The following is a 49,032-nucleotide window of genomic DNA, read 5'->3' as shown; positions in this document are numbered from 1 at the left end:
ATGACCAAACGCGCAGTCCAGGCCTGTTGATAGAAAACCAATAAACAAAGCAAAGCCCCGGTTCTCCGGGGCTTTTTTTATCCAGTCAGGGCTCTCACAGTACCGTTTGGGTGAATACAAATAGCGGTGGTTTCGTTGTCGATTTCAGTAAGAACGGAGCGGATTTCCGCTTTGCTCGCGTAACAGAAAGCCGTCGACAACGCATCAGCAATCGTCGCGTTCGACGACTGTACGCTGACCGTGGACCATTGCGGCGCGCGTGTGCCGCTTGGGTCTAGAATATGCGGAGCACCCGAGCGCGTCTGTGCCACCGACGGGCTGGAGGTTGCAACAGCGCGATCCCGCAGTCGGATTGTTTCAACCAAACCATGCAGCGGGTCGGAGACGCCCAGGTTCCAGATGCGGCCTCCGGCGTGGAACTCTCCGACATTGACCAGCACATTCGTCCACCCGGACTGACGCAGCACGCGCGCGACAAGGTCTGTAGCGTATCCTTGAGCTATTCCATTGAAAGTCAGAGATTGGCCCCGATCCAACTGAATTCGAGACCCGGTAACACTCACCCGATCCCAACCAACGAGTCGCTTTGCTGCTTTGATCTCTTGGGAGGTGCTGGCCACCCAAAGCGGCTGGACCGTCGGATCAAACAGTCCTCCGGTCAGTTTGTATGCGGTATCGCTGACCGCGAGTAGAGATAGAAAATCTGCAGCAGGATCGCTCAGATACCCCATGCGATTCAGCTGTGACAAGGTTGAGTCCGGACGGTAGAGGCTAAAGAGCGCATCACACCGTTCTAGCGTGGACTGCACCTGCAAAATCGCGTCCTGTGCTGCGTCAGGATCACCTTCGAGGGTTAGGCGGACCTCGGCCCCCAAGGCATAGCCTTGCCATTGGAAAGGACGCGCCTGTGCAGGTGTCGCAAGGGCGGCAGCGGAAATGGCGAGAAAGCGCCGTCGGTTCATCATCGCGCAGCCACCCCTTGGCCCCGGCGCCGCGCTGCGATGATCAGCGGCACGCAGCGGCTTTGGTCATCGTGAATGGCGACACAGTCAAGACATTGAAAGCATTCATCATACTGGATTTCGCCGGTTTTCCGGATCGCGCCGTATTTGCATTTGACCTTGCAGAGCTGACAGGGTGAACCGCATTCGGCGCGGCGTTCGATCCAATTGCGACCGCGCAGCAATCCTCCGATCGCCATAAAGGCCCCCAGGGGGCAAACGTAGCGACAAAACCCCTTGAACAACACCATGCTCAGCACCAGCCAGAATATCGCGTAGGCCGCATAATACCACTCGCGGACAAAGTAGGTTGTAATCGCGGTTTTGAAAGGTTCGACCTCGGCTGCTTTGTCAATCTGATCCGGGGCGATGAAGACGACCGATATCAACGTCAGAAGAATGGCATATTTCAGCCATTTCAACCGATTGTCCCATTTTGGCGAGGGTTCGATCTGTGGGATACGCAGTGCTTTACCCAGGTGATGGGCAAATTCCTGCAACGCCCCGAACGGGCACAGCCAGCCGCAAAATAGCCCCCTGCCCCACGCCACGAGGCCAGCCAGTGCCACCGCCCAAACCAAAAGCGAGAAGGGATCGTAGAGCAGAAACGCAAAGCTTCCGCCTTCCAAGGCCGTGCGCAGAGACCCCAGAACCGTAACGATTGACAGCTGACCCTGTCCCCACCAGCCGATGAAGCCTGTGACAATGGCAAGAACCCCAAGACGCAACGGGGTAAACAGCGGTCGAGCCGCAAACGCGTTCATCCGCAGGCCCAAAACACCGACGAACCCGGTCAGGAAAACCCCCAATACGATCATATCAGCCTGGCGGTTCCGCAGCGCTTCCAGCCAGGGCGGCGCTGGTTTGACCTGTACTGGCCTGTCAAAAAACCGTTCGGGCGTGCTGTGAGGTACCTCTAGTGTCACCGAGCCCGTTTCGGGTTGAAACATACCGTGTTCACGCACCGCCAGAACCTTAAGCACCCACTCACTTGCAGGATCAAATCCCAACCTGCGATCCGTCCGCAAGATCATGGCGACTCCGTCCGGCATGTTATCTGACAGCTCAACCAGAAGGTCTGCATCACGCAACGCGACCGGAAGCCCACCCTGTTCGGCCGCGATCCAGTCCGGTGCGGTGTTGCGTACAAAATCATCGCTGACCAGTCCGTGGCGGGCAGTTTCGATCAGAAGGATGGGTTCGTCATTGTCTGAGATTTCCATAAAGTTCTGCAGCTCTTCAAAACTGTCTTCAGACAATGCCGCACGGGCGATGGATTTGGGGCCCAGATCCACAATCCAGAGATCAAGATAGGGGTCTTCAGGATAGTCCTGCGCCTCGGGGTCGTCATCTTCCCACAAGGTGCCTTCGAACAGAGTGTCGATTTCGGCATTGGTAACTACTTTGTGCGTCGCGATGCCCTGATCAACTAAATCCTGCCAGGTCAAATTCTCTTCGTAATCGGGATTCGGAAATGCCGGCGGCGATGTTGCCAACCCCTTCATTTTCTCGCGCGCGACGGCCAAAGCGGCCCCCATAACTGACTCATGCGCGATCCGAACGCTGGCTGTCGCTTTTGTGACCCCGTCCAAATACACAAGAGACGACCCGGAGGCACCATCTCCATACGGCGTGCCAACCACGATGGAATCCGATATCGAAAGCCCACCATATTGTTCGAAAAACTTGTGGAACGGCGCCTCTCCGAGACCGGATACAAAGATCGGCTCGTTGTGTTCAATAAGTTGAACGTCCAGGAATCGCCCCTCGAAATCCAGAACAACAAGCAAATTTATGGGTGCTCCGGAAAAGCCGGGCAATGGTGCTAGAGGCTCGGATTCAAACACATATCCCACCTCTGCACCACCCGAGTTCAGCAAACTGTAAACACCATCTTCATTCAAAGCTTCGCCCAGCGACATCGGTGCCCGTACGTAGGGTTCGATCTGTTCACGCGGCAAAGGCTCGGCCATGGCCGCAACGCTGCCAAGCAGTAACACCAACATAAATTGAAACACGCGCATGTGCGGCAGAGTAACTTTCCACCCTTTGGCAGGACATTCGACAAAAGTCTTAAGCAATGTATCTACGACCCTAAGACTGTTGACGCGAATTCCCGGACCACAGAAACTATTGCCAATTCCTACGACCAAAGCATCATTTTCCACGGATGGCTCGAACTGTAGGTTTTGAAGAAACCAGTTGATCATGGGAGGAACGATCATGACTTGGAGCACACCGAAGCTGAAAGAAGTGAACTGCGGAATGGAGATCAACATGTACTCTCCGTCCGAGGATGAAGGCCGCGAGCACGAGCGCGACCTGTTTTAATCACTTGAACTCAGCGGGGGCCCAAAGTGCATTTTCTGGTTCTTGGGGCTTCCGCAGGCGGTGGACTGCCACAATGGAATTGTGGTTGCCGGAATTGCGAGGATGCTCGTAAAGGGCTTATACCGCCTTCCGGTCAATCTTCTTTGGCGGTATCGCCGGACGGTGTGAATTGGAGCATTCTCAATGCCTCGCCGGATATTCGGCAGCAGATGTTCGACAATCCCCAAATGCACCCCCGGTCTTTGCGCGATACACCGGTTCTCTCGGTTCTGCTGACCAACGGAGATATCGACCATATTGCAGGTTTGCTCAGTCTGCGTGAACAAACCCCTTTTACCCTGTTTGCAACAGGCGACATTCTGGATGTGCTTTCAATCAACCGGATCTTCGATGCGGTGAACCGGGCGAAAGTAGATCGCAGACGAATTTCTCTGGACCAAGATTTTGATCTTCAGGATGGGCTTCAGGCAAGATTGTTTGCAGTCCCCGGCAAAGTGCCTTTGTTCATGGAAGACGGCACAGTGCAGACCGACCTGATCGGAGAACAAACAGTCGGCGTACGACTTAGCGCAAGCGACAAGGTCGCCTATTACATCCCCGGATGTGCGCAGGTGACACCGGACCTTCTGTCTCAGATCGCAGATGGGGATCAGCTGTTCTTTGATGGCACACTTTGGGATGATGACGAAATGATCCGAACGGGAACCGGCATCAAAACCGGGCAACGCATGGGCCATATCTCTGTCAGCGGGCCCAATGGTTCAATCGCTCAGCTAGAAGGCATCCGGGCAGCCAAGACATTCATACATATCAACAACACCAACCCGATGCTGCAGCCCAACGGGCCAGAGCGAGCTTTTGTCGAGAACGCGGGCTGGTCCATCGCTTACGACGGGCAGGAGATCACCATATGAGCCGTGAAACGCTGGAAGCCCGCCTGCGCCAGATCGGCGCTGAGCGCTACCATGATAAGCACCCGTTTCATCATCGGCTTCATAGCGGGCAGTGTACACCTGATCAGGTGCGTGCCTGGGTGATAAATCGATGGGCCTATCAGTCAGCCATTCCGATGAAAGACGCAGCTTTTATCTCACGCTGTACAGATCCCGATATCCGACGCGAGTGGCGTACCCGGATCGAAGACCACGACGGTGGCGTTGACCAGGGTGGCGGCATCCGAAGATGGCTCAAGCTGGCCGAGGCAGTGGGATTGGACCCTGACTATGTTGCGTCCGGCCAAGGCATCCTTCCAGCGACCCAGTTCGCCGTGGATGCCTATGTGCATTATGTCCGGGAAAAACCGCTTCTTCAGGCCGTTGCGTCCTCACTGACGGAATTGTTTGCACCAAAAATCCACGAGCAACGGATTGAAGGACTTCTGGAACATTACGACTTCGCGAATTCAGATAGCCTGTCCTATTTCCAGAAGCGCCTGACCCAGGCGCCCAAAGATGTGGCGTTTGGCCTGAATTGGGTGCTCGATCATGCCGACACGTCTGAAAAAGAAGATATGGCCTGTGAGGCTCTGGTTTTCAAAACCAATGTCCTTTGGGCTCAGCTCGATGCGCTTTGGGGGGCCTATGTCGAACCCGGCTTGATCCCTCCCGGAGCGTGGACACCCGGGGAAGGTCTGGCATGACACTCGAACTGCTCCCCAAAGATCGCCCTTATCTGCCACGCGGTGTACGAATTCAACGCGACAACGTTCGCAATCGCACGGTGCTGATGGCCCCGGAAAAAGTGATCGAACTGGATGAGATCGGTGTCGCGATCCTTACAAGAATCGATGGCGACACCCGTTTCGATCAGATCATTGCCGATCTGGCTGAAACCTATAACGCACCGATCGATAAAATCGCACAGGATGTTCAGCAATTTCTGCAGGCCCTTCGCAGCCGATTGTACCTGATGGTGCGGATATGAGTGTGCAACCACCCGTCGCACTTTTGGCAGAGTTGACCCATCGTTGCCCGCTCAGCTGCCCTTATTGCAGCAATCCGATCGAGCTGGAGCGCAAAGAAACCGAGCTGGACACCGACGCGTGGAAAGACGTGTTCCAACAGGCCTACGACATGGGCGTGTTACAGCTGCATTTGTCCGGCGGCGAACCCGCATCACGCCGCGATCTGGAAGAGTTGACCGAGGCCGCCGCAGCCACCGGGCTCTATACCAATCTGATCACGTCGGGCATAGGTTTGACGCCAAAGCGATTGGATCGCCTTGAGGCGGCTGGACTGGATCACATCCAGCTGTCGCTGCAAGGCACCAACGCGGCTTTGGCCGATCGGATTGGTGGGTATCGCGGAGGTTTTGATCGCAAGATGATCTTCGCCAAAGAGGTCAGCGCGCGGGGCATTCCGCTGACATTGAATGCCGTTATGCACCGTCAAAACCTGGACGATCTGGATCGTACAATTGAAATGGCCGTGGAACTTGGAGCGCGCCGACTAGAAGTGGCTTGCGTTCAGTTTCACGGTTGGGCTTTGGAAAATCGATCCGCCTTGCTGCCAACCCGCGAGCAAACCCAAATGGTAAAGAATACCGTTGCCGATGCCGCCCAGCGTCTTAAGGGTGTTCTTGCCTTCGATTTTGTACCGCCTGACTATTATTCGGACTATCCCAAAGCCTGTATGGGCGGCTGGGGTTCAACAGGCCTGAACGTTACGCCCAATGGCACCGTCTTGCCTTGCCACGCGGCCCAGACAATCAAACATATCCACTTTGATACTGTCCGAGACAAAAGCCTTAAGGAAATCTGGTACCATGGCGAGTCTTTTAACATATACCGCGGAACCGATTGGCTACCCGAGCCCTGTCAGAGTTGCGACCGCAAAGAAGTGGATTTTGGTGGCTGCCGGTGTCAAGCGCTCGCGCTGTCCGGTGATGCCGCCGCGACTGATCCGGTTTGCCAGAAATCACCAATGCATGCTCAAATCGCGACGGTACTGGATCAACTTCCCAACTCTATGAACACCACGTTAGTTTATCGCAAAATCTAAGCCCAACTCTGCTAGCATCAAAGCTATTAACAAGATGCTGAACAGCTTTGGTTGTCCGATACCGATCAAGATGGTGAAGCAGCAATATCTCAACAGCATCATTGAACAAGACCATCGATTCATCAAACGTCGGATCAGGTCCCTGTTGGGTTTCAAGTCTTTCGATTCAGCTGCATCTGCCCTGGCTGGCATCGAGCTGGTCAACATGATCCGCAAAGGTCGATTCAGACCAGGACTCTCCCGGTTTGCGTGCGGTCGTCTATCCGTGGTGACACCGTGCAACACTCTCCCGCCCGCAGTGCCTATGCGGATCGGTTTGTCGGGGAACGCGACGGTAGGCCGCCGAGGTTTTGATCTCGCCGGTATTGCCGACATAGAGAAACGCAGCATTGCAGAGAAGAAGTGTGAGCACGTTCCGAAAAAAAGTGATAGGGGCGGAAAGTCAGAAACCGCGCTTCAACGCAAGTTTCCAGGCTCATCCTCAACATATCTGCGCAATGCGTCGATATCCAGTTGAAGGTTGGTCCCTGATTTCTTTCAAAAGTGCGCAGTATCCGAAGGATGTGATCCTGTTCGCAGTATTCTTCTACGTTCGATACGGCGTTTCCTACCGCGATCTGGAAGAGATCATGTCAGAGCGTGGTGTGTCCGTCGATCACACCACCCTGATCCCTAGTAACATCCCAAGCGTGCTTCGGGTTTGGTTGAGCCCTGTCAGTGCCGCGGACAGACCCACACGAAACGCCATGAGAAAAGGCAAAAGCAGTACCAGTTCGCGCAGCCAGAGACGAAGCGCCAAAGCACGCCGGGAAGGGAAAGCCCTGCAACAAGCCCCAAGACAAGGACAATGCGTCCGTAGCGCGCAATGAACCCAAGCGCTTAAAGCATCCGGGCTTAGCCGCCCGGGCCTTGGCGGATATTCTCAGGCAGCCATGTGGCCAGTTCCGGCCAGAGCACGAGGATAACCACCATTAGCAACATGAGGCCAACCATCGGGATCGCGGTTTTGGCGATGTAACCGATATCGTGGCGGGTCATCCCCTGCAAAACAAATAGGTTGAACCCAATGGGTGGTGTGACCTGCGCGGTTTCAATGACGACCACAAGGAAGATCCCGAACCAGATTACATCAATACCCGCCGCGCGGATCATTGGCTCGACAATCGCCATCGTCAGGACCACGGAAGAAAGGCCGTCCATGAACATGCCGAGCACTAGGTAGAAAAGTGTCAACACCGCAATCAGTGCCACGGGCGAGAGGTTGTAGCTTTCGATGAGCTGAGCCAGCGCGCGTGGCAGACCGGTAAAGCCCATCGAAAGCGAAAGGAATGCAGCACCCATTAGAATGAAGGCGATCATGGCTGAGGTTTTCGTGGCGCCCATCAAGCTGTCTCTGAAAGTCCCCCATCGGAGCGAGCCTTGCATGTACGAAAGCAAAAGGGCTCCAACGACACCGACTGCAGCGGCTTCGGTGGCAGTGGCATAGCCAAGATACATCGAACCAATGACCACAAAAACCAGCCCAAACAGCGGCAGCAGAAAGCGGCTTTCCACAAGGCGTTGGCCGAGCGGCATCCGGGGTTCCGGCTCTGGGCGTTGTCCTTTGTAGATAAAGTGCCACACGACGATGTAGAGCATGAACAGCCCTGCCAAAACGAGGCCCGGAAGGACACCTGCCATGAACAGCTTGGTGATGCTTTCATTGATCGTAACGCCGTAGACAATCAACGTAAGAGACGGCGGGATCATCAGCCCCAACGTCGCAGCGCCTGCCAATGTGCCGATGATCATATACTCGGGATAGCCACGCTTGCGCAGCTCCGGGATCGACATTTTGCCAACCATGTTGAGTGTCGCAGCCGACGAACCTGAAACAGCCGCAAAGATCGTGCAACCAGCGATGTTGGTATGTAGCAAGCCACCCGGCAAGAAACGCATCCATGGCGCAAGGCCGCGGAACATATCTTGAGATAATCGCGTTCGATAAAGTATTTCGCCCATCCAGATGAACAGCGGCAAGGCGGTGAGCGTCCAGCTGGACGCGCCTGTCCAGATCGTTGTGATCATCGCATCGCCCGCGGGGCGCGAGGTGAACAACTCCATCCCGACCCAGGCCACGCCCATAAGCGCCAGCCCGATCCAGACCGAGCCGCCCAGAAGCGCGAAAAGAACAAAGAGGAAGATTGCTGTGGCGTATAGTTCGCTCATTCCAGCACCTCCCCGTGAATTTGAGTTTTACGATACGCCAGAAGCCGCGTGAGATAGTCCCAGATTGCAACCGCCAAAAGCACCGTGCCGATCGACATCGGCAGTTGTGGCAACCAGACGGGCGTGTAGACCCATTCCGACCCTGTCTTTGCCCACATCTCTCCCCATTTGGCGGGGGAATTGGCGAACATCGAGAAGAATGTCAGCAACCATTCCGGAACGAAATCCTGTCCTTGCGTTCGATCATTGAGCATCTCGGACATGATGTTGGTTTTGATCGCGTAGCGGGCAAAATAGGTGGCTGTTATGGCGGCAATGAACATGGCCACCGCATCCAACCAGAACTTGTTGCGTTGATTGAGATTGAGCAACACCGTGACGCGGATATGCCCGCCTTGAGTGAGCGTGTAGGCAAGTGCAAAAAATGATGTCGCGGCCATCGCATAGCCTGCGTATTCGGTTGAACCGGGGAATGTGAGATTTGACCAGCGGGCGATCATCTGACCGATGATCAGCAGCAAGATCAACACCATAAAACACGCGGCAAGCACACCGGCGGCCTTGTAGACCTTATCGAGAAGCTTCCAGATGGGTGACAGAAGCTCTGCCGCTTTCGGACCTTGCCAGAGGCAATAAACTGCCAGCATCGCTGGAAAAACAAAGAGCCAGACCCATAAGGGTAACCCTAGAAACGGTTGCCAATCTCGCATTGCACCTCACCCAAAAAGTGTGGCTGCGGCCCCGTTCTGCCCGGGGCCGTACCTCGTTTGTTTAGTTGGCGTTGTAGGCATCAAGGATAGCCTGGCCATCCTCGCCAACTTCAGACAGCCAGTCTGCTGTCATCTTCGCACCAATGGTTTCAAGTTCGGCAAGGAAATCTGGGCCCGCATCTTCGACTTTCATGCCGTTGGTTTCGAGCTGCTCAAAGTACCAGTTGGCCAGCTCAGAAGACTTGGCTGCACAAGCTGCGCCCGTCTCGTCAGCCGCCTTTTGAATGTTGGCCTGCATGTCAGCGCTGAGCCCTTCCCACACACCTTTGTTGACCATCACATAGTTGCGCGGAAGCCATGCGTTCACTTTGTAATAATGGGTCAGGTTTTCCCAGACCTTCCGGTCATAGCCTGTTGAACCAGACGAGATGAACGCCTCTGCGACACCTGTGGCCAACGCTTGGCTAAGCTCAGCAGCTTCGACCTGAACTGGGATCATTCCAAGCTCTTCGGCAAATGTTGCCGTCGCCGTGTTGTACGAGCGGAACTTCACACCCTGAGTGTCTTTTGACGAGTTGACTTCCTTTTTGAAATAGAAGCCTTGCCCGGGCCATGGGCAGGTATAGAGCGCCACGAGGTTCAGATCGGACAGCTGCGCGTTCACCTTGTCTTTGGCAGCTGCCCAGAGCTTGTCATTGTCTTCATAGGTTGTGGCAATGAATGGCAGGTTGTCCCAGCCCAAAAGTGGGGCTTCGTTGGCGTGCGCCGACATGAAGCGTTCGCCAATTGGGGCTTGGCCTGTTTGCACAGCACGTTTGATTTCGCCGCCCTTGAAAAGCGAACCGCCGGGGTGAACCGTGATGTCAATTTCGCCGTCTGTGTACTCGCGCACTTTGTCAGCGAATACGACACCCATTTCAGAATGGAAATTCGTTGCCGCGTACGCCATGGGCATGTCCCATTTCTCGGCAAATGCAGCAGATCCTGCGATCGCCAAAGCCACGGTCATGGCGGTGGTGCTCAATGTCGTGTGTCGTAGTTTCATTGTTCTCTCCCTGAGTTATCGTTTGTTGGTTTTGGTTATTTACCCGCTGCAAAGCGCATTGGCGCAAAGGGGCGAATATCGTGGTTGGAATGGTTGCCTGAAATCATATCAGCGACGAGGCGACCTGTTTTGGGCCCACCAGTCAGGCCGATGTGGTGATGGCCAAAGGCGGCGAAAACGCCGGTGTCACGAAGCTCGCCGATCAGCGGCAGACTGTCGGACGGTGCGGGGCGAAAGCCGAGCCACTCTTCGTCACTCGCGTATGTAAGATTGGGAAACATCTCTAGCGCTTTGCGAAGCAAAAGCTTCAGCGGCGCTTTCGAGGGTTTTTCGCTTAGCCCCCCAAACTCAACCACCCCTGCACAGCGCAGACCCTGATCCATCGCTGTGGCGACAAATTTCCCAGCAGTCAGCATCATTGGGTTGTTGGGTTTGAGATTTGGCTCCTTGAAAACAATATGATAGCCGCGCTCTGCTTCGAGCGGAACATTCAAACCCAATTTTTGCATAAGCGGTTTAGACCAAACCCCCGACGAAACAACGGCTTTGTCGCAGCGGAAGCGACCAATGTTGGTGTCTACCGCGCTGACCTGACCGCCGCTCAGTTCAAAGTCTCTAACTTCAGCTTGAGCGAATTTGCCGCCCATCTCTTCAAATAGATTAACAAGGTCACCTACGTAAGAGCTGGGATTGAGGATGAAGCCATGGTTTCTAAGCACAGCCAAAAACTGTGTTGCGGGCCCTAAGATCGGTTCGGCTTCCTGAACCGCCTTTCCTTCAATGAACGTAGGCTCAAATCCCGCTTCGTTGCGCAATTGCCAAGCGAATGCATCTGCTTCAAAGGCGCTTCGGTTAGGGTATGCAAAACTATAGTCGCTTTCCTGTATCCATTTCGCGGCCTTGGTGCCCGTCGTCAAAGCCTGATGCTGCTCAAGGCTGTCACCAACGATTGTGGCCAGGCCTTGACTGATCCGGCGTGTGTCGCCTTCATTTGCGTGCGACATATATTTGATCAGCCACGGTACGAGTTTGGGCACATAGCCCCAGCGCAGGAATAGCGGGAAGTTCGGGTCTGCCAAATACGCCGGGCTTTTTTTGAGAAGACCCGGACCAGTTACAGGCACGACAGAGCAGCTCGCCAGAACTCCACCGTTTCCGTAAGATGCACCCATCCCAGGCGCACCCTTATCAACAAGAGTGACATCATACCCCGCACGGCGCAGCCAAATGGCTGAAGACGCACCGACAATCCCGGCGCCGATGACAACAATGTGCTCTGAATGCATTAAGCGACTTTCTCCCAAGGTCGAGAGCCAGTTTGGCAGTCACATGACATCATTTCCAATACTAATATCTAGCATTCATATCAGAATAAATGATATGGAATCATATGCGACTTCGGTTCCGACAGCTTCAAGCATTCCATGCCATCATTGAGACCGGTACTGTCACAGGTGCTGCCGATTCCTTGGGAATCTCTCAGCCAGGAATATCAAACTTGCTGGCCCAACTAGAGCGTCAAACAGGGCTTACGCTTTTTGAGCGCCTGCACGGTCGGCTTGTCCCGACACCAGAGGCAGAGTTGATGCACCGAGAAATCGACACGGTGGTGCGCGGGCTTGATCATGTCACTCAGACCGTAGTTGATTTGCAGAACAAACAAGCCGGACAACTTCAGATCGCGTCGCAGCACTCTATGTCATTCGGTTTTGTACCGAAGCTCATCGCCGAGTTTGCAAAAACCAGACCTGACATGAATATTTCGTTCCAATCGCAGTATAGTTCAAAAATTCAGGAGTGGGTCTTATCTGGCCTCTTCGAGATTGGCATATGCGAGATGCCGATGCTCTACGACACACTGCAATACTACCCATTGCACGTGGAAACGCACATTGCGTTGCACAAAGATAACCCGCTTCAGAGACACGAAGTGCTTACACCAGATCTTCTGAAAGACGAGCCGTTGCTTGTGATGGGGCCTGATCATATTACACAGCGGCGGCTTCGAGAGGCGTTTGAGAATTCCAACGTCCCGATGAAATCAAGGGTTAATTCGCATTTGTTTAAGAACCTTCTGGCCTTCGTAAAGGAAGGTATGGGGGTTGCGCTGCTTGACCGTTTTGGATTGGAGTTTGACTATGACGACCGTTTTGTCGCCCGTCGCTTTGAACCACCCATAATGCTGGATATGGCCGTGATCACTTCTGCTACGCGACCGCTTTCGCAGCTTGGTAAAGAATTCCTGGCGCTGCTATTGGCCGAGCTGCAGCCATACAACGTCGACGGCAAACCCATCGAGCGCGCGAAATAGGAGAACATATGGAACCCGCCCCCGTTGGAATACTGATGCTAGAGACCAGTTTTCCGCGCCCGCCTGGCGACATTGGCAATGAAAACACTTGGGACTTTCCGGTCCATATGCGCGCGGTTGGTGGGGCCAGTGCGCATAAGGTTGTACACGAAGACCCGCGCGCACTTTTGGACGCATTTATTCAAGTCGGACGCGAGTTGGTTGCCGACGGTTGCATGGGGCTGACAACTTCCTGCGGTTTTCTATCCCTTATGCAAGATGATCTGAAAGACGCCCTTGGCGTTCCTTTTGCCAGTTCACCCTTGATGCAGATCCCGATGATCGAGGCGATGCTGCCCACCAATCAAGAAGTCGGCGTTTTGACAATCTCAAAAGAAAGCTTAAGGACCGAGCATTTGCAAGCCGCAGGTGCCCGAGGAGACGTGCCGATCGAAGGATTGCCGCGTGACGGGGCCTTTGCGACTACGGTATTTGACGATCTAAAAGACATGGATTTTGCTTCCTGCCAGACCGAAATGAGCGCAATAGCGAAGAGACTCGTTTCAAAGCACAAGTCTGTGGGTGCGATCATGCTCGAATGCACCAACATGGCACCCTATGCAGCTGACATCACAAAGATCACGGGGCGTCCCGTTTATTCGATTGTTAGCTTTCTGAGCTGGTTTCAGGCGGGATTGGCTCCCTTGCGTTACTAGGCCATGTTGACAAATGGCGGAACCAAAGGCGGATAGATGTGATATGGATGTGTCGCAAACTCTGGGGTCTATTTGACGAGCATGCGTGATCTGAGGCTCGTACTCGCAGAATAGTTTTCGAATAGGTTACTTGAGCATGGCGGTTCCGTTGCAAAGTTTGCGGTTGTTCGGAAACCCGCTTTTGCGCCGATGGGTTAGGCCGCCAGTTCTGCAAACTGTAGAAATGGACAGAGTCCGGGCGTGATTTGAGCTTTGCCGATCATGTGCGCCACTTCGATTCCGTCGAGGGTTGCCGCCGCTGAAGCAAATGCCTTGAACCCTAGCATCGGCCGAGTGCGCCTCTTTATGAACCGATGATCCTGCTCGACGATGTTGTTTAGGTATCTCCTTCTGACCATCTCAGTCGGGATTGGGCAACCAAAGCCTTTCAGCATCTTGTTTATGGCCTTGATGCCAGCCGTGTTAGCTCCGCTTTTGTCGATGACAATCTTCCGTGGCAAACCATTGACCTACAGCATCCGAGCGAAGAAGTTCGTCGCGGCAGGCTTGTTTCGACGTGGTGATAACATGAAATCAAGCGTCTTGCCGTATTTATCGACCGCCCGATAGAGATAGACCCACGTACCCTTCACCTTGATGTCAGTCGCATCCATTCTCCAGGAGCGATCACATGGCCCTTTCCTGCGGCACGCGACATAAGCAATTGCGCCTGAGTATCGTGTCACCCAACGGTTCAGTGTGGTATGATCAACCGGTACACCGCGTTCTGCCATGATCTCTTCCAGATCACGGTACGACACGCCGTATCGAACGTAGAAAAACACCGCAAATAGGATTACATCCTTCGGATATTGTGCGCCTTTGAAGGAGATCATGAGCTGGCTTTCAACTGGTGAATACGGTTGGCCGGCCACCGCCTAACCTGCCCAGCTCCAATGGTCAAAAGTTTGCAACAGAACCGTTGGCAATGCCATAACGCCTATTGAATCAAAATATTAGGGCTTTTAGGCAGGACACTTTGAGAAGTGTTCAGGCTGATAACTTCTTTCAAAATAGCCAGCGAAGGGTAAGAAAAACTACTCGGCTGCTTACCAAGGTCTGGTTCATCCAGAGCATATGGCTCTCCATCAATTTCGTAAAGTTTCGTATCTGACGCTATACGGTCATCGTGAAGAAGTTCAAAAACTGGAATCTGACCGCCTTTGGGTCCGGTGAGCGTTGGGACCGGTTCATCCAAGTAGTCGGCTTTTACAATCTCACCCAAATACTGGATGATCTCCTTTGGCGATCGCAATGCGAACGAGCTGCCGCTGCCAAAAATTAGGAGGTCCTGGTTGCGTGTTGGCGGCGCCTCGCTTTTGCCAGCATCATTCACCGCATTTGAAGCCGCTGCCTTTCGCACCTCTTGAGCTGAGATTGGCAAATCCGCAGATTGCTCAAGTGCCAACAACGTGACTGAATTCCCAGAATTGGAGCGCAACAATGCGGGCTGCATAATAGTAATGGGCTCAACCAATGCGCGAAAGCGCGCGTGCTGACAGGTGTTCGTCGGGTCGCTGCGGATCACAATACTACCTCCTCCGGATGTTAATGAGCCTGCGCAATTTCCGTTTGCGATGACCACAGGCAATTGCTGGCACATCGCCTTTAGTGCACCCGAAAATGTCACCGTGTTTCGTGAACATTCATTTGTGGCCTGTTGTTGAAGGCTTGAAACAGTGTTTCTGGGAACGGCAATCCACTTGACGGTTAATGTTGTAAGTAGATCAAGCCTATCCCGGGCCTGTCCCTCTGCGAGTAAGAAGAATAATTTTCGGCTGAGCGGTGTCAGGATGGCCTGCGTGAACTGTTCCGTTTCAAGGGAAGAAACGTTTGCGTTACGAGACTGATCGGGTCCCGCGTCAATTCCTATCCCCACATCCGTCGAGTTCAAATCGTCAATGCTTGCATCGAGATCAGTCGACAAACCGAGACTATTGTCTATACTTCCCGAATAATCGCCTACCGCTGAGAAATAGGTTGGCCGCCCTTTGGCGGAACGTACGATGTTTGTCAACAAGATGCTATTGTAGGAGTCTTCAAGACCCTTGTTGTAGTAGACACCGCTATTTGAAACTATGTTACCGCCGCAGGCAGCCAGTAATGGTCCCAACGTACAAACCAGCATGCGTGCTTTCTTACTCATCGTATTGTAAGCCATCTGCAGAACGCGCCCGGCAATCTCCGTGAGGATTTCACGAAACGCTCCGGTCAAGCAGAATCCAATCTGATCTGCATCTGTTGTGCTCGTCATAAGCTCCTCAATGACTATTCTTATGGTTGCATTTCGATTGTCTTTTTCGCTCAAAGCTACAAACTATACCTACACAAACCAAGAGCTATTCGCTCTGCCATTGGAGATAGATCAAACGCTCCCACGCATCCCAACCCGTTTGTATCTCAACAATGCTATTGTTTGCTGCACTCCTCTGTTTGGTCGCTCATGCAGTAGACGAAAGTAATGCTTTTGGAATTACAGTTGTAGTGATCGCTGTGTACTCCATCCGGCACATCCGTGTGACAACTGCCCGGACTCTTGACGATAGCCGCAACTCCATGGCCATCGTCGTTCTCAAGCGTCCAATGCATATTGAGGTGTGGGGAGGTATTGACGTTGTACTTGAATTGGACCGTGCCACTCTCCCCGCTTGGGATCGTTACCGGTATCGGGGTCTGAACGTTTACCCCCGACTTGTTTTTATAGACACCGTCGATGAATTCATATTCCGTATTGTTTGTTACCTTGACCGTATACAGGTCATCTGCCAGTGCAGCATTACAGGTAAAGATGGCAGCTGTTACAAGTTTCAGAACTGTTGACATCGTTCTCTCCGAGGTTCGGGATTGTTCGGATAGGGTGCACGGACCAATCTGTATTTATGCGGTTTTGCGCCCTTGCGGGAAGCGTCTCGGTCGAGCACGACACAACCGATGTGCGGGAAATTAGGCTGACTTTCGAACGCTGAACTAGAAGGGAGCAGATCTTACCGCTCCCACTGATTTGACTCTCACAAAACAACCTTTGTCCGACGAACTATAGACCTTATCAGGGTACTTCGCGGGTGAGGTTGGGATTGGGGCATTCGCCCTTCAAATGCGCTTCTGTCTGGCCCGCTTGGATGTCGGATGATGACATGTGCAGCTCTTGGTTATTGCAGCTCTCGATTTCGACGTGGAACTCGTAGTCGCATTGCGGATTATAGTAGATATAGAAGCCGTCATCGGTGCCGACATTGGCGTCATGCTCCTGGTTGTCTTGCTCACAACCATTTTTGGATTGCTGATTGACCTTGACCTTGCTGACGATACCGCTCGAGGTGTTCTTAAAGCCACCCTTTACCTGCGGAACGCCAGTGGGAACCGGGAAACTGATATTGTCTGATGCACTTGCACTGGTCGCGAAAGCAAGAAGAAGCGACGCAGCAAGCGTCAGTGGTACGTTTCTATTCATATGATACAACCTTTCGATTTAAGATGGTGACTAAACACGGCAATCAGTACTGTCTTGTTCTAACAACGGGCTAAACCATTTCGTTGAAACTGCACACAGCACTGACCTCATGGTTAACTGAGTTGAAAGACGGAAGACTCATTGTTCAATACGGCCCGACAATGCTTCTTCCCGAAGTTTGACCTTCAAAGATGCACTGGCACACGCCTCGAAATTGCTGATTGGCATTTGTTGAACACTTTGCCACAGTATCGACCCTCCGGAACAACCTGGGCCCTGCCGTTGGAAACAGCACCTCAGGTATCCCTCACAGTATCGAACAGGATACGAAACTTCGTGGTCACAGAGTCTCAAACTTGCTGTGTCTTGCAATTTTTCTGACGATCCACTAAACGTCAGCGACATCAAGCAGTCCGCAGAGCAGCGTCCACATTTGCAATGTCACATAGCTTAAATTTAGACCGAGAGCGTACTTTCGCTCCCGGCCTCGTCTTGTTACGCAGTACTAGACGATCGCTAAGGCGCTGAAATCATCAATGGTAACCCCGTTGAGCCAGCCATCCCCAATGGTTACAGAGAAATCACCAGCTTCGGCGATCAAGTCGTCGCCGTCTTGCCGCAGGCCGCCATTGGCAAGTTGGGACAAGATAATCTGCTGGACAACAAACTCGTCCACGCCTGCCTCAAAGCTTGTGACCGTGGTGTTGTCGGCAAGGGACCCCCTAAAGACAACAGTATCTGCATCGCCGTCGCCGACGCCTAAGTCAACGAGGATGATGCTTGAGCCATCAACATCCACACCCGTGTTTTCTCCGAATTCGAAGTAGTCGGCCCCAGACTGTCCGCTCAAACCCAAAATCCCGTCTCGTGCGGTGTTGTCTCCAAAAACAAATACGTCTTCACCGCTCGAACCGTTTCTATTGTCTCCTGAACCGACCGCAAAATTGTCACCGAAATCATGACGTATTTGCCGTACCAAGGTGAAAGTCTGCTCAGTTTCCAGACCTTCCTCATCAATGGCGGCAATTGTGAACTCGGAATCTCCAATTCGGGCAAAAATTAGAGAGGAGGTATCCGGTTGGTCATGCGTTAACACGCCGTTTTCAAACGTATCGTTGGGCTGCAAGAAACCACTCAACGCAAATGTAAGCGCGTCACCATCCGGGTCATCGAAATAGTCGCGCATGTCCACATTCAGTTCAGGATCATCCGGAGTGCTAAGATTGCCTTCGACAACAAAGAAGTCCGGCAGCACCTGACTGATCACAGGGGCCTGGTTTCCAACATCCAGATTCACGGTCACCGTGTTTGTCACAGAGGCACCCTGGCTATCGGTCGCGCGAACCTCAAAAGTGAAAGTAGTTAACTGCTCCTGACCCGGAACAAGAAAGACGTCTGCAGGATCGAAGATCAGATCGGTTCCTGAAATCGTCAGCGGCACAAGAAAGGAGGCACCTGTGTCAGGATCAACGGCCACGCCAGATGCCGAATAAGTCAGAGTTGAACCGTCATCCTCAGAGTCGATATCATTGCCCAGTGCGGACAAGTCAATTGTCACTGATCCGCTGCTCTGCTCCCAGTCCAGCTCGAAATTTTCAAGCGTTGGTGCATCATTTTCACCGGTTACGAAAAGGTCCAGTGTCTTGTTAGTCGATGCGCCATGTTGGTCGGTTGCAACTACTGTGACCTTTATGGGCGCGACATCCCCTTCAGACAGTTGTTCAAAAGCACCGGACGGATCAAAGACCAGCTCGGTACCTTCGATCGAAGCAACCCCATCAGTGGGCTGAACCAACACCGAATAGCTGAGTGTTGAACCATCATCGTCTGAATCCGGATCGTCAAAGATCGTTGCCAGATCAAAGCGGGTTTCGGTACTTTCTGCGGACGTGATCGGCGGCAAGAACTGCTGAACAGTGGGCCTGTCATTTACGCCCACGATATTAACAGTCATCGTGGCCGTATCGGTATCGCCATCGGCGTCCGTTACAGTATAGGTGATGACATCTTGCAGCACTTCACCTTCTGTCAAGGCCAGAACGCTTGAATTCGTCCCTCCTTTACCACCGATTGTATAGGTGAAGTTGCCGTCTGAGGGTAAGTTGAATTCAGTTGAAAAATTGGGGCTGGAGACGTCAACAGGAGAGGTGCGGAAGTCTACTTCCGGAGCAAAATCATTGTCCAGGATATTTCCTGAAATCGTTCCGCCTGCTGCGCTGATGGTGTAGACGTCATCGACCGCTACAACACCGTCATCCACCCCGGTGACCGTCACGCTTACCGTTGCAGTATCGATGTCGCCGTCCGCATCGGTGATCTGGTACGTGAACGTATCGACCAGTGTTTCCCCTTCCGCTAGCGCCAGAACTGCCGGATCGTCGCTGTCCAGCGTGAAGGTATAGCTGCCATCGGCCGCCAGATCGACCGTGCCGAAGGCCGGGAACTCGACCACCGCCAAGGCTGCCACACCGTCCGGCGCGCTGTCATTGGCCAGCACGTTTCCGGACACGGTCGCGGCATCTGCCTGAATGTCAGCACTATCATCATTGGCTTCGACCGGGTTGTCGTTGGGGTCGATCAGGACGCCGTCGACAAAAACTTCGACACTTTCAATGCGAGCAACCGTCAGGCCCAGGGATTCAAACGTGAACAACCCGTTCTGAATAAAGGGGCAGTGATAGCTCGCATCGGCGATGAACTCCAAATACTCGGCCAATTCGGCCCGGAATTCCTGACTTTGCCAAATTTCATCGGTTAACTCGAACCGCAGTGTGTCATGGCCACGCCCACCGTCGTAGATATCAATGCTGCCGACATTTTCCGCTGCATCATATATCAATACGTCGTCGCCACGCCCGGCAAGGACCAGATCATTGCCTGCTCCTCCATCGACAATATCGTCCCCGGACCCGGCTAGGATCAGATCGTCCCCTTCACCGCCATCCACTGTATCATCCCCAGACCCGGCCAGAACAATGTCATCCCCTGCGCCGGCATCTATTTGATCATCTCCGCGCCGCGCTATGATCAGATCATCGCCACCACCAGTGGTAATCACATCATCGCCGCGCGTTCCAAATTCAAACTCATCTTCACTACCGAACATTCCTTGAACTCCCTTTCGAAAAAAATTTGCACACCTATGAACTCATAAATTGATCTGAACCTGATGGCTCGGTGCTGGCAGATTCATCGCGGTTGTAGCTGTTAAATAGCATTGGCCCGAGGATGGAATATTCACCGAAGTGGAGGCCGCAATTGAACAATACTTTCAGGTGCAGACATCGATAAAGGGTCGGAAACGTGTCATGACCTGACCCGAAATGAACCTGCCAACATGTCAAAGCTTATGGTTGAATGCAGCAGACTTCGTGGTCACAGAGTCTCAATCTTACGCTAAATGAAATCGCGCTATTTTGCCCAGCAATATTGGTAAAAGTGCAAATAAAACAGCATCATAGGCCCGAAATAGCTCATTCTGCAACCAGGTTTTTATCACCCAAGATTCACAGCGATAGCTGGCGCCGCAGGCTGATTGCGATGATCGGTACACATACACATGGGACCAGCAGAAGGGTTGCCGCGATCAGCATAAATGCAAATGATAGGCTTATGGTATCAGAGGTCATGCCAATCGTGACCGGCCCGATCAGGTAGGCGATATTGGCAATGGCGCTGGCCCGTGTCACTGCAAGTACGCGGTTGGTCGCCGCTACCGACTGTCCGAGGATCGTCAGACTAATTGGTGCAACCAGTGCAAGCGAAAGGGACATCACCGCAAACCCGATGTAAGCCTGCCATTGAGCCGAGGCGTGGGCAGCCATGGTCAGGCTTAGTGCAGCAACAATCGCTGATGCGGAAAGCAAAAAAACGGGTGTTATTCTTTGCGACAGCCAATTGCCCGCCAACAACACCAGACCTGTCGTCAGCGCGGCAATCGCAGGGGCATAGGCCCCTTCGCCCCTGTCCCCTCCCAATTCTCGTTCGATAAACAACGCGGACCACTCGTTGATGGGCTGCTCAGCCAGGTAGTTGATGAACATAATTGCGCACACGACAAAGAAAACCATCCCCAAGCGGGTTTTGTCGACAGATTGTCTTGAATCGATCGTTTCGGGTGCAGCTCGCATAACGGGCGCGAGCAGCAGCATCGCAATGCATATCAAGCTCAGGATCGCGAAGGTTGAAAACCCTGCTTCGCGCAGTAAGCCGGAAGAAACACCCGAAGCTGCGGCCGCAAAGGAATAGAATGACCAGGTCATCGCCATCAATGGTTGGCCTCGTCCTGCTTCGACCTCAGACACCCGCGCATTCGATAAAACATCGCTGGCGCCTATCGCAAAGGACACAAAGAAAAACGCCGCTGCCAAAAACCAAATTGAGGTTAAATGGCCCGGTACCAGCAGAAGAATTGCGGCAAGTATTGTGGTGCTGCGCATCGACTCTGCGCCAAGCTTGCGATCAATGTACGGGGCCATCATCATTCCAACGACAGCCCCAAGGCTGGAGATCAGGAATGCGATGCCAAGTTCGGTATCAGTGGGTTTCGTCAGTTCGACAAAACCCGGCACCAACGCAGCGATCCCCCCCCACAGGAAACCCTGTGCAACGAAAGCGATCACCGGGGCGCGTGTTGCACGAAGTTGCGTTACTAAGGACATGCTTGGTTAATCATAGAATTTGGTCTTTTTGAAAAAGCAATGGTTCAAAAGTACTAGCATAGCAATGATTTACCCGCTCAATAACACCTCTATATGGTTGATGTGTCAATAAGTTCATCAACCGCTGGGGCATCTCGCGCAGTGGGCTACAACGTCGGTCTCATACAACTTGACGCAACGGTTTCCGGGAAAACTACCGCAAAAGACGAGTTTTTCTGGACAAAACAATCATAGGAGATAACCTGAGGCTCGGGGTTGGATTACAAAGCTTTGAACCAGACAATCCGCTGTGTACAGTTGTGCCCGAGATGAGCTTTGGTTCGGATTTAAAGTACCTCGTCCCTAAATATGTTCGGTTCTTTTTTTAGCGATTTTTTCGATGAATTCGTCCGATTGTCAGCGTCAAATTATGACAACGCAAGTTAGTCACATTTCTTAGTCAGAAGGGTCCGATTTAGATAGATGCATTTGTTCACGGTGCCCCAACATGGTCCTCTCGATCCAATTCCTTCTTTCAGTGTGCGCGAAAGCGCCTCGAAAGAGGAACAAATGCAATTTCTGCTGGATATGAATCGCGGCCATTTTGATGTTGATCTGAGCCGACGGCTTGATGACTTGAGTGTTAACCAGGAGTTGTGGGCCACAGACTCATTTGTAGTGGTCCGCGCGGAAACGACCGGGGTTGTCAGTTGCCGTGATCCCGGTCATCACATTAACAATGAAATCATTTGTATTGAGGCGCTGCTATCCGGGTTTGAGCGCAAGCCAGTAACAAATGAGGTGATCCGCGATCAAGTAACCTTATATTCGTTAAATCAGCCTGACCTTGTTGAGGTGGCGGATTTGAATGTTGCTACAATCTACTTTCCCTTCGATCTCATCGGATATGATCCAACCAAACACGAAGCAAACTATGATCTGGCACTGGACAGCTCAATCGGGAAAGTGATTGGCGCGGCCCTTGAGGACGTCACCGCGCGTATGCCCTACACCCCGTCGCAAGAGGTACCGGACATGATCGCCCAGGTCACCGATCTGATACGCGATCTTGTTCTGGGCAACCGGGCCCACATTAATCGCGCCAACTTAAACAGGGCACGCCGACTGGCGATGGATGCGTTTATCGAGGACAACCTGAATGATCCGATGCTGCACGCGTCCTGGCAATTGCAGCAAGAGTTCAATGTTTCACGCGCAACCCTGTACCGAATGTTTGAAGCCGATGGCGGGGTCGAAGCCTATGTCATGCGTCGCCGCCTGCACCGCACATTGATCGCCCTGAAAAACGCCGCCCCAAAGCGGGGCACCATCCGAAACGTGGCCGAGCAATACGGCTTTTTCGATGCCTCCAATTTCAACCGCTCGTTCCGGTCCGAGTTTGGCTTCAAACCGTCAGAGATTGTTGGGATGCGTAACGTTCAAGTTGGTGCTTGACTCCAAACACAACTAACCAAAAAGGGTTTTCGCTTTTCTCGTGAGATCATTGCTTATGCGGTTTGAGTTTGGTTCTGTTGCAAACTTTTGACCATTGGAGCTGGGCAGGTTAGGCGGTGGCCGGCCAACCGTATTCACCAGTTGAAAGCCAGCTCATGATCTCCTTCAAAGGCGTACAATATCCAAAGGATGCAATCCTATTTGCGGTGTTTTTCTACGTTCGATACGGCGTGTCGTACCGTGATCTGGAAGAAATCATGGCCGAGCGTGGCGTTTCGGTTGACCACACCACGCTGAACCGTTGGGTGACACGATACTCCGATGCCATTGTTGATTTAGCTCGCAGACGGAAGGGATCGTGTGACCGATCCTGGCGAATGGATGAAACTTATATCAAGGTGAAAGGCTCGTGGGTTTATCTCTATCGAGCGGTCGACAAATACGGCAAAACGCTCGATTTCATGCTTTCCCCACACCGAAACAAACCTGCTGCGACAAAGTTCTTTGCCAGGATGCTAGAGGTCAACGGCCTTCCCAGAAAGATCGTCATCGACAAAAGCGGGGCCAACACAGCTGGTATCAAAGCCATAAACAAGATGCTGAAGGGCTTTGGCTGCCCAGTACCAATCGAGATGGTGAGGCGGAAATACCTCAATAACATCATTGAACAAGATCATCGATTCATCAAACGTCGGATCAGGCCCATGTTGGGTTTCAAGTCTTTCTCTTCTGCTGCATCTGCCCTAGCCGGTATCGAACTGGTCAACATGATCCGCAAAGGTCAATTCACGCCCGGACTCTCCCCGTTTCAGCAATTTGCCCAACTGGCAGGGGAATAGACCCGCCTGCGCGATCTCATCAGCCTTCAAAGAAAATTGCGACAGAACCCACTCGAAGTGCTGCAACGCAGCGTTCTTCTCTATCATATTTGATCCTTTTGCATGTTCTTTCCGCTCACTCTGACGCGACAGCCTGTTAACAGACCATGGACACATCTCTTTTCCGTTGCGCGTCCCGGATGAGCGCCGCAACCCGATAGAAACCGTGAGCCATTTTTGTGTAAGGCGTCAGGAGGAAGAAGGTCAGGACCGATCCGAGGTGGATGGTCAGCAGTGCGGGCATCAGAGGCGTTGAACCGAGGGCATAAAGAACCAGCCCGCTGAGCCCCACAAACCCGAGCAACAGGATCAAGCCGATATCCCCTCCCCAGGCCGACGGATCGCCGAGGTCTCGGTCTGACTTTTGCTTGAGCAGCGCCATCGCACCGCACCCCACCGTCAGCAGCAGCCCCCCGGAAATCCCGAACAGTTTCGGCAATGACCAGAATCCGTAAGGCGCGAGCATTCCGAAGCCATAGTGCATGATCGTCGCCACCGAGGTCGACGCAAAGCACAGCAGGAAGCCATACATGATGGCGTGGTGGATGTGGCGTCGGCGCTGACTGAAACGGTCTTCGTCCTCGAAGTTACAACCCTCGCCATGTCCTGCAGCCAGTTCCTGCATCTTGCCCGCGCGTTTGAGCGCAGCCATCAGATCAGACATCTGGATCGGTTTGCCGCCAACCTCGGTCCAGTAACGCCTCAGGCTGAAGGCGATACTGAACAGAGGCAGCAGGAATGCAGGCGCAAAGATCGCGACCATCGCGTTATGCGACAGGACGGCATAAAACCCTTCGCCTCCACTGGAACCGATGGCGCGGGTCGCCCAGAACAACAGGGCAAATCCGATCACAAGCGCCAGGGCGATGGCCCCGCCATGGGTGTGGAACCGCCGCGCCAGCGGCCGCGGCCATGCCAAGCTCTCCCAACTGTCGCGCCGCACTTCGGCCAGCGCCTTGGGCAAGTTCAGATCGAACGCGTGCGGGGCGGTGTATTGACAGGCGTAATAACAGCCTCGGCAGTTGTGGCACAGGTTCGCCAATTGCGTGATGTCCCCATCCGAAAACGCGCGTTCCGCATGAAGCGACGGGAAGACCGAACAATAGCCCTCGCAATAGCGGCAGGCGTTGCAGATCTCGGCCTGGCGACGGGCTTCCTGAATAAGATCAGTTTGCATAAGCGGCGGCCTCTCGTCCTGCGATGCGTCCAAAAACAGTTCCGATGGTCATGCCAAAGCCCGCCAGATAACCTTGACCAAGGATTGACCCGGCCATCGTTTCCCCTGCCGCCCAAAGGTTTTTGATCTTGCCGCTTGGGGTCGAGCACTGGGCCGTCTCGTCAACCTTCAACCCAAGATAGGTAAAGGTCACGCCGGTCCGCAGCGAGTAGCCGTAAAACGGCGGTTCGGTAATTGGGCGCGCCCAGTTGGTCTTGGGTGGCGTCAGGTCAGAGGTCGCGACCCCGTCCAGTTCAGTTGGATAAAAACCACCGGTGTCGCCGCAAGCCGCGTTGAACTTGGCCACCGTTGCGTTCAGCTTGTCCGCAGGCAGGTCCATCATCCCGGCCAATTCGTCCAACCTGTCCGCCTTTAGCGGAGGGAACACGGACGGCATGAACAGGTTCAGCGACTTGGCGTCGATGATGGCATATCCCACCTGATCCGGTTGCGCCGCCACCAAACGGCCCCAGATCGCGTAGCGCTTGGGCCAGACGTCTTCGCCCTCGTCATAAAATCGTTCTGCATCCTTATTCACGACGACGGAAAACGGCACGCAGTCCAGACGGGTGACGATGCCGCCGTCAAACTTCGGCGCACGCCCGTCGATAGCCACGGCGTGGCATTGGGTCGGGTCACCGACGCTTTCTACTCCTTGGTCCAGCAGATCAGACAGGACCACGCCTCGGTTGTACGGCGTTCCCCGGATCAGAAAGTTCTTCGCAGGCTCACCCCAGGCGCGGGTGAGCCAATCTGTGTCGGCCTGAAAGCCGCCGGAGGCAACGATGACCGCTTCGGGCGTGATCCGATGAGATTGGCCTTCATAGGTGTAATCGACCCACTCGATCCGATCACCATTCAGTTCCAAATGCGTGACGGCGGCCTCATACAGCACATCAACACCCAGCCCCGCCGCCGTCCGGTAATAGGCATTCACCAGAGATTTGCCGCCCCCCATAAAAAACGCATTGGTCCGTGCCAATGACAGCGTACCGGAGAGCGACGGCTGAAACCGAACCCCGTGTTCTTGCATCCACGGCAGGCATTCTTCCGACGTCCGGATTGCGAGGCGGGCAAGATGTTCGTCGGTTTTACCACCGGTGACTTTCAGCAGATCCGAGAGGTATTCGTCTTCGCTATACGCCTCGACGAGCGGGCCCAACGGGCCCGAATGCATACACCGAAAATTGCGCGTATGGCGGGAGTTTCCGCCGCGATAAGGTTTTGGCGCCGCTTCAAGGATCAAAACGCGCGCGCCGGCCTCAGCGGCAGTCATCGCAGCGCAGAGAGCCGCATTGCCGCCACCGATCACAGCGATATCGTAAGCTTCCTTTGGGGTGGCCATATCCTGTCTACCTACTGGCTTTCGTCGATTGAGCGGTCGCGATCCTGCAACGCTCGGATTCGCATGCGTTGTGCCGCGTGGATATGTGCGCGCATCTCAGTCTCCGCCGCTGCGCCATCACGGGCTTTCAGGGCGGCCATGATGCGGCGATGTTCAGCCACCGCGGCCTCGGCCCTGTCCCCATCCAGCAATTGCGACGGGCCCAGGATCAACAGTGCCTTTTGCAGAGACAATATGGACTTAGCCAGAAACCGGTTCTTGGCCGCATCCAGAAGCGTCGCATGGAAAATCCGGTTGATCCGCGCGGCCTCCGGGCCGGTGCCCGCCTCGGCCAACCTGTCGTTCAGCACATCCAGCTCCTCCAGCTCGACATCCGACGCCGCACGGGCTGCAAGACGGGCCGCAGTGCCCTCGAGCACAGCGCGCATCTCATAGAGCTCCATCACCTCGGCGTAGTCCAGGCTGCGCACCGTTGCGCCCTGTCGGGGAATATGCGTGACCAACCCATCCGCTTCCAGCTGTCGGATCGCTTCGCGCACAGGCGTGCGGCTGACACCCAGCCTCTCGGACAACTCAATCTCACGCAGCCGTTCACCAGGCAGCAGGCTGCCTTCGCGGATTTCCTCCAGCAGGCGCTGATACGCGGAATTGCCTTGCGGGCCGGGCTGCAACGGGTCGTCCTGAAAGGTCATAGCGCGCTCACTTGTATTCTTGCGTCCATCTGTATACATTTGGATACATATTTAGTCAACCGCACCGGAATCGGCACTTTGTCCACCCAGATCAACGCACCCTCTGCAGCGAAACAAAAAGCTGTAACCTTTGCGCTTGCGGTGCTGGGGACCGGGGTATTCTGGGCTTTGAACTTGCCACTGCCCTTTTTGTTTGGCCCGATGTGCGCCTGTCTGGTGGCGGCGCTGGCCCATGCGCCGATGCAGGGGTTCGGGCAGGTCTCGGTCGCGGCGCGCACCATTTTGGGCGTGGCGGTGGGGGCGTCAATCACACCGGCCCTATTTGCCGAATTGCCGAAAATGGCCGCGTCGATTGCACTGATCCCGTTCTTCATCCTGTTGATCGCGCTTGTCGGCGTGCCATTCTTCCGCAAGGTCTGGGGCTTCGATACAACAACCGCATTCTACGCGGCCATGCCCGGCGGGTTGCAGGACATGATCATCTTCGGGACCGAAGCCGGGGCAAACCCGCGCACCCTGTCCCTGATCCATGGCACGCGCGTGCTGATCATCGTGACGTTAGCTCCGCTATTCCTGACCGTGTTCTATGACGCACAGCTAACCAACCCAATCGGAGAGCCCGCGCGCGACCTCCCGCTAGGTGAATTGGCCTTGATGGTGCTGGCGGCATTTGTCGGCTGGAAAGGCGGCGAGCGCATTGGCCTGTTCGGTGCGTCCATTCTGGGACCGATGATCCTGACGGCTGCTTTGTCCCTCGGAGACTTCATCCATACCCGCCCCCCGCGCGAGGCCATCCTGGTGGCGCAGTTCTTCATCGGTTGCGGGATTGGGGTGAAGTTTGTCGGTGTTACTTGGGTGGAATTGCGCAAGGTCGTTGCCGCAGGCTGCGCCTATGTGGTTGTTCTGGCCGTGCTGGCGGCGGCGTTCACTGCCGTTGTCACCACATTAGGACTTGGCAAACCGGTCGAGGCATTTCTGGCCTTCGCCCCCGGCGGGCAGGCTGAGATGACGGTTCTGGCCATCGTTTCAGGCGCGGATCTGGGCTTTGTGATCACGCATCATCTGACAAGGATCGTATTGGTGATCATCGGTGCGCCGATCGCCGCCAACCTTATTCTGCGGTGGTCCAAACCTCGGGGTTGATCATGTGGATCGGAACACTTTGGGCATAAGCGTTCACCTGATCGAAGATGTCGGCAAATTGCAGGTCGAACTCATCCTCGGTCACAAAGCCGATATGCGGCGTCGCGATCAGGTTGGGATGCGCCAGCAACGGATCGGTCGGGTCTGTCAGCGGCTCGGTGTCGAACACATCAATTGCGGCTTTGCCGGGGCGACCGGCGTTGAGCGCCTCTAGCAAAGCGCCCGGAGCAATCAGCCCGGCCCGTGAGGTGTTCACGAACAGCGCCCCAGGCTGCATCTGTGCAAAATCCGAAGCGGTGATGACCCCACGCGTGTCCGGTTTCAAACGCACATGGACCGAGACGACATCACTGTCGGCAAAGAACGCGTTTCGGCTGGGCGCGACCTGTGCACCATCCGCCTGTGCGCGCATCCTGCCATCCTCGGACGACCACCAGACAACATTCATCCCGAAAGCTTCAGCATAACCTGCAACGGCACGAGCTATGCGGCCATAGCCATATAGCCCCAATTGACGACCACGTAGCGTCTTGCCCACTCCGGCCTGCCAATGCCCTGCCTTGACCGAGGCCATCTGCATGGGCAAATCCCGCATCCCGGCCATGATCAGTGCCCATGTGAGTTCGGCTGCGGCATAAGACGGCGTGCCGCTATGCATGTCCGAACACAGCAAAACACCCTGATCTGTGCAGGCCGGTACATCAACATGGGGATAGACGCTGCGCTGGCTGATCAGCCGCAAATTGGGCAGCTTCTCCAGCAAGGCGCGGGTAACTTTGGTGCGCTCGCGGAACAGCACCAGCACCTGAGCCTCCTGCAAACGCACGGCCAAGGCGTCCGTATCTTCGACATGATCCGTCCAAACGGTCACATCATGACCGGAGAGCTTCTCAAAACACGGCAAGCCGCGCAGCGTGTCGAACCAGTCATCAAGAATGTGTATTTTCATCGGCTTTCAATACTCTGCCCGGTGGTCAGTTTTCTTGGCGTCGGCACAAAGTGCTGCACGTCGAGGGCAGCCAGCGCGTTTCGGACACGTTCGCTCTGGTCCAGCAAATGGTTGAATTGCTCGTCGCACCCCGCGATTGGCGTTGGGTAGGCGGCCATATCCCGCCGCAACGCCGCTTGTGCCAACCTAAGTTCCTGACGCGCGATTTCGAGGCATTCCGAAAAGTTGTCCATCGTGACCTCCTTTAATGTATACTATAGTATACTATTTTAAGATTACCCGATCAACTCCCCTTCCACACCGATTGCGGCACATAAACATGCCCGTCCGCCAGCTTGCGCGCAGTCCGCACAAGGCCCGCAGAATTCACGGTGAACCCGTGGTCGGTGGTGAAGTCCACCAACACGTCGATCTTGCCCGATGCGTGCTCCAGCACGACCTCAGCCGGGCTTGTCGTCGGGCGATCCAGCAAACCGTCCGCGATCGTACCGGGCGTCAAAGCGCAGGACGCCATGCACTGCGCACCGGTGACCGCCATGGTCGGATGGGTGTTCCACGGCATGAAATACCGCACCGCAAGCGTTCCGCCCTCTCTGGCAGGCGCGACAAGGCCGAATTTGGGGGTCACCGACTTCGACACATCCCCCATCCCCATCCGTTCCCCTGCTTCGATCCGAACGGCCTCCATCCGGTCAAAAAAGGCGCGGTTAGCGTCCAGATCCTCGGCACTTTCATAGCCCGTCAGCCCGAAATCGGCGGCTCGGGCAATAGCCATTGGCATGGCGACGTCCATGCAGGTCAGTTCGATCCCCTGAACCGTATCGCGCAGGTTGCCCGTGGGCAGGAAAGCGCCCGTGGCTGATCCGACGACGCCCATGAAACTCAGCTGCACCGGAGCAGACTGGCCCGGAACTCCGGCAATGCCCGTATCACCCTCATAAGTCAGCTTTCCCCCCAGTGTCTGAACCCGGGACACAACGCGGGCCCCGGTGTTAACCGCCCGGATACGGATTTCGGTTTCATCACCCTTGGGTTCGAACAGTCCCATTTCGATGGCAGCGGGGGCGACACCAGACAGGATGTTGCCACACGTGGGTTTGAAATCGACCAGCTTTTCTTCGACCGCAACCTGCGCGAAGAAATAATCGATATCGGCCCAGTCATCCTCGCTGACCGACAGCATCGCAACCTTGGTGGTCACCGCTGCACCGCCACCGATGCCATCGATGTTCAGCGATTGCCCGGCTCCGATTGTGGCGATCAGCACTTTGGCCAGAGTGTCCAGATCCTCGGGCAGATCAGAGCGGCGGAAATACGGACCCTTCGAAGTGCCGCCGCGCATAAAGATATATGGGATTGCGGTTTGGGTCATCGGGTGTCCCCCTGCCAACGCGGTGTGGTGTTACTTCTGCCCGGCCTGTTGCTCAGGCCGGGCAGCATCAACGGACTGCTCATTTCAGCGGCCACGGCAGGCTGACCATGTCCTGCAACAGACCCGGTGGGAAATCCCGGTTCAGCGCGCCCGCCATCAGACACATGAAGCCGATACCGCAGGCGGTCAGGATCAGCGCCATCTGCCAGCTGGCCGCGGCCCGGATGCGGAAGAACGCGATCAGGAAGCCCAGCAATGCAAGGATGAATCCAACCACCCATGTCGCCGCGATCAGACCTGCGAACCACGCCAGCGTGGACCACAATCCATGGGGTGCACTGGCGTCCTCGCCGGCGATTTCCTTATCGGCGAAAATCGCATCACCCTCGGGCCGTCGCATCATCTGGATCAGAAGGATCACGCAGCAAACCAGCGAGACGCTGCCGATCACCAGAGGGATGATCTTGTCGGTCATATTGTAGTCGGGGATCATATTGGCGTTGACCAGCGCGACGATCAGATAAGCCATTATCACCAACAGGAAGATTAGCGGCGCGCGCTTCGTACCGGCCTGCACGTCACCTTCGGCCATGATCATCTTGGCCTGCCGGATGCCCAGAATGACCGAAACAACGGTGAACACGATCAGCACGATGACAATGGGGCTGAATACATATTCCATCCCTTCACCAAAGCTTTTACGGAAGCGGAATGATGCAATCTGGAAGGCCTGATTTGTGAATTTCTCAACCGGATTCGATAGAACGAAACCGATCAGGAAGGCCGGGCGCGACCAGTCGAAACGGCGCAGAAAGATGCCGATCAAGCCGATCACAAACAGGGCCAGCAGGTCTTCGAAATTCTGACCGGATTGGAAGGCCGCAAAGCTGATCAACATGAACAGGAATGGGGCGAGATAAGTAAAGCGGATCGTAGTCAGCTTGGCGATCCCGCCCGAGGCCGCGATGCACAGGATGGTGCCCACCACGTTGGCCAGCGCCAACAGCCAGACGATAGAATATGTAATGTCGAGATTGTCCTGAAGCATGCTCGGACCGACTTCGATATCACCCGATCCCAACAGAGCAACCGCACCGATGAAGATCGCCATTGAGCCGGAACCGGGGATGCCGAACAGAAGTGTCGGCACCAGACCGCCACCTTCCTTGGCGTTGTTCGAGCTTTCCGGGCCGATGACCCCGCGCACTTCACCTTTGCCGAAATTGCTTTTGTCTTTTGTGGATTGCACCGAATGGCCGTAAGCGATCCAGTCAACAACCGAGCCGCCAAGGCCTGGAATGACGCCAACGATCACGCCAATGATCGAGCAGCGAACCGAGAGCCAGATGTTCGCAAACCAGTCTTTGACGCCATCCAGCCATCCAGCGCCCAACGAGGCGCCTTTGGCAATCGAGCGATCCTGCCGCAGCAGCGAAACGATCTCGGGAACGGCGAAGATTCCCAGACCGACAATGACGAGTTTCAGGCCATCGGTCAGATAAGGAATGTCATATGTCGCCATTCGCAGCGAGCCACCCGCATCGGCCTCACCAATCGTACCGACCATCAGTCCTAATCCAGCGGCGGCAACCCCTTTTAACGGTATGCGACCTGCCAGAATGGCAACCATCGACAAGCCGAGAATAGTGATCATCAGCATCTCAGGCAGACCGAAGGCCAGCACTATCGGACGCGCGACGAGGATGAACATGGTCAAGAAGGTCGCGCCAACGAGACCACCGAATAAGGATGAAGCAAAGGCAGCAGACAACGCCCGCGCGGCCTCTCCTTTTTTTGCCATCGGGAAGCCGTCAAGCACGGTCGCCTGCGAAGCCGAACTGCCTGGTATCCCCATCAGAACCGATGCAAATGTGTCTGAGGTCGGAACGACGGCAACCATCCCGATCATCAGCGCCAGACCCAGGATCGGGTCCATGCCAAACATGAATGGCAGCAAAAGAGACAGACCAGCAATGCCGCCGAGCCCCGGGAAAACTCCAACGGCCAGCCCCATGACAACGCCGAGCACAAGATAGCCCAGAACGATAGGTTGCAGGATCAGAACCCACGCATCACCAAGCGCAGGAAGAGCTGTGGCGAAAGCCTCCATTGCGGCCGCCTTTCATTCAAATTTATAGAATTCAGATGGCGCGGCCCTCGTGTGAGAGGGCACGCGCCGTGACCGGCCAGCTTAGTTCAGCTCGACGCCGTAGGAGTCTTTAAGCCAGTTCAGGACATACTGCTTGGCGTTGTCATCCACGCTCGTTGCAGTTTGAAGCGCTGTCTTAGAGCCGTCGCCCACGAAAACAGGGTATTTGCCTACACGCTTGGAGGAGATGTCCGCAAAGTCGCCACGCTCGGTCACTGCCTGGAAGGCTGCAGTGTAAGCATCGACCACCTCTTGCGGCGTGTCCCCTGGCAAGAAGGCCAATTTCTGAACTGGGAAGCCCGCGACGAAGAAGGCTTTCCATGCGTCCCATGCCTCACCGCTGGTTTCGCAGCCATCGGTGGCCTCACAGACCTCTTTGAAGGTCGGAATGTCGGGGAAAGTCGGATCGCGCACGATATTGCCATCGGCATCCAGCGCACCCCATGTCATCATCGGCACGGCCTTACCAGCCTCGACAAGCGGGGCAGACCCGCCCAGATAGCCAGAGGAGGTTTGATAGTCGATATTGGCCTCGCCGCGTTCAAACATCAGGCGCCCGTCTCCACGACCTTTGATGCCGAAGACGGGCTCAACATTCATGCCCAACATCTGCCATGCCAGCAGTGGAACGAGGTCCAGACGGGTCGCTCCCTGCGAGCCGTAGATGAAACTGGTGTCCTTCAGAGCGTTCGCGGACCCGTCGAACTTGGCACCGTCCTCGGCATTAAGATAGGCTACACCACCAGTGCCCGATGCCATGACCGGAATCCAGTCGTTATATTCGTAACGCACGCGCGGGTCGCTCAGAAGATAGGGAAACTGGGTTGAGCCGGATGTTCCAAACAACAAGGTGCCGTCATCGTGGCTTTGCTCCTGAAACCAGTTCGCGCCTTTGGTGGACCCTGCGCCGGGCATGAATTTGACCACTACAGTGGGCTGACCCGGCAGCGCCTCGGACAGAAGCGGTGCAAAGAAATTGGCCCACTTGGCGGAACCACCCGTTTCCGAGAACGGAATGACCCATTCGATGGTCTTGCCCGAAAAATCAACCTCGGCGGCGACAGGTGCTGCGATTCCGGCGGCGGCGATCAGCCCCACGACGGCGCGGCGGGTAAATTTGGAAATGGCCATTGGTTCCTCCCTGTTGACCAGACAACCACGTCGGCGTCTTCTGTGCCACCGTGATCGCAAATAGAATTGTGGGGTTGATTCCCCCTCCCATCTGACAATCATGGAGCGCCAACCTTGCACGAAACTTGCAGGAGCCCGAATGCGGATCGTCATCGTCGAGGATAATGAGACCCTCGCAAACGCTATTGCCTACCGCTTGCGCGATCGTGGTCATGCCGCAGATGTGCTAACGGATGGCGATGCGGCCGAGCTGTATCTGGAGCAGGAAGGGGCGGACCTGATCGTTCTGGATATCAACTTACCGGGCCGGTCAGGGTTGGAAATCCTGCGTTCGCTTCGCAATCGGGGAGACAGCGTCCCCGTCATTTTGCTGACCGCGCGCACCGAAACCAGTGACCGGGTTTCGGGTCTGGATATGGGCGCTGACGACTATCTGGTCAAACCATTCGAGATGGACGAGCTTGAGGCCCGCATCCGTGCCCTGTCGCGCCGCAAACAACTGGACTACGGCGCGCGCGAGATCATCGGAGACCTCGAGTTTGACCGCACCGCACGGCAGGTCAGCGCAAAAGGCCAAGTTTTGGACGTGCCACGCCGGGAAATGGCTGTGCTTGAATGTCTGCTGGAACGACGCGGCAGGATCGTCCCCAAAAGCCAGCTGACCGACTATGTTTATGGCGTGGGCGCGGATGTCGAGGACTCAGCCGTTGAACCGCATGTATCGCGGTTGCGCAAACGCCTTCGGAACCTTGGCATTCAGATCAAAACGGCGCGTGGTCTTGGATACCTGCTTGAGGTGCAGAAGTGACCAGGCATGGCTCGCTCAGGCTTAGGTTGTTCGTTTTGATCCTGACGCCTTTGGTTCTACTCGCAATCCTACTTGGCTACTGGCGCTTCACTGTTGCGCAGAAAACGGCGCAGGAACTTTTCGACGACAGCCTGTTATCCGCCGGCCTGGCAATCTCGCGCGATGTGGCGGTGTCAGAAGGTGATGCCTTGTCACCGACCACGCGCAGCCTAATCCGCGATGCATCGGGTGGAGAGATTTTCTATCACGTGACCGGACCCGGCGGCATCTACGTGACCGGGTATGCATACCCTCCGGCCTCAGCAAACCCGTCAGAGCAGGACGTTTACCAACCGCAGTTCTTCGAGGCTGTATATCGAGACGAACCAGTGCGTGTGCTTAAAATGACCGAACGGGTCACGCTGGGCAATCTGGTCGGGGATGCGACGGTCACGGCATGGCAACGCATCGCGGATCGCAACGCCTTTGCCAACGAATTGTCGATCCGTGCAGCGATCCTGATGAGCATCCTGATGGCCACTCTTGCCTTTGTCGTCTGGTTCGGCGTTGCGCGCGGCCTGCGGCCGTTGCTGGATTTACAGGACGCGATTGACCTGCGCTCGCCCGACGACCTCAGCCAGATCAAACGCCCGGTCCCGGTCGAAGTCCATGGCATTGTTCGAACGCTGAACCGTCTGTTTGGGCAAGTCGAACACAGCATCAACGCCCATCAAGTGTTTATCTCAGAAGCAGCGCATCAGCTGCGAAATCCGGCAGCCGCAGTCCAATCCATGGCCGAGGCTCTGCGAGATGCAAAAACGGATGAGGACAAGGACAAACGCATTGTCGAGCTTGTGGCAGCCGCAAAGAATTCGGCCACTGTGGCAGAACAGCTATTGTCGCTGGAGCGTTTACGGCAACCTACGCATCAGGATCAGATGGCTAAAATCAATTTCCGCCTGGTCGTCGAGGAAGCCTGCGCAGAGATGGGGGTTTCGATCCTTGCGAAAGGGATCGACTTCGAGGTCGCCATGCCGGATACAGCGATCCTGGTCTCGGGAGATCAGCTGTTTTTGACCGAGGCCATAAAGAACCTGCTGGACAACGCAGTTAAGCACGGCGGCGCAAAGTTGAGCCGAATTTCAGTTGTGCTGCGCTGTGACGGCGGGAAAGTCGAACTAACGGTGGCCGATGATGGAACAGGCCTTTCGCCCGATCAAAGCAAAGCTGCATTCAGCCGGTTTTCGCAGCTGGAATATTCCGAAGGTAGCGGTTTAGGGTTGTCGATTGTCTCAGCTGTAGCGAAGCGCCACGGAGGAGTGGTCGCGATCAACCAAGTCGAAAAAGGAGCAAGCGTTACGCTTCAGCTTCCTATTGTCAAATAGTTCGATTCCAATTCTGCTCGGAATGCGAAACCTGTCACAATCAAAGAAAATTTTTTGATTGCAGCGAAGGTCTGCTGTCCGCCGATTCTGTTGAAAACAACGTGTTGCTGGCGCAGAAAGAGGTCGCCTGAGCGAAGGCCGACACCGTGATGAATGACGGCACAGGGCTCATACCTCCGGTCGGGGCACCTCGCAGAGAATGGCGGCAGAGAGCCCTTACCAGACTTTGATCACACCTCGGTCTTTCGCTCATGCAGCAAGTCGCGAACGCGTAAAAGTTGCCGTTCATTTGTCTTGGCGATGTCAACTGCAATATAGCGTGTTAGTTGTCAGCAATGACCCAACTAACCTCAGCCAAGCGGAACGCCATACCCTATGCCCTTGCAGTCGTTGGTGTGCTTTTTGCATCCATCTGTTTTGGCCTTGTACCCTACTTTAGCCGTGGGCTCACCGATCAGGGTCTCGCTCCCTATGCGGTTGCCTTTTATCGGTACATCTTGGCAGCGGTTGTCCTTTTGCCCGCACTTGTAGTGCATCACTCAAAGTGGCGGGAAATCGTCTGGGGTATGGTTGCAGGCGCAGTGATGGGCCTTGGCTGGGTCGGCTATGTTACCGCTCTTGAGACTGTTCCTGCATCGACGGTTGGTGTTCTCTACATGACCTATCCGGTGTTTACGATTGCTATCGCATGGGCGCTTTTTGGTGACCGACCAACGCGGCGTAGCCTTTTTGCGGCTGGATTGATCGTTGTTGCTGCGATATTCGCAGGTTCTCCGGCATCTGTGCCTCCGGACCAAATTCCAATCCTTCTCGTCTCATTAGCGGCACCTTTCGGTTTTGGCTTCGGCATATGTGTTCTCGTGCACCGCCTGTCACGTATTGCGCCTTTAGCCAGAATGGCGTCAGTCTCGCTTGGGTCAGTCATTGGCCTTGCCCCCCTCATTCTTTCATCCGAGGTCGGCGAAATCCTACCAGAAGGTGGGGACGACTGGGTTCTAGTTGTCGGGTTGGGCCTTGTGACGGCGCTAATTCCGCAACTGATTTACACGATCTGTTCGCCCATTATTGGGGCAGCGCGCACTGCTGTAGTCGGAAGTATTGAACTACCCACGATGTTTGCTGTTGGCGTTCTTGCATTCGGTGAAGTAATCACGGGTACACAGGCGCTGGCCTGCGCGCTGGTTTTGGGCGCGATAGCTCTCACTCAAAGTCGCTCAACTCGAACTGTGACGACCGTGATCAGCAAGGAGCCTGAGAGGTAGCTTTGGGTTCACTGCCGAATTTCTCTACGGCGAGTTTGGACAAGCAGATTTGAGCCCCATGCGGTCATTCCCTAGCTATCTGGGTGCTGCGGGTGCATTCGGCAGGTCGCAGCCGAGGCTTTCCGCAGTTCGCTTTATGCTGCACACGCGAGAGGCGGAAATATGTCAAAGTTGGCTATGGGCTCTTTCCACCAGTCGGCGCCAACCGCAGAGAAAGAGGCGAAGAGCCCGACTCGGCCATTGTGATTTTGTGCTGCATGCGCTCGCAGCACGAAAGTCGCTGCAAGTGCTTAGTTCGGGACGCTGCCATGCAGCGGCGAAACGAGCCATTCATGCCAACCGCAGCATGTACGCGGCGGGCAAGGATCAAGTCGCGGACAAAGTGATCTTTCGCTTTGGCTGCACCAATGGCCGCTTTCATGTCTGCCGGTCTCACGGAGGTTCTCGCCCGGGCATTAGAACACAAATTCCGTCATTCACATTTTTGGGCCGAAGACATCGCGATGACCTGTGCCTTCCGAGCGAGCGGGAGGGCACAGACCTCCTAGGCTTAGGTGGCCAGATCGAGCGCCAACCAGCCAAGGATTGCATCTGTGGTCTCTTGTGGTCTTTCCTGCTGGATCCAGTGGCCGCACTCAAGTTTGATCACTTCAACATTCAGGACAAAATCCGCGAGGTTCTCAGAGGGAGGGATCATGTCCTGCGTCCCGTAGATCATCAATGCAGGCTGATGAACGATTGGACCGACATCCGCTAAAAGGTGCCAGTTTCGATCCATGTTCCTGTACCAGTTGATACTCCCGGTGAAGCCAGTTTCTTCGAAGGAAGATACGAACACATCGATGTCCGCGTCGCTCATCACAGGCTCTCCCATCGGTGCATCTGCCCGCGCAAGGTTGATGATCATCATCCCAGGATCCGGTGGCAGCGCTGGCAAGTTCTTGCGGAAAAGGTTGCGTAGAAACGATCTGGCATTGCTGTCCAGTATGGCGTCTGCAACGCCGGGTTTGCGGTTGAAGTGGACAAAGTAATTGTCCTCCCCAAACACGGTTTCCATGAACTCAATCCACGGCATCGGTGTCCGAGCTTGATAGGGCAGTGCGAGGTTGATGATCTTCTTGACGCGGGTTGGATGTAGGAGCGCCATGCTCCAAACAACGTTTGCGCCCCAGTCATGTCCCACGAAGACCGCGTCGTCATATCCGTAATGATCCAGAAGTGCTGCAAGGTCGCCCGTCAGATGCGCGATGTCGTATTGTGTCACATCCTCAGGGCGCGAAGAGTTGCCGTAGCCACGCTGGTTAGGAACGATGACATGGTATCCTGCCGCAGCAAGTGCTGGCATCTGGTGACGCCAGGAAAAGGCATGCTCAGGCCAACCGTGGCACAGTACAATGGGGTTGCCCTTGTTCTCTTGCCCGGCCTCAAAGACCTCGAGCTCAATGCCATTCAGGGCAACTATTTTGGGGGAAGGAAAATTGGGGATCGTAGTCATGGTGGTACTCCGGATTGATTGTGGTAACACCGGATTAACCCTTAAAGGTATCAAGTTCTGACGCCTTTCTGTAGTAGACTTGGAAAATGAAAAGCCGATCCCGACAAGCCACTATCGTCCGAAGCCTCCGCCGAGGCGGGGCGTCCACGATCGAAGCTTTGTGTGAAGAAGTTGGGGCATCGCGCAGCACCATCTTGCGCGATCTCTCTGCCCTCCGGGACGAGGGCTACGTAATCATCGCTGAGCAGGGCCGTGGCGGGGGACTCTACCTTGACCCTACGTCGGTACAAACAACGGCCAAACTGTCTGTGCCTGAGGTCTTCGCCTTGATAATTGGCATATCGAGCATGCGTGCCGCCGGATCGCTTCCCTTTGCCCGCTTGGCTGACAGCGGGCTTTCCAAGATCGAGAAATCCCTGCCGCCAGACAAGCTGCGCGACCTCCGACGATTGTTGGAATGCCTCTATGTTGGGCCACTGGCGCCGCAAGTCGATATCTCGAATGTCGGAGAGATCGATAGTGGGCTGCTCCCTGCTTTTGAGCGGGCATTTCTTGAACGGTTGTCTCTGCAATTCGATTACGTCGATGCAAAAGGCGCAAAGACGCAGCGTTGCGTCGAACCTCAGGCCATGCTGATCTTGCCGCCGCTTTGGTATCTGGTTGCATGGGACCCAAGCCGTGAAAATGTTCGGCATTTTCGAATGGATAGGATCGGCCGACCTGACGTCGCAGAGGGCCCAACATTTCGGCTGCGGCGGATTGAATTCGATGCGGGTGTGCAGCCAGTTCGATACGCTTAGCGGACCTTGGTGCGTCATGCAGCATCATGCACATTGGGCTCAGAGCCGCCTAATGCTTCCGCGGCAACGATCACCATTGTGGGTCTCTAACACCGGCCCTTAGATCAGACGGTAGGATCGTCCTGTCAGCGCGGTGCTGATGATTGGGTGCGGAGGGAGGATCGGAGGGCATATCATGCCAAGAGTCCAACTTCCCGCAACCACCCCGAAACGCAGAGCCTGGAACAAGGGGCGGATCATCGGTCAGAAACGGCCCTTGCTGCCAAAACAGGTCTGGGCGATCCGTGCTCGGCTCGAATTGGCAGGTTATCTACGCGATCTGTCGCTGTTCAATGTCGCCATCGACAGCAAGCTTCGCGGCTGTGATCTCGTAAAATTGGCCGTGACTGACCTGGTAAAGGATGACCGTGTGCGAGAACGCGTGTCAGTCATCCAGAGCAAGACTAAGCGACCGGTGCAGTTTGAACTGACGGAAAACACACGTGAAACTGTCTTGGCGTGGGTCAAGTCACCCGAGATGTTTGCCTGCCGGTTTATGTTTCCCAGCCGCTTCCATGACCGGCCCCACATTTCAACTCGCCAGTATGGACGGTTGGTGCGTGATTGGGTCACAGCGATCGGGCTAGAGCCAAGCGGATACGGCACCCATTCACTACGCCGGACAAAGGCAGCGGAGATTTATCGAAAGACCGGCAACCTCCGTGCGGTCCAGTTGCTGCTGGGTCATACGAAGGTCGACAGTACAGTACGTTACCTTGGCGTTGAGCTCGAAGATGCGCTGAGCATCGCTGAGCGTATCGATATCTGAGCCACCTTGGCGAACGGTCCCCCCGTTCGCCATTTAAAAGCAGGTGTTTGTGCTCCATGCGGCGTTGGTCTGTGCTGAGCCCGACTCTGTCATTGCTTTTTCTCGCTGCGCGCGCTCGCAACATGGAGTTCGCTGCACCTGGCCATTACATGGCGCTGCACTACGGCGGCAATACCTGCCATTCGCTCGTCGCCTGCCGAAGATCAAGACGGCAAGGACCAAGCCGCCAGGCGAGGCGAGCGTTTGAAATCACAACTCCGAGAACCGCTTTTGGCTCTCCTCAGGCACAGCGGGAGACACCGCTGGTGATGCCAGTTGTTCGCTGCTGAGCAGCTGAACATAGGTTTAGACATGATAAGCTAATTTACTTGGCTGCGCGCTCCGGCTCTTGCTACTTTGAGCAAAGCGTTGCGGCAACAATAGGGCGACTCGTTTTGAGACCGCTTTCCTTGATCTCGTCAAGCCAGTTGAAGTTGGCTGGCCCACAGCAAGGCAAACAGCAACAGCGCAGCAGATACCGCACAGGCCACTGTACGCACCGAATTCCAGAAGGTCCAACGTGGCAGATAGATTTCTTCCCAGTAGGCCCGTGTTGCGTCAATCTGGGCATCCATCCCGGCCAATGCTTCATTCATCGGGACATTGAAAAGAACGGTCACGCCGAAACATCCTATAAAATAGATGACCCCAGCGAGCAGCATCAGCGTGCCAGGCTGACCGCCCAAAACCCAACCGCCGTAGCCCGCCATGAAGAGGGAAACAGGTGCGAGGCCGATGAACAGAGCCATGAAGATCCAGCGGAATACCTCTCGGTTGATGGATTGCATGGCTTCGACACCACCGGCACCGCTGGTGAGGGCGAGCGACCGCATCACAAAGTCGGAAAAGGCCAGAAAGGCGCCGCCGACGAGGGCATAGGCGAGAATGGCGAATTGGATCAGGAAAAAAGTCGTGGTGGACATGTCATTGGTTCCTTTTTCTCAGAGGAGGCAGGTGGCCCGCGCCACCCACCTCCAGGTGTGTGTGGTTAGGCGGCGCTTGGCCAAGCGCCAGCAGTTTTTGCGGTTTGGGCGAATTCCGTGAAGTCTCGTGGCTTGCGGCCCAGGGCCCGCTCAACCCCGTCCGCTGTATAGGCGTTGCGCCCGTCCAGCGTTTCGCGGGCGATTGCGGTGAAGACGTCGGCGACAAATGTGTCGCCAGAGGCTGCGACATTGGCGTGAAAGTCCTCAAACGTGATGGGCAGATGCTGGATGCGGCGTCCCAAGGTTGCGTTCAGGACCTCGGCCATCTCAGCGAAGGTCATCAGGCGTGGACCCGTGACTTCGTACCGTTTGCCTAGATGCCCGTCTTCGGTCAGCGCCGCGACAACCACGTCTGCGATATCGTCAATGTCGATGATCGGCTCTGCGATATCGCCGCCGGGCATGGGAAGGACACCACCCAGGATTGGGTCGCGTAAGTAGCCTTCTGAAAAGTTCTGCGCAAACCAGGCGGACCGCACGATCGTAAAGCCAAGACCCGAGTTGCGGATCACCTCTTCACCCATGCTAGCGAAGTGCTCGCCCCGACCGGACAACAGCACGATGTGCTGCAGGCCGGTGTCGCGGGCGACCTTTGCGAAAGCTTCCAGCTTTTCGATGGCGCCGGGGAAGGCTAGGTCGGGGAAGTAGGTGACATAGGCCTTTGAGACACCGGTCAGGATTTGGACCCACGTGTTTCGATCTTCCCAATCAAATAGGGTTTCGGATCGCCGTGCGCCGCGCCGGACAGAGACGCCTTTAGCTTCCAGTTTTGCTGCAACGCGAGAGCCGGTTTTGCCAGTGGCACCGATGACGAGGATAGGTTCGTTAGACATAGCTTTCTCCTGTGGTGAGCCGTGGGCCCACCCTGATTTCGTGGTTGCTGAAGTGCTGGTATGGTGGCTGCGGCCTTTAAAAGAACAGGGCCGCCGCCCATCCCATCGCGATCAAACAGAACAGCGACGTGACGTAGATGCGATAAAATTGGGTTTGCATGCCCCTGTGCGAGTACCTGCTACGGGGCGCATAGGGAGAGCGATGCATGGCTACGCACTCTCACGGACTTGGCCGACGAGGATCGACCAATCCATGCCCAAAGCGCCATAAACCTCGCCTGCCTGATTGCTGGCGTTGTCTGCCAGGATCTCAATCATCAGGCTCGCGCCATCGGCCACAACAACCCCGGCCTGGGTCAGCCGAACCAAAGCGGTTTCACGTTTGGTCATGTTGAAGGTGCCGCTGGCGTCAACGGCGACGTACGCCTCGAACCCTTCGCGCACGGCCTGCATAGCCGGGAAGGCAGCGCACACTTCAAGGGACAGACCCGCAAAGATCAGCTTGCTGCGTCCGGTCGCGCGAATGGCCTCTTCCACACTCGGATCGTCCCATGCATTGACGGTTGTCCGGTCGATAAAGGTCTGATCGGGCAAGGCCTCTTGCAGTTCGGGAATGGCAGGTCCCCAAAGCGTCTGGGACGAGGTGGTGGTCGTCACAATCGGCAAGTCAAGCGCCTTTGCAGCCTTTGCAAGGCCTACGATGTTGTGCTTGAGATCGGCGACGGAATAGTCTCGGATACCGGTCATCAGGCCGACCTGGTTGTCGACGAACACGACGGCGGCGTTGTCACGAGTCAGCGGTTCGGGGTTGAATACTGCGGTCATAAGTCTTCCTTTCTGGATAGGTCTTCAGTGGCGTTGATTTCAGTCAAGTGATCCGAGGCGACCGGAACGATAAGCCGCCTCGACTGCGTCAAGCTCTGCTGCGGTGCCCATTGCGTAGGGGCCGCGTTGGACAAAGGCCTGGCGAAGGGGGTGGCCCCGGAACAGAACGACATGAGCGCCCTCTTCCGAAGAAAATGAGATGTCGGAGGCATCAGCGAAGGCAATGGCCTTGCCGGGCTGCAAATCGGCCGAGCCTGTGTCCCACATCACGCGGGACGCGCCGTGAATGGCGAGGATCCATGCATGGTGGCCCTTGTCACCTTTATGAGTGAACCGGCCGCCAGCCTTTATGTCGATGTCAAGCAGCGTCAACGGGTTATCCGGTGCTATCGCCCCCTGAACGCCAGCCGCTTCACCAAGGACCAGCCGTGCTTTGGCCCGGTCACCCGCAAGCCTCGGGACATCTGCGGCAGAAACGTGAAAGGCGGAAGGTGCGTCATGCCGATGTGCAGCCGAAAGGTTTACGAAAACCTGCAATGCGTGGGTCCTGGCACCGGGGCGTGTTGCCTCATTGTGAAGGGCGCCGCGCGCCGCCTTGAACCAATAAAGATCGCCGGGCGCCAGATCGAGGTCATTACCAAGGGAATCCCGGTTTTGAAATGCCCCCTCACTGTCCTCGAACATAACCGTCACCGCAGACAACCCGGCATGGGCATGTGTCCCGAAGGTGGGCTGTGTCATGGTGAAGTGATCGACCATGATCAGCGGGTCCATAAGGCCCCGGAACTCTGAATGCTGATAGCTTTGTGCTTCAAAACCGTCGCCAATTCTAAGCGGACGGCCTACGCTTTGGGCATGGGTTTCGCAGGGGACGCCTGCGAGCGTGTCGATATGTTGCTTGGTCATGTCAGTCTCTCGCTCTTGTTGCATTGAGAATATGAGCGAGACGATGGCTCGAAAATCGGGTAAAATCAGAACCTACCGTTCTACTGGTGGAACGAAGGGGGCTCGCGATGGACTTAAATGATGCGTTCTACTTTGTTCAGGTCGTTGAAAAGGGGGGCTTTTCTGCCGCCGCGCGATCCATGAACATTCCCAAGTCCAGACTCAGCCGCCGGGTCAGGCAACTGGAGGATGACCTTGGCGTGCGCCTGTTGCAGCGTACATCGCGCGTTGTCATCGCTACCGACGTTGGCAAGGACTACTTCCGCCACGCTCAAGAAGCCCTGGCGCGGCTTGAGATGGCCGAAACGGCCGTTCGCCGCAAAAGCAACACAATAGAAGGGACCGTCACCGTGTCCTGTTCCGTGGGCATGGCGCAGTTCGGCCTCGATCAAGTCCTGCCCCATTTCTTGCAAGACAATCCCGGGGTCACCGTTGTCCAACGGACCTCCAACCAGATCGACGACCTTATCAAGGGTGGGATCGACGTTGCGATCCGGGGGCATATGGACACATTGCCAGATTCAAGCTTGATCCAGATAAAGCTCGCGCGGGTCGAATGGCACCTGTTCGGGTCACATGACTATCTCGACGCGTTGGGAGCGGTGCATGACCCCGCTGCACTGGCGAACCACCCTGCCTTGGTTCTCGGCCGCCCCCGAGACACACATCAGTGGCTGCTGACGGACGAAACAGGACAAACGGCTTCGGTGCCCTGTACTGTTCGGTTCGCGAGTGACGATATGTCGACGCTCAAGAATGCAGCAGCAGCGTCTTTGGGACTTGCTGCCCTGCCATCTTATGTCTGCAGAAAAGAGGTCGAGGCGGGAACACTGGTGCGCGCCTTGCGGTACTGGACCGCCGGCACCCCGCAGATCAGCCTCCTCATGCCGTCAAAGCGTGGAATGCTACCGGCGGTGGAGGCGTTTCTGGACTTCCTCAAACAACACCTGCCCGCCGTGCTGACAAATATTGACGCAAAACCCGAGTGACCGAAACTACGATTTGTGCCGCTCAGCAGCAACAGACGTGCTGCAGAAATAAAGTGATGCTGCGTCAGCGAAGGCCGAAAACCCAAGGTCGGCTACGTCCGCATCTGCTTAGTTCACGCCGGTTGAAGCGAACGGCGCTCCATCCCGGAACGGTCGTTCATGGGTCTCGCGGCCAAGGTGCCTGAAGAGAGCCCGAAAGGGCCCAATGCTGCGCGTTCAACGAAGCTCAGCTTGACGAGGCAAAGCGCCAAAACGTTTGCCAGACGAAATTTGAACATAGGCGCGAAGCCATCCTCATGCTAATTTTAGAGAGGATTTATAGGGCGGGAAGCTGTTGGATCGCCAGCACACAAAAGAGATTGACCGTGTCTTAAGCGGGTTCGATACAGGGAGAGACCGGCTTGTCGCGGACAGCTGGCAGCGCTGTGTTGAAACCTACGGTATGGATCCCTCACGGCAGGAACCCGCGCATATCCTGCCTGACACCAAATTCCGTGAACATCTGGAGCAATCCGAACGTCTGATCGCAACAGCGCGCTCGGGGCTGCAATCGTTGTTTGCGCAGGTTGCAGGGCAGAACTACGTCCTGCTGCTTGCGGATTCAGATGGCGTCTGCGTCGATTTCTTTGGCGACCGGAACTTTGAGGACGAACTCAGAACTGCGGGTCTTCATCTGGGATTCAAATGGACGGAAGAGTTGGCAGGAACGAACGGGGTAGGGTCGTGCATCGTTACAGGTCAGCCGGTGACGATCCATCAGGGGGATCATTTTTCGATCACGCATACGCCGCTGTCTTGTACGGCAGCGCCTATTTTCGACACCAAAGGTGGTCTTGCGGCTGTTCTGGATGTTTCGTTGTTGCGTGGACCTTCGCCTAAGGCGTCGCAGAATCTGGCCATGACACTGGTGACGAATTCCGCCCGTCGCGTCGAGATGGCAAACCTGATGGCATCGACCCGGCGCGATTGGGTCCTGCGCTTTTCAGCCAGCCCCGAATTTCTTGAGGTCGATCCTGAAGCGGCGGTTGCAGTGGACGGAAGCGGCAAGATCATTGGTATGACCTCGGGGGCCCGACGGGCACTGGACCCGGACGGTTCGGGCCACCTGATCGGGTCGCAATTGCAGGACTGGCTTGAAATCAGTGTTGATGACATGCCGGAGTTCATGCGCGGCAGACCGTCCGAAGAACGGGTTCTACACCTCAAGGACGGGCGCGCGCTCTATGGTCATGCCGTTGCGCCACAGACGTCGCAGATGACGGCGGCCCTGCGCAAGCGAGAACAGGTTCTGCCCGGAGCTCTTGGCAGTTTTGCGGGGCCGGATGCGGACCTTCAGCAGCTTTTGAACAATGCTGCACGTCTTGCACCGACCAGCCTGCCGCTTTTGCTGACCGGTGAAAGCGGCACGGGCAAGACCAAACTGGCGCGTGCGATCCACATGGCCGATCCTGCGAGACAGGATTTCCACACAGTGATCTGCTGCGATACCGAGACATTCGATTTCTGCCAAACCATCGACCCCGGCACGCTGTTCCTGCGCGGTGTTGAAGACCTGAGCGAGCCTGCACAGGCCTCTCTTTTAGCAGTGCTTGAGCGGCGGGCTGATCTGAGGATCATTGCCTCATGTCGGCAGCCCCCGGCGGGATTGCAGGGCGGTCTGCGTGAAGATCTGCTGCACCGGATTGCGGGGGCCACATTTTCTCTGCCGCCTTTGCGCCACCGAGCGGATCTGGATTGGCTAATTGATCGTCTGCTTCGACGGTTTGCAAGCCATGATATTCACCTGTCGACAGTCGCGCGCGCCGATCTGAAATCACGACTATGGAGCGGCAATATTCGTGAACTGGAACATCTGCTGCACAGCGCGGTCGCCCTGTGTCAGGACAACATCATCGACTTGACGGATTTGCCAGCCCCGGCGCTCGCCCCTGCGCAAAAGCTGGACTCAGATGATCTCGAAGCACTGCTGCGTGCTTGCGATTGGAACATGTCTCAAGTGGCGCGACGCCTTGGCGTGAACCGGTCGACAATTCTGCGCCGTGTGCGAAAGGCCGGGCTTACTCCACCTGCATAAACGCAAATGCCTTCGTGTTGCGCCCTTGTTGCGCGCGCAACAAGTCTTGGTGTTTTTGGCCTAGGTCAAGCGTTGAGCCGCCAAATCGACTTGCCCGAAGGGCCGCGGATTTGCCAGCCTTTTGCACCGTGGAGATAGGGAGGATGACATGCTCGACACAACACTCTCGGATCAGGTGCAGGGGTTCTTGGATGACTTCGGTGCGGCTTTGTCCCAAGGCGATATCGATGCCGCCTGCGATATGTTTCAGGACGATTGCTATTGGCGCGATCTGGTCAGCTTTACCTGGAATATCAAAACGGTCGAAGGCAAGGCGCAGGTGGCAGATATGCTCGCGCATCAGTTGGCCACAACCAAACCGAGCGGTTGGAAAATAGCCGAAGGTGAAGTGCCCACTGAAGACGGCGGAATAACCACTGCATGGATCGAGTTCGAAACCGAAGTGGCACGCGGCTATGGGTTAATCCGCCTCAAGGATGGCAAGATATGGACCTTGCTGACCACGATGGTCGAGCTGAAAGGTCATGAAGAGCCCAAAGGGTTCAACCGCCCACTTGGGGCCAAGCATGGTGCGGGTAAACACAGGACCACATGGGCAGAAGAACGGGCCCAGGAAGAGGCTGAACTGGGCTACAAAACACAGCCTTACTGCGTCATCATCGGCGGTGGTCAGGGTGGGATAGCCATGGGTGCGCGGCTGCGACAGCTCGGCGTCCCGACGATCATCGTTGAACGGAATGACCGACCTGGCGACAGTTGGCGCAATCGCTACAAATCCCTCTGCCTGCATGATCCGGTCTGGTATGACCATCTGCCTTATATCAAGTTCCCGGAAAACTGGCCCGTGTTCTCGCCCAAGGACAAGATCGGCGACTGGCTTGAGATGTACACCAAAGTGATGGAGCTGAACTATTGGACGCGCACGACGGCCAAATCCGCCACCTTTGATGAAGACAAGGGCGAATGGACCATCACGGTGGACCGGGATGGCGAAGAGGTGGTGTTGCGGCCCAAGCAACTGATCATGGCGACGGGTATGTCCGGCAAGAAACGCATGCCTGATTTTCCGGGTATGGATGTTTTCAAGGGTGAGCAGGCACATTCCTCGGAACACGACGGGCCGGCCAGATGGGCAGGCAAGAAGGTTGTCGTGGTGGGGTCCAACAACTCGGCTCATGACATCTGCGCGGCGCTTTGGGAAAACGATGCCGATGTGACAATGGTGCAGCGGTCCTCGACCCATATAGTCCGCTCGGACACCCTCATGGAAATCGGACTGGGTGACCTCTATTCTGAACGTGCGGTGCGGTCTGGCATGACAACCGAAAAGGCCGATCTGATCTTTGCATCGCTGCCCTATCGCATTCTGCATGAATTCCAGATTCCGGCCTATGCCGCGATGAAAGAGCAGGACAAAGAATTCTATGACGGTCTGGAAAAGGCCGGGTTCTGGCTGGATTGGGGCGATGACGACAGCGGGCTGTTCATGAAATACCTGCGTCGCGGATCGGGCTATTACATCGATATCGGGGCCAGCCAGTTGATCATTGATGGTGAGATCAAGCTGAAACGCGGTCAAGTCACCGCGCTTGATGAAACCGGAGTTATCCTTGATGACGGAACGCATCTGGATGCCGATCTGGTGGTCTATGCGACCGGGTATAACTCGATGAACGGTTGGGTCGCGGACCTGATGGGTCAGGATATGGCGGATCGGCTTGGGAAATGCTGGGGGCTGGGCTCTGACACAACCAAGGACCCGGGGCCTTGGGAAGGCGAGCAACGCAATATGTGGAAGCCGACACAGGTTCCAAACCTTTGGATGCATGGTGGAAACCTGCATCAGTCCCGGCATTATTCACAGTTCCTAGCGTTGCAAATAAAGGCCCGGATGGAGGGCATCCCGACGCCGATCTACGGCCTTCAAGATGTGCATCACCTCAATTAAAGCATGCGCTACCACCAAGAAGCGGATGGGGTGGATGGCTCCTGCTCCACCGGCGTCGCAATGCGCCATAATGCAGTTGTCTATCACTGCTAGGAAGGA

At 55.5% G+C, this 49,032-nt stretch carries 42 protein-coding genes and 3 pseudogenes; 20 read left to right on the top strand and 25 right to left on the bottom strand.

The genetic code is table 11. The features are described from left to right. Positions 1 to 77 precede the first annotated feature (77 nt). Both AC2FFE_RS19350 and AC2FFE_RS19345 read right to left on the bottom strand, forming a co-directional pair. Complete coding sequence (locus AC2FFE_RS19350) at positions 78 to 965, bottom strand: FAD:protein FMN transferase (protein WP_496847444.1); 888 nt, start codon at positions 963 to 965, stop codon at positions 78 to 80. Then, positions 962 to 3,007: a 4Fe-4S binding protein gene (locus AC2FFE_RS19345; protein ID WP_496821173.1), complete on the bottom strand. Its 2,046-nt coding sequence runs from the start codon at positions 3,005 to 3,007 to the stop codon at positions 962 to 964. The genes AC2FFE_RS19350 and AC2FFE_RS19345 overlap by 4 nt, the downstream gene beginning before the upstream one ends. Positions 3,008 to 3,224: 217 nt before the next feature. On the opposite strand from AC2FFE_RS19345, the gene pqqA reads away from it, so the two are divergent. From pqqA to AC2FFE_RS19315, 6 genes and pseudogenes are all read left to right on the top strand, one after another. Beyond that, positions 3,225 to 3,332, top strand: a complete 108-nt coding sequence (gene pqqA, locus AC2FFE_RS19340; protein ID WP_170537497.1) for a pyrroloquinoline quinone precursor peptide PqqA — start codon at positions 3,225 to 3,227, stop codon at positions 3,330 to 3,332. Positions 3,333 to 3,358: 26 nt separating this feature from the next. Beyond that, on the top strand, positions 3,359 to 4,246 hold the full coding sequence (pqqB, locus tag AC2FFE_RS19335; RefSeq protein WP_496821175.1) for a pyrroloquinoline quinone biosynthesis protein PqqB: 888 nt from the start codon (positions 3,359 to 3,361) through the stop codon (positions 4,244 to 4,246). Further along, on the top strand, positions 4,243 to 4,971 hold the full coding sequence (pqqC, locus tag AC2FFE_RS19330; protein WP_496821176.1) for a pyrroloquinoline-quinone synthase PqqC: 729 nt from the start codon (positions 4,243 to 4,245) through the stop codon (positions 4,969 to 4,971). Before pqqB ends, pqqC begins: the two co-directional genes overlap by 4 nt. Then, on the top strand, positions 4,968 to 5,255 hold the full coding sequence (gene pqqD, locus AC2FFE_RS19325; RefSeq protein WP_496821177.1) for a pyrroloquinoline quinone biosynthesis peptide chaperone PqqD: 288 nt from the start codon (positions 4,968 to 4,970) through the stop codon (positions 5,253 to 5,255). The genes pqqC and pqqD overlap by 4 nt, the downstream gene beginning before the upstream one ends. After that, positions 5,252 to 6,331, top strand: coding sequence for a pyrroloquinoline quinone biosynthesis protein PqqE (gene pqqE, locus AC2FFE_RS19320; RefSeq protein ID WP_496847443.1), 1,080 nt, complete (start codon positions 5,252 to 5,254; stop codon positions 6,329 to 6,331). Before pqqD ends, pqqE begins: the two co-directional genes overlap by 4 nt. Continuing rightward, positions 6,318 to 6,560 (top strand): annotated as a pseudogene (locus tag AC2FFE_RS19315) (DDE-type integrase/transposase/recombinase); the annotation flags it as partial. The gene pqqE and the pseudogene AC2FFE_RS19315, both read left to right, overlap by 14 nt. 665 nt (positions 6,561 to 7,225) lie before the next feature. On the opposite strand, the gene AC2FFE_RS19310 reads toward AC2FFE_RS19315, so the two are convergent. The 4 genes from AC2FFE_RS19310 to AC2FFE_RS19295 form a co-directional block, all read right to left on the bottom strand. Beyond that, entirely contained in the window at positions 7,226 to 8,539 is a 1,314-nt protein-coding gene (locus AC2FFE_RS19310) for a TRAP transporter large permease (protein WP_496847442.1), read from the bottom strand. Beyond that, a complete protein-coding gene (locus tag AC2FFE_RS19305) occupies positions 8,536 to 9,069 on the bottom strand; it encodes a TRAP transporter small permease (protein WP_496847448.1) in 534 nt (177 codons plus the stop codon). Before AC2FFE_RS19305 ends, AC2FFE_RS19310 begins: the two co-directional genes overlap by 4 nt. Positions 9,070 to 9,310: 241 nt before the next feature. Continuing rightward, positions 9,311 to 10,258, bottom strand: a complete 948-nt coding sequence (locus AC2FFE_RS19300; RefSeq protein WP_496847447.1) for a TRAP transporter substrate-binding protein — start codon at positions 10,256 to 10,258, stop codon at positions 9,311 to 9,313. Positions 10,259 to 10,329: 71 nt separating this feature from the next. Continuing rightward, entirely contained in the window at positions 10,330 to 11,580 is a 1,251-nt protein-coding gene (locus AC2FFE_RS19295; protein ID WP_496847446.1) for an NAD(P)/FAD-dependent oxidoreductase, read from the bottom strand. Between the two features lie 104 nt (positions 11,581 to 11,684). On the opposite strand from AC2FFE_RS19295, the gene AC2FFE_RS19290 reads away from it, so the two are divergent. Both AC2FFE_RS19290 and AC2FFE_RS19285 read left to right on the top strand, forming a co-directional pair. After that, positions 11,685 to 12,605, top strand: a complete 921-nt coding sequence (locus AC2FFE_RS19290; protein WP_496847441.1) for a LysR family transcriptional regulator — start codon at positions 11,685 to 11,687, stop codon at positions 12,603 to 12,605. A gap of 8 nt (positions 12,606 to 12,613) precedes the next feature. Continuing rightward, on the top strand, positions 12,614 to 13,300 hold the full coding sequence (locus AC2FFE_RS19285; protein WP_496847440.1) for an aspartate/glutamate racemase family protein: 687 nt from the start codon (positions 12,614 to 12,616) through the stop codon (positions 13,298 to 13,300). Positions 13,301 to 13,494: 194 nt separating this feature from the next. Here AC2FFE_RS19285 and AC2FFE_RS19280 read toward each other — a convergent pair. The 6 genes and pseudogenes from AC2FFE_RS19280 to AC2FFE_RS19255 form a co-directional block, all read right to left on the bottom strand. Next, positions 13,495 to 14,175, bottom strand: a pseudogene (locus AC2FFE_RS19280) (IS6 family transposase). Between the two features lie 104 nt (positions 14,176 to 14,279). Further along, positions 14,280 to 15,593 (bottom strand): hypothetical protein, encoded by a 1,314-nt coding sequence (locus AC2FFE_RS19275; RefSeq protein WP_496847439.1) that lies wholly within the window; start codon positions 15,591 to 15,593, stop codon positions 14,280 to 14,282. 155 nt (positions 15,594 to 15,748) lie between these two features. Next, a complete protein-coding gene (locus tag AC2FFE_RS19270; RefSeq protein WP_496847438.1) occupies positions 15,749 to 16,162 on the bottom strand; it encodes a hypothetical protein in 414 nt (137 codons plus the stop codon). A gap of 223 nt (positions 16,163 to 16,385) precedes the next feature. Continuing rightward, positions 16,386 to 16,790, bottom strand: a complete 405-nt coding sequence (locus AC2FFE_RS19265) for a hypothetical protein (protein ID WP_496847437.1) — start codon at positions 16,788 to 16,790, stop codon at positions 16,386 to 16,388. 505 nt (positions 16,791 to 17,295) lie between these two features. Continuing rightward, a complete protein-coding gene (locus tag AC2FFE_RS19260; RefSeq protein WP_496847436.1) occupies positions 17,296 to 19,896 on the bottom strand; it encodes a cadherin-like domain-containing protein in 2,601 nt (866 codons plus the stop codon). 400 nt (positions 19,897 to 20,296) lie between these two features. Then, positions 20,297 to 21,451, bottom strand: a complete 1,155-nt coding sequence (locus AC2FFE_RS19255) for an MFS transporter (RefSeq protein ID WP_496847435.1) — start codon at positions 21,449 to 21,451, stop codon at positions 20,297 to 20,299. Between the two features lie 549 nt (positions 21,452 to 22,000). Here AC2FFE_RS19255 and AC2FFE_RS19250 point away from each other — a divergent pair. Both AC2FFE_RS19250 and AC2FFE_RS19245 read left to right on the top strand, forming a co-directional pair. Then, entirely contained in the window at positions 22,001 to 22,885 is an 885-nt protein-coding gene (locus AC2FFE_RS19250; protein WP_496847434.1) for a helix-turn-helix domain-containing protein, read from the top strand. 155 nt (positions 22,886 to 23,040) lie between these two features. After that, positions 23,041 to 23,724 carry an IS6 family transposase gene (locus AC2FFE_RS19245; protein ID WP_496847445.1) on the top strand — a complete coding sequence of 228 codons (684 nt, stop codon included), beginning with the start codon at positions 23,041 to 23,043 and terminating at the stop codon, positions 23,722 to 23,724. A gap of 136 nt (positions 23,725 to 23,860) precedes the next feature. Here the strand turns inward: AC2FFE_RS19245 and tcuB are convergent, their stop codons facing one another. From tcuB to AC2FFE_RS19230, 3 genes are read right to left on the bottom strand one after another with little or no spacing between them, the layout of a single operon-like run. Beyond that, positions 23,861 to 24,940: a tricarballylate utilization 4Fe-4S protein TcuB gene (tcuB, locus tag AC2FFE_RS19240; RefSeq protein ID WP_496847433.1), complete on the bottom strand. Its 1,080-nt coding sequence runs from the start codon at positions 24,938 to 24,940 to the stop codon at positions 23,861 to 23,863. Next, entirely contained in the window at positions 24,930 to 26,324 is a 1,395-nt protein-coding gene (tcuA, locus tag AC2FFE_RS19235; protein WP_496847432.1) for an FAD-dependent tricarballylate dehydrogenase TcuA, read from the bottom strand. The genes tcuB and tcuA overlap by 11 nt, the downstream gene beginning before the upstream one ends. A gap of 11 nt (positions 26,325 to 26,335) precedes the next feature. After that, positions 26,336 to 27,016: a GntR family transcriptional regulator gene (locus AC2FFE_RS19230; protein WP_496821183.1), complete on the bottom strand. Its 681-nt coding sequence runs from the start codon at positions 27,014 to 27,016 to the stop codon at positions 26,336 to 26,338. Between the two features lie 78 nt (positions 27,017 to 27,094). Between AC2FFE_RS19230 and AC2FFE_RS19225 the strand changes: the two genes are divergently transcribed. Further along, a complete protein-coding gene (locus AC2FFE_RS19225) occupies positions 27,095 to 28,159 on the top strand; it encodes an AbrB family transcriptional regulator (protein WP_496847431.1) in 1,065 nt (354 codons plus the stop codon). On the opposite strand, the gene AC2FFE_RS19220 is transcribed toward AC2FFE_RS19225, so the two are convergent. The 5 genes from AC2FFE_RS19220 to AC2FFE_RS19200 all read right to left on the bottom strand — a co-directional run bounded on the left by AC2FFE_RS19220 (position 28,128) and on the right by AC2FFE_RS19200 (position 33,760). Beyond that, positions 28,128 to 29,108, bottom strand: coding sequence for a D-2-hydroxyacid dehydrogenase family protein (locus AC2FFE_RS19220; RefSeq protein ID WP_496847430.1), 981 nt, complete (start codon positions 29,106 to 29,108; stop codon positions 28,128 to 28,130). The genes AC2FFE_RS19225 and AC2FFE_RS19220 overlap by 32 nt on opposite strands. Continuing rightward, positions 29,105 to 29,341 carry a hypothetical protein gene (locus AC2FFE_RS19215; RefSeq protein ID WP_496821186.1) on the bottom strand — a complete coding sequence of 79 codons (237 nt, stop codon included), beginning with the start codon at positions 29,339 to 29,341 and terminating at the stop codon, positions 29,105 to 29,107. Before AC2FFE_RS19215 ends, AC2FFE_RS19220 begins: the two co-directional genes overlap by 4 nt. A gap of 50 nt (positions 29,342 to 29,391) precedes the next feature. Further along, positions 29,392 to 30,480, bottom strand: a complete 1,089-nt coding sequence (locus tag AC2FFE_RS19210) for a 4-oxalomesaconate tautomerase (protein WP_496847429.1) — start codon at positions 30,478 to 30,480, stop codon at positions 29,392 to 29,394. Positions 30,481 to 30,559: 79 nt separating this feature from the next. Continuing rightward, positions 30,560 to 32,590, bottom strand: a complete 2,031-nt coding sequence (locus tag AC2FFE_RS19205) for a tripartite tricarboxylate transporter permease (protein ID WP_496847428.1) — start codon at positions 32,588 to 32,590, stop codon at positions 30,560 to 30,562. A gap of 81 nt (positions 32,591 to 32,671) precedes the next feature. Continuing rightward, a complete protein-coding gene (locus AC2FFE_RS19200) occupies positions 32,672 to 33,760 on the bottom strand; it encodes a tricarboxylate transporter (RefSeq protein WP_496821190.1) in 1,089 nt (362 codons plus the stop codon). A 139-nt stretch (positions 33,761 to 33,899) separates the two neighbouring features. Between AC2FFE_RS19200 and AC2FFE_RS19195 the strand changes: the two genes are divergently transcribed. The 3 genes from AC2FFE_RS19195 to AC2FFE_RS19185 all read left to right on the top strand — a co-directional run bounded on the left by AC2FFE_RS19195 (position 33,900) and on the right by AC2FFE_RS19185 (position 37,194). Continuing rightward, positions 33,900 to 34,568, top strand: a complete 669-nt coding sequence (locus AC2FFE_RS19195; protein ID WP_496821191.1) for a response regulator transcription factor — start codon at positions 33,900 to 33,902, stop codon at positions 34,566 to 34,568. Beyond that, positions 34,565 to 35,932 (top strand): sensor histidine kinase, encoded by a 1,368-nt coding sequence (locus AC2FFE_RS19190; protein WP_496821192.1) that lies wholly within the window; start codon positions 34,565 to 34,567, stop codon positions 35,930 to 35,932. Before AC2FFE_RS19195 ends, AC2FFE_RS19190 begins: the two co-directional genes overlap by 4 nt. Positions 35,933 to 36,267: 335 nt before the next feature. Beyond that, positions 36,268 to 37,194, top strand: a complete 927-nt coding sequence (locus tag AC2FFE_RS19185) for a DMT family transporter (protein WP_496847427.1) — start codon at positions 36,268 to 36,270, stop codon at positions 37,192 to 37,194. A 550-nt stretch (positions 37,195 to 37,744) separates the two neighbouring features. Here the strand turns inward: AC2FFE_RS19185 and AC2FFE_RS19180 are convergent. Continuing rightward, complete coding sequence (locus tag AC2FFE_RS19180; RefSeq protein ID WP_496847426.1) at positions 37,745 to 38,689, bottom strand: alpha/beta fold hydrolase; 945 nt, start codon at positions 38,687 to 38,689, stop codon at positions 37,745 to 37,747. An 86-nt stretch (positions 38,690 to 38,775) separates the two neighbouring features. On the opposite strand from AC2FFE_RS19180, the pseudogene AC2FFE_RS19175 reads away from it, so the two are divergent. The 3 genes and pseudogenes from AC2FFE_RS19175 to AC2FFE_RS19165 form a co-directional block, all read left to right on the top strand. Then, positions 38,776 to 38,934, top strand: a pseudogene (locus AC2FFE_RS19175) (HTH domain-containing protein); the annotation flags it as partial. A gap of 102 nt (positions 38,935 to 39,036) precedes the next feature. Beyond that, positions 39,037 to 39,489: a helix-turn-helix transcriptional regulator gene (locus AC2FFE_RS19170; protein ID WP_496819741.1), complete on the top strand. Its 453-nt coding sequence runs from the start codon at positions 39,037 to 39,039 to the stop codon at positions 39,487 to 39,489. Positions 39,490 to 39,664: 175 nt separating this feature from the next. Next, positions 39,665 to 40,297 carry a tyrosine-type recombinase/integrase gene (locus AC2FFE_RS19165; protein WP_496847425.1) on the top strand — a complete coding sequence of 211 codons (633 nt, stop codon included), beginning with the start codon at positions 39,665 to 39,667 and terminating at the stop codon, positions 40,295 to 40,297. A 458-nt stretch (positions 40,298 to 40,755) separates the two neighbouring features. On the opposite strand, the gene AC2FFE_RS19160 is transcribed toward AC2FFE_RS19165, so the two are convergent. From AC2FFE_RS19160 to AC2FFE_RS19145, 4 genes are all read right to left on the bottom strand, one after another. Further along, the gene (locus AC2FFE_RS19160; RefSeq protein WP_496820513.1) at positions 40,756 to 41,259 is read right to left on the bottom strand and encodes an anthrone oxygenase family protein; all 504 of its coding nucleotides are present in this window, start codon (positions 41,257 to 41,259) and stop codon (positions 40,756 to 40,758) included. Between the two features lie 65 nt (positions 41,260 to 41,324). Continuing rightward, positions 41,325 to 42,152, bottom strand: coding sequence for a Rossmann-fold NAD(P)-binding domain-containing protein (locus tag AC2FFE_RS19155; protein WP_496820514.1), 828 nt, complete (start codon positions 42,150 to 42,152; stop codon positions 41,325 to 41,327). 210 nt (positions 42,153 to 42,362) lie between these two features. Continuing rightward, positions 42,363 to 42,977, bottom strand: a complete 615-nt coding sequence (locus AC2FFE_RS19150) for an isochorismatase family protein (RefSeq protein WP_496820515.1) — start codon at positions 42,975 to 42,977, stop codon at positions 42,363 to 42,365. A 39-nt stretch (positions 42,978 to 43,016) separates the two neighbouring features. Continuing rightward, on the bottom strand, positions 43,017 to 43,883 hold the full coding sequence (locus AC2FFE_RS19145; RefSeq protein ID WP_496847424.1) for a pirin family protein: 867 nt from the start codon (positions 43,881 to 43,883) through the stop codon (positions 43,017 to 43,019). 107 nt (positions 43,884 to 43,990) lie between these two features. Here AC2FFE_RS19145 and AC2FFE_RS19140 point away from each other — a divergent pair, with 107 nt between their 5' ends. The 3 genes from AC2FFE_RS19140 to AC2FFE_RS19130 all read left to right on the top strand — a co-directional run bounded on the left by AC2FFE_RS19140 (position 43,991) and on the right by AC2FFE_RS19130 (position 48,933). Continuing rightward, positions 43,991 to 44,911 (top strand): LysR substrate-binding domain-containing protein, encoded by a 921-nt coding sequence (locus AC2FFE_RS19140; protein ID WP_496820517.1) that lies wholly within the window; start codon positions 43,991 to 43,993, stop codon positions 44,909 to 44,911. Between the two features lie 331 nt (positions 44,912 to 45,242). Further along, positions 45,243 to 46,985, top strand: coding sequence for a sigma-54-dependent Fis family transcriptional regulator (locus AC2FFE_RS19135; protein ID WP_480828226.1), 1,743 nt, complete (start codon positions 45,243 to 45,245; stop codon positions 46,983 to 46,985). A gap of 148 nt (positions 46,986 to 47,133) precedes the next feature. Continuing rightward, positions 47,134 to 48,933, top strand: coding sequence for an NAD(P)-binding domain-containing protein (locus AC2FFE_RS19130; RefSeq protein WP_496821240.1), 1,800 nt, complete (start codon positions 47,134 to 47,136; stop codon positions 48,931 to 48,933). Positions 48,934 to 49,032: the final 99 nt, after the last annotated feature.

The sequence above is a fragment of the Ruegeria sp. YTSA168 genome (genome assembly GCF_059610045.1).
Note: the sequence above shows the minus strand (reverse complement) of the source record. Positions and strands in the feature narration are given on the sequence as shown.

Bases quoted from the DNA above. Each gene is read 5' to 3' on its own strand.
- AC2FFE_RS19350 (WP_496847444.1), bottom strand. From the start codon at position 965: ATGATGAACCGACGGCGCTTTCTCGCCATTTCCGCTGCCGCCCTTGCG.
- AC2FFE_RS19345 (WP_496821173.1), bottom strand. From the start codon at position 3,007: ATGTTGGTGTTACTGCTTGGCAGCGTTGCGGCCATGGCCGAGCCTTTG.
- pqqA (WP_170537497.1), top strand. From the start codon at position 3,225: ATGACTTGGAGCACACCGAAGCTGAAAGAAGTGAACTGCGGAATGGAG.
- pqqC (WP_496821176.1), top strand. From the start codon at position 4,243: ATGAGCCGTGAAACGCTGGAAGCCCGCCTGCGCCAGATCGGCGCTGAG.
- pqqD (WP_496821177.1), top strand. From the start codon at position 4,968: ATGACACTCGAACTGCTCCCCAAAGATCGCCCTTATCTGCCACGCGGT.
- pqqE (WP_496847443.1), top strand. From the start codon at position 5,252: ATGAGTGTGCAACCACCCGTCGCACTTTTGGCAGAGTTGACCCATCGT.
- AC2FFE_RS19310 (WP_496847442.1), bottom strand. From the start codon at position 8,539: ATGAGCGAACTATACGCCACAGCAATCTTCCTCTTTGTTCTTTTCGCG.
- AC2FFE_RS19300 (WP_496847447.1), bottom strand. From the start codon at position 10,258: ATGACCGTGGCTTTGGCGATCGCAGGATCTGCTGCATTTGCCGAGAAA.
- AC2FFE_RS19295 (WP_496847446.1), bottom strand. From the start codon at position 11,580: ATGCATTCAGAGCACATTGTTGTCATCGGCGCCGGGATTGTCGGTGCG.
- AC2FFE_RS19290 (WP_496847441.1), top strand. From the start codon at position 11,685: ATGCGACTTCGGTTCCGACAGCTTCAAGCATTCCATGCCATCATTGAG.
- AC2FFE_RS19285 (WP_496847440.1), top strand. From the start codon at position 12,614: ATGGAACCCGCCCCCGTTGGAATACTGATGCTAGAGACCAGTTTTCCG.
- AC2FFE_RS19275 (WP_496847439.1), bottom strand. From the start codon at position 15,593: ATGACGAGCACAACAGATGCAGATCAGATTGGATTCTGCTTGACCGGA.
- AC2FFE_RS19270 (WP_496847438.1), bottom strand. From the start codon at position 16,162: ATGTCAACAGTTCTGAAACTTGTAACAGCTGCCATCTTTACCTGTAAT.
- AC2FFE_RS19265 (WP_496847437.1), bottom strand. From the start codon at position 16,790: ATGAATAGAAACGTACCACTGACGCTTGCTGCGTCGCTTCTTCTTGCT.
- AC2FFE_RS19260 (WP_496847436.1), bottom strand. From the start codon at position 19,896: ATGTTCGGTAGTGAAGATGAGTTTGAATTTGGAACGCGCGGCGATGAT.
- AC2FFE_RS19255 (WP_496847435.1), bottom strand. From the start codon at position 21,451: ATGTCCTTAGTAACGCAACTTCGTGCAACACGCGCCCCGGTGATCGCT.
- AC2FFE_RS19250 (WP_496847434.1), top strand. From the start codon at position 22,001: ATGCAATTTCTGCTGGATATGAATCGCGGCCATTTTGATGTTGATCTG.
- AC2FFE_RS19245 (WP_496847445.1), top strand. From the start codon at position 23,041: ATGATCTCCTTCAAAGGCGTACAATATCCAAAGGATGCAATCCTATTT.
- tcuB (WP_496847433.1), bottom strand. From the start codon at position 24,940: ATGCAAACTGATCTTATTCAGGAAGCCCGTCGCCAGGCCGAGATCTGC.
- tcuA (WP_496847432.1), bottom strand. From the start codon at position 26,324: ATGGCCACCCCAAAGGAAGCTTACGATATCGCTGTGATCGGTGGCGGC.
- AC2FFE_RS19230 (WP_496821183.1), bottom strand. From the start codon at position 27,016: ATGACCTTTCAGGACGACCCGTTGCAGCCCGGCCCGCAAGGCAATTCC.
- AC2FFE_RS19220 (WP_496847430.1), bottom strand. From the start codon at position 29,108: ATGAAAATACACATTCTTGATGACTGGTTCGACACGCTGCGCGGCTTG.
- AC2FFE_RS19215 (WP_496821186.1), bottom strand. From the start codon at position 29,341: ATGGACAACTTTTCGGAATGCCTCGAAATCGCGCGTCAGGAACTTAGG.
- AC2FFE_RS19210 (WP_496847429.1), bottom strand. From the start codon at position 30,480: ATGACCCAAACCGCAATCCCATATATCTTTATGCGCGGCGGCACTTCG.
- AC2FFE_RS19205 (WP_496847428.1), bottom strand. From the start codon at position 32,590: ATGGAGGCTTTCGCCACAGCTCTTCCTGCGCTTGGTGATGCGTGGGTT.
- AC2FFE_RS19200 (WP_496821190.1), bottom strand. From the start codon at position 33,760: ATGGCCATTTCCAAATTTACCCGCCGCGCCGTCGTGGGGCTGATCGCC.
- AC2FFE_RS19195 (WP_496821191.1), top strand. From the start codon at position 33,900: ATGCGGATCGTCATCGTCGAGGATAATGAGACCCTCGCAAACGCTATT.
- AC2FFE_RS19185 (WP_496847427.1), top strand. From the start codon at position 36,268: ATGACCCAACTAACCTCAGCCAAGCGGAACGCCATACCCTATGCCCTT.
- AC2FFE_RS19180 (WP_496847426.1), bottom strand. From the start codon at position 38,689: ATGACTACGATCCCCAATTTTCCTTCCCCCAAAATAGTTGCCCTGAAT.
- AC2FFE_RS19170 (WP_496819741.1), top strand. From the start codon at position 39,037: ATGCGTGCCGCCGGATCGCTTCCCTTTGCCCGCTTGGCTGACAGCGGG.
- AC2FFE_RS19165 (WP_496847425.1), top strand. From the start codon at position 39,665: ATGCCAAGAGTCCAACTTCCCGCAACCACCCCGAAACGCAGAGCCTGG.
- AC2FFE_RS19160 (WP_496820513.1), bottom strand. From the start codon at position 41,259: ATGTCCACCACGACTTTTTTCCTGATCCAATTCGCCATTCTCGCCTAT.
- AC2FFE_RS19155 (WP_496820514.1), bottom strand. From the start codon at position 42,152: ATGTCTAACGAACCTATCCTCGTCATCGGTGCCACTGGCAAAACCGGC.
- AC2FFE_RS19150 (WP_496820515.1), bottom strand. From the start codon at position 42,977: ATGACCGCAGTATTCAACCCCGAACCGCTGACTCGTGACAACGCCGCC.
- AC2FFE_RS19145 (WP_496847424.1), bottom strand. From the start codon at position 43,883: ATGACCAAGCAACATATCGACACGCTCGCAGGCGTCCCCTGCGAAACC.
- AC2FFE_RS19140 (WP_496820517.1), top strand. From the start codon at position 43,991: ATGGACTTAAATGATGCGTTCTACTTTGTTCAGGTCGTTGAAAAGGGG.
- AC2FFE_RS19130 (WP_496821240.1), top strand. From the start codon at position 47,134: ATGCTCGACACAACACTCTCGGATCAGGTGCAGGGGTTCTTGGATGAC.